This is a genomic window from uncultured Veillonella sp. (assembly GCF_963524655.1).
Lineage (GTDB): Bacteria > Bacillota > Negativicutes > Veillonellales > Veillonellaceae > Veillonella.
The window spans coordinates 1-57,671 of record NZ_CAURHA010000004.1; the positions used below are offsets into that span (position 1 = coordinate 1).

Annotated in this window: 59 protein-coding genes and 2 riboswitches (1 of these 61 running past the window's edge); of the genes, 11 read left to right on the forward strand and 48 right to left on the reverse strand. The window is 39.0% G+C overall.

Annotated elements, in window-relative coordinates; genetic code table 11:
- A partial coding sequence (locus RYM16_RS01500; protein WP_314981906.1) for a transporter substrate-binding domain-containing protein occupies nt 1–246 on the reverse strand: 246 nt, incomplete at its 3' end.
- Nucleotides 247–528: 282 nt separating this feature from the next.
- Nucleotides 529–2,463, reverse strand: coding sequence for an OPT family oligopeptide transporter (locus RYM16_RS01505; protein ID WP_314981908.1), 1,935 nt, complete (start codon nt 2,461–2,463; stop codon nt 529–531).
- 247 nt (nt 2,464–2,710) lie between these two features.
- On the opposite strand from RYM16_RS01505, the gene pepT reads away from it, so the two are divergent.
- Nucleotides 2,711–3,934, forward strand: a complete 1,224-nt coding sequence (gene pepT, locus RYM16_RS01510) for a peptidase T (RefSeq protein WP_314981910.1) — start codon at nt 2,711–2,713, stop codon at nt 3,932–3,934.
- Nucleotides 3,935–4,120: 186 nt separating this feature from the next.
- On the opposite strand, the gene RYM16_RS01515 is transcribed toward pepT, so the two are convergent.
- From RYM16_RS01515 to yedE, 13 genes are all read right to left on the reverse strand, one after another.
- Nucleotides 4,121–5,371, reverse strand: a complete 1,251-nt coding sequence (locus RYM16_RS01515) for an MFS transporter (protein WP_314981912.1) — start codon at nt 5,369–5,371, stop codon at nt 4,121–4,123.
- Nucleotides 5,372–5,645: 274 nt separating this feature from the next.
- Entirely contained in the window at nt 5,646–6,239 is a 594-nt protein-coding gene (locus RYM16_RS01520) for a DNA glycosylase (RefSeq protein ID WP_314981914.1), read from the reverse strand.
- Nucleotides 6,240–6,384: 145 nt separating this feature from the next.
- Complete coding sequence (locus tag RYM16_RS01525; RefSeq protein WP_314981916.1) at nt 6,385–7,323, reverse strand: hypothetical protein; 939 nt, start codon at nt 7,321–7,323, stop codon at nt 6,385–6,387.
- Nucleotides 7,324–7,377: 54 nt separating this feature from the next.
- Nucleotides 7,378–8,109 (reverse strand): sortase, encoded by a 732-nt coding sequence (locus RYM16_RS01530; RefSeq protein ID WP_314981918.1) that lies wholly within the window; start codon nt 8,107–8,109, stop codon nt 7,378–7,380.
- Nucleotides 8,110–8,356: 247 nt separating this feature from the next.
- Nucleotides 8,357–8,959, reverse strand: a complete 603-nt coding sequence (locus RYM16_RS01535; RefSeq protein ID WP_314981919.1) for a hypothetical protein — start codon at nt 8,957–8,959, stop codon at nt 8,357–8,359.
- 8 nt (nt 8,960–8,967) lie between these two features.
- Entirely contained in the window at nt 8,968–9,924 is a 957-nt protein-coding gene (gene floA / locus RYM16_RS01540; protein ID WP_105090174.1) for a flotillin-like protein FloA, read from the reverse strand.
- A gap of 36 nt (nt 9,925–9,960) precedes the next feature.
- The gene (locus RYM16_RS01545) at nt 9,961–10,425 is read right to left on the reverse strand and encodes an NfeD family protein (RefSeq protein ID WP_314981921.1); all 465 of its coding nucleotides are present in this window, start codon (nt 10,423–10,425) and stop codon (nt 9,961–9,963) included.
- A 200-nt stretch (nt 10,426–10,625) separates the two neighbouring features.
- The gene (uraA, locus tag RYM16_RS01550) at nt 10,626–11,909 is read right to left on the reverse strand and encodes a uracil permease (RefSeq protein WP_105081451.1); all 1,284 of its coding nucleotides are present in this window, start codon (nt 11,907–11,909) and stop codon (nt 10,626–10,628) included.
- Nucleotides 11,910–12,019: 110 nt separating this feature from the next.
- On the reverse strand, nt 12,020–13,363 hold the full coding sequence (locus tag RYM16_RS01555) for a putative peptidoglycan glycosyltransferase FtsW (protein WP_314981924.1): 1,344 nt from the start codon (nt 13,361–13,363) through the stop codon (nt 12,020–12,022).
- 1 nt (nt 13,364) lies between these two features.
- Nucleotides 13,365–14,024, reverse strand: coding sequence for a tRNA (guanosine(46)-N7)-methyltransferase TrmB (trmB, locus tag RYM16_RS01560; RefSeq protein WP_314981925.1), 660 nt, complete (start codon nt 14,022–14,024; stop codon nt 13,365–13,367).
- A 162-nt stretch (nt 14,025–14,186) separates the two neighbouring features.
- On the reverse strand, nt 14,187–14,873 hold the full coding sequence (locus RYM16_RS01565) for a carboxymuconolactone decarboxylase family protein (RefSeq protein ID WP_314981927.1): 687 nt from the start codon (nt 14,871–14,873) through the stop codon (nt 14,187–14,189).
- 463 nt (nt 14,874–15,336) lie between these two features.
- Nucleotides 15,337–15,585 (reverse strand): DUF3343 domain-containing protein, encoded by a 249-nt coding sequence (locus tag RYM16_RS01570; protein ID WP_195186673.1) that lies wholly within the window; start codon nt 15,583–15,585, stop codon nt 15,337–15,339.
- Nucleotides 15,586–15,602: 17 nt separating this feature from the next.
- The gene (gene yedE, locus RYM16_RS01575; protein ID WP_314981929.1) at nt 15,603–16,664 is read right to left on the reverse strand and encodes a YedE family putative selenium transporter; all 1,062 of its coding nucleotides are present in this window, start codon (nt 16,662–16,664) and stop codon (nt 15,603–15,605) included.
- Nucleotides 16,665–16,784: 120 nt separating this feature from the next.
- Between yedE and RYM16_RS01580 the strand changes: the two genes are divergently transcribed.
- Nucleotides 16,785–17,942: an aminotransferase class V-fold PLP-dependent enzyme gene (locus RYM16_RS01580; RefSeq protein ID WP_314981931.1), complete on the forward strand. Its 1,158-nt coding sequence runs from the start codon at nt 16,785–16,787 to the stop codon at nt 17,940–17,942.
- 154 nt (nt 17,943–18,096) lie between these two features.
- Here RYM16_RS01580 and RYM16_RS01585 read toward each other — a convergent pair whose 3' ends face one another.
- From RYM16_RS01585 to RYM16_RS01625, 9 genes are all read right to left on the reverse strand, one after another.
- Complete coding sequence (locus tag RYM16_RS01585) at nt 18,097–18,927, reverse strand: radical SAM protein (RefSeq protein ID WP_009351997.1); 831 nt, start codon at nt 18,925–18,927, stop codon at nt 18,097–18,099.
- A 2-nt stretch (nt 18,928–18,929) separates the two neighbouring features.
- Nucleotides 18,930–19,736, reverse strand: a complete 807-nt coding sequence (locus RYM16_RS01590; RefSeq protein ID WP_009351942.1) for a 4Fe-4S binding protein — start codon at nt 19,734–19,736, stop codon at nt 18,930–18,932.
- Nucleotides 19,729–20,592 (reverse strand): substrate-binding domain-containing protein, encoded by an 864-nt coding sequence (locus tag RYM16_RS01595; RefSeq protein ID WP_314981933.1) that lies wholly within the window; start codon nt 20,590–20,592, stop codon nt 19,729–19,731. Before RYM16_RS01595 ends, RYM16_RS01590 begins: the two co-directional genes overlap by 8 nt.
- A gap of 418 nt (nt 20,593–21,010) precedes the next feature.
- On the reverse strand, nt 21,011–21,241 hold the full coding sequence (gene rpsR / locus RYM16_RS01600) for a 30S ribosomal protein S18 (RefSeq protein ID WP_004693795.1): 231 nt from the start codon (nt 21,239–21,241) through the stop codon (nt 21,011–21,013).
- 39 nt (nt 21,242–21,280) lie between these two features.
- Entirely contained in the window at nt 21,281–21,679 is a 399-nt protein-coding gene (locus RYM16_RS01605) for a single-stranded DNA-binding protein (protein WP_009352155.1), read from the reverse strand.
- A 19-nt stretch (nt 21,680–21,698) separates the two neighbouring features.
- Nucleotides 21,699–21,983 carry a 30S ribosomal protein S6 gene (gene rpsF / locus RYM16_RS01610; RefSeq protein WP_004693799.1) on the reverse strand — a complete coding sequence of 95 codons (285 nt, stop codon included), beginning with the start codon at nt 21,981–21,983 and terminating at the stop codon, nt 21,699–21,701.
- A gap of 141 nt (nt 21,984–22,124) precedes the next feature.
- The gene (locus RYM16_RS01615) at nt 22,125–23,306 is read right to left on the reverse strand and encodes a multidrug effflux MFS transporter (protein ID WP_105081444.1); all 1,182 of its coding nucleotides are present in this window, start codon (nt 23,304–23,306) and stop codon (nt 22,125–22,127) included.
- A 305-nt stretch (nt 23,307–23,611) separates the two neighbouring features.
- On the reverse strand, nt 23,612–24,787 hold the full coding sequence (locus RYM16_RS01620) for an MBL fold metallo-hydrolase (protein ID WP_314981934.1): 1,176 nt from the start codon (nt 24,785–24,787) through the stop codon (nt 23,612–23,614).
- Nucleotides 24,788–24,789: 2 nt separating this feature from the next.
- Nucleotides 24,790–25,866, reverse strand: a complete 1,077-nt coding sequence (locus RYM16_RS01625) for a hypothetical protein (protein WP_314981936.1) — start codon at nt 25,864–25,866, stop codon at nt 24,790–24,792.
- A 344-nt stretch (nt 25,867–26,210) separates the two neighbouring features.
- Between RYM16_RS01625 and RYM16_RS01630 the strand changes: the two genes are divergently transcribed.
- The 3 genes from RYM16_RS01630 to ychF all read left to right on the forward strand — a co-directional run bounded on the left by RYM16_RS01630 (nt 26,211) and on the right by ychF (nt 29,992).
- Nucleotides 26,211–27,440 (forward strand): LL-diaminopimelate aminotransferase, encoded by a 1,230-nt coding sequence (locus RYM16_RS01630; RefSeq protein WP_105081443.1) that lies wholly within the window; start codon nt 26,211–26,213, stop codon nt 27,438–27,440.
- A 283-nt stretch (nt 27,441–27,723) separates the two neighbouring features.
- Nucleotides 27,724–28,695: a diaminopimelate dehydrogenase gene (locus RYM16_RS01635; protein ID WP_105097743.1), complete on the forward strand. Its 972-nt coding sequence runs from the start codon at nt 27,724–27,726 to the stop codon at nt 28,693–28,695.
- Nucleotides 28,696–28,885: 190 nt separating this feature from the next.
- Entirely contained in the window at nt 28,886–29,992 is a 1,107-nt protein-coding gene (gene ychF, locus RYM16_RS01640) for a redox-regulated ATPase YchF (protein ID WP_105097742.1), read from the forward strand.
- Nucleotides 29,993–30,070: 78 nt separating this feature from the next.
- Here ychF and RYM16_RS01645 read toward each other — a convergent pair whose 3' ends face one another.
- From RYM16_RS01645 to RYM16_RS01675, 7 genes are all read right to left on the reverse strand, one after another.
- The gene (locus tag RYM16_RS01645) at nt 30,071–30,307 is read right to left on the reverse strand and encodes a CsbD family protein (RefSeq protein WP_009351877.1); all 237 of its coding nucleotides are present in this window, start codon (nt 30,305–30,307) and stop codon (nt 30,071–30,073) included.
- 65 nt (nt 30,308–30,372) lie between these two features.
- Entirely contained in the window at nt 30,373–30,612 is a 240-nt protein-coding gene (locus tag RYM16_RS01650; RefSeq protein WP_009351847.1) for a GlsB/YeaQ/YmgE family stress response membrane protein, read from the reverse strand.
- 151 nt (nt 30,613–30,763) lie between these two features.
- Nucleotides 30,764–31,474, reverse strand: a complete 711-nt coding sequence (locus RYM16_RS01655) for an NAD(P)H-dependent oxidoreductase (protein ID WP_314981938.1) — start codon at nt 31,472–31,474, stop codon at nt 30,764–30,766.
- Nucleotides 31,475–31,586: 112 nt separating this feature from the next.
- Complete coding sequence (locus RYM16_RS01660) at nt 31,587–31,844, reverse strand: DUF3343 domain-containing protein (RefSeq protein ID WP_009352053.1); 258 nt, start codon at nt 31,842–31,844, stop codon at nt 31,587–31,589.
- Between the two features lie 111 nt (nt 31,845–31,955).
- On the reverse strand, nt 31,956–32,555 hold the full coding sequence (gene yedF, locus RYM16_RS01665) for a sulfurtransferase-like selenium metabolism protein YedF (RefSeq protein WP_314981980.1): 600 nt from the start codon (nt 32,553–32,555) through the stop codon (nt 31,956–31,958).
- A gap of 102 nt (nt 32,556–32,657) precedes the next feature.
- Nucleotides 32,658–33,689 (reverse strand): selenide, water dikinase SelD, encoded by a 1,032-nt coding sequence (gene selD, locus RYM16_RS01670; protein WP_314981940.1) that lies wholly within the window; start codon nt 33,687–33,689, stop codon nt 32,658–32,660.
- A gap of 9 nt (nt 33,690–33,698) precedes the next feature.
- Nucleotides 33,699–33,902 carry a DUF951 domain-containing protein gene (locus RYM16_RS01675; protein ID WP_004693828.1) on the reverse strand — a complete coding sequence of 68 codons (204 nt, stop codon included), beginning with the start codon at nt 33,900–33,902 and terminating at the stop codon, nt 33,699–33,701.
- 803 nt (nt 33,903–34,705) lie between these two features.
- On the opposite strand from RYM16_RS01675, the gene rbr reads away from it, so the two are divergent.
- Together rbr and RYM16_RS01685 are read left to right on the forward strand one after the other, a co-directional pair.
- Complete coding sequence (rbr, locus tag RYM16_RS01680; RefSeq protein WP_054748060.1) at nt 34,706–35,251, forward strand: rubrerythrin; 546 nt, start codon at nt 34,706–34,708, stop codon at nt 35,249–35,251.
- A 375-nt stretch (nt 35,252–35,626) separates the two neighbouring features.
- Nucleotides 35,627–36,745 carry an IS256-like element ISVesp1 family transposase gene (locus RYM16_RS01685; protein ID WP_314981942.1) on the forward strand — a complete coding sequence of 373 codons (1,119 nt, stop codon included), beginning with the start codon at nt 35,627–35,629 and terminating at the stop codon, nt 36,743–36,745.
- 49 nt (nt 36,746–36,794) lie between these two features.
- Here RYM16_RS01685 and thiM read toward each other — a convergent pair whose 3' ends face one another.
- The 3 genes from thiM to thiW are packed head-to-tail and all read right to left on the reverse strand — an operon-like array spanning nt 36,795 to nt 39,638.
- A complete protein-coding gene (gene thiM, locus RYM16_RS01690; protein ID WP_314981945.1) occupies nt 36,795–38,312 on the reverse strand; it encodes a hydroxyethylthiazole kinase in 1,518 nt (505 codons plus the stop codon).
- 4 nt (nt 38,313–38,316) lie between these two features.
- Nucleotides 38,317–39,159: a bifunctional hydroxymethylpyrimidine kinase/phosphomethylpyrimidine kinase gene (thiD, locus tag RYM16_RS01695; protein ID WP_314981947.1), complete on the reverse strand. Its 843-nt coding sequence runs from the start codon at nt 39,157–39,159 to the stop codon at nt 38,317–38,319.
- Nucleotides 39,159–39,638 (reverse strand): energy coupling factor transporter S component ThiW, encoded by a 480-nt coding sequence (gene thiW, locus RYM16_RS01700; RefSeq protein WP_105081595.1) that lies wholly within the window; start codon nt 39,636–39,638, stop codon nt 39,159–39,161. The genes thiD and thiW overlap by 1 nt, the downstream gene beginning before the upstream one ends.
- Nucleotides 39,639–39,700: 62 nt before the next feature.
- Nucleotides 39,701–39,795, reverse strand: a riboswitch (TPP riboswitch).
- A gap of 82 nt (nt 39,796–39,877) precedes the next feature.
- Nucleotides 39,878–39,983, forward strand: a riboswitch (TPP riboswitch).
- 52 nt (nt 39,984–40,035) lie between these two features.
- On the opposite strand from thiW, the gene cytX reads away from it, so the two are divergent.
- A complete protein-coding gene (cytX, locus tag RYM16_RS01705) occupies nt 40,036–41,232 on the forward strand; it encodes a putative hydroxymethylpyrimidine transporter CytX (protein WP_314981949.1) in 1,197 nt (398 codons plus the stop codon).
- Between the two features lie 212 nt (nt 41,233–41,444).
- Here cytX and RYM16_RS01710 read toward each other — a convergent pair whose 3' ends face one another.
- The 3 genes from RYM16_RS01710 to modA all read right to left on the reverse strand — a co-directional run bounded on the left by RYM16_RS01710 (nt 41,445) and on the right by modA (nt 43,637).
- A complete protein-coding gene (locus RYM16_RS01710) occupies nt 41,445–42,074 on the reverse strand; it encodes an ATP-binding cassette domain-containing protein (RefSeq protein ID WP_009352125.1) in 630 nt (209 codons plus the stop codon).
- Nucleotides 42,075–42,082: 8 nt separating this feature from the next.
- The gene (modB, locus tag RYM16_RS01715) at nt 42,083–42,751 is read right to left on the reverse strand and encodes a molybdate ABC transporter permease subunit (protein ID WP_009352185.1); all 669 of its coding nucleotides are present in this window, start codon (nt 42,749–42,751) and stop codon (nt 42,083–42,085) included.
- Between the two features lie 97 nt (nt 42,752–42,848).
- Nucleotides 42,849–43,637 carry a molybdate ABC transporter substrate-binding protein gene (modA, locus tag RYM16_RS01720; protein WP_314981951.1) on the reverse strand — a complete coding sequence of 263 codons (789 nt, stop codon included), beginning with the start codon at nt 43,635–43,637 and terminating at the stop codon, nt 42,849–42,851.
- 378 nt (nt 43,638–44,015) lie between these two features.
- Here modA and RYM16_RS01725 point away from each other — a divergent pair, with 378 nt between their 5' ends.
- On the forward strand, nt 44,016–45,005 hold the full coding sequence (locus tag RYM16_RS01725; protein ID WP_314981953.1) for an AEC family transporter: 990 nt from the start codon (nt 44,016–44,018) through the stop codon (nt 45,003–45,005).
- A 75-nt stretch (nt 45,006–45,080) separates the two neighbouring features.
- Here RYM16_RS01725 and RYM16_RS01730 read toward each other — a convergent pair whose 3' ends face one another.
- The 9 genes from RYM16_RS01730 to glmS form a co-directional block, all read right to left on the reverse strand.
- Entirely contained in the window at nt 45,081–45,371 is a 291-nt protein-coding gene (locus RYM16_RS01730; RefSeq protein ID WP_314981955.1) for a metalloregulator ArsR/SmtB family transcription factor, read from the reverse strand.
- Between the two features lie 193 nt (nt 45,372–45,564).
- Nucleotides 45,565–46,011, reverse strand: a complete 447-nt coding sequence (locus RYM16_RS01735) for a universal stress protein (RefSeq protein WP_105081589.1) — start codon at nt 46,009–46,011, stop codon at nt 45,565–45,567.
- A gap of 170 nt (nt 46,012–46,181) precedes the next feature.
- Nucleotides 46,182–47,453 carry a hypothetical protein gene (locus RYM16_RS01740; RefSeq protein WP_314981957.1) on the reverse strand — a complete coding sequence of 424 codons (1,272 nt, stop codon included), beginning with the start codon at nt 47,451–47,453 and terminating at the stop codon, nt 46,182–46,184.
- An 8-nt stretch (nt 47,454–47,461) separates the two neighbouring features.
- A complete protein-coding gene (locus RYM16_RS01745; RefSeq protein ID WP_054748040.1) occupies nt 47,462–48,220 on the reverse strand; it encodes an amino acid ABC transporter ATP-binding protein in 759 nt (252 codons plus the stop codon).
- A gap of 47 nt (nt 48,221–48,267) precedes the next feature.
- Entirely contained in the window at nt 48,268–48,924 is a 657-nt protein-coding gene (locus tag RYM16_RS01750; protein ID WP_009352132.1) for an amino acid ABC transporter permease, read from the reverse strand.
- 123 nt (nt 48,925–49,047) lie between these two features.
- Complete coding sequence (locus RYM16_RS01755) at nt 49,048–49,860, reverse strand: amino acid ABC transporter substrate-binding protein (RefSeq protein WP_314981959.1); 813 nt, start codon at nt 49,858–49,860, stop codon at nt 49,048–49,050.
- 113 nt (nt 49,861–49,973) lie between these two features.
- Nucleotides 49,974–50,459: a hypothetical protein gene (locus RYM16_RS01760; RefSeq protein WP_314981961.1), complete on the reverse strand. Its 486-nt coding sequence runs from the start codon at nt 50,457–50,459 to the stop codon at nt 49,974–49,976.
- Between the two features lie 36 nt (nt 50,460–50,495).
- Nucleotides 50,496–51,482 (reverse strand): tryptophan--tRNA ligase, encoded by a 987-nt coding sequence (gene trpS / locus RYM16_RS01765; RefSeq protein WP_298708223.1) that lies wholly within the window; start codon nt 51,480–51,482, stop codon nt 50,496–50,498.
- A gap of 58 nt (nt 51,483–51,540) precedes the next feature.
- The gene (gene glmS, locus RYM16_RS01770; RefSeq protein WP_314981963.1) at nt 51,541–53,373 is read right to left on the reverse strand and encodes a glutamine--fructose-6-phosphate transaminase (isomerizing); all 1,833 of its coding nucleotides are present in this window, start codon (nt 53,371–53,373) and stop codon (nt 51,541–51,543) included.
- 524 nt (nt 53,374–53,897) lie between these two features.
- On the opposite strand from glmS, the gene RYM16_RS01775 reads away from it, so the two are divergent.
- The gene (locus RYM16_RS01775) at nt 53,898–55,304 is read left to right on the forward strand and encodes a hypothetical protein (protein WP_314981964.1); all 1,407 of its coding nucleotides are present in this window, start codon (nt 53,898–53,900) and stop codon (nt 55,302–55,304) included.
- A gap of 113 nt (nt 55,305–55,417) precedes the next feature.
- Complete coding sequence (locus RYM16_RS01780; RefSeq protein WP_314981966.1) at nt 55,418–55,549, forward strand: hypothetical protein; 132 nt, start codon at nt 55,418–55,420, stop codon at nt 55,547–55,549.
- Nucleotides 55,550–55,969: 420 nt separating this feature from the next.
- Here RYM16_RS01780 and RYM16_RS01785 read toward each other — a convergent pair whose 3' ends face one another.
- Entirely contained in the window at nt 55,970–56,653 is a 684-nt protein-coding gene (locus tag RYM16_RS01785; protein ID WP_314981968.1) for an MAE_28990/MAE_18760 family HEPN-like nuclease, read from the reverse strand.
- Nucleotides 56,640–57,671, reverse strand: the 3' portion of a protein-coding gene (locus RYM16_RS01790) for a DUF262 domain-containing protein (RefSeq protein ID WP_314981970.1). The gene runs 255 nt beyond the window's last position; 1,032 of the gene's 1,287 nt are visible here — the last part of the coding sequence; its start codon lies beyond the right edge, outside the window; its stop codon occupies nt 56,640–56,642. The genes RYM16_RS01785 and RYM16_RS01790 overlap by 14 nt, the downstream gene beginning before the upstream one ends.

Below are 57,671 nucleotides of genomic sequence, written 5' to 3' on the forward strand. Positions count from 1 at the left end.
ATCAAAGTTCAAGTTTTGAATATCCGCTTCAATACCCTCTTCTTTTGCAATAGCATTGATAATATCGATATCAAAACCTGCTAACTTGCCACTATCTTTATCTTTAAAGCCAAATGGTGCATAGGTCGCATCAGTACCGACACGCCATGTCTTTTGACTCGTAACTGTATTGCCACAACCAGCGATAAACAAGCTACTAGCAATGGTGAAAGCTCCTAACAGAGCTGCGATTTTCTTAAATTTCATAATTGCCCCTACTTAACCCTGTTTACTTAGAAACAGAAGTTCTCTTTAATCAACTATTATATCTATACTTACATTATATGAACATAATAAAAATAATACCTCTAGAGGTATTATATTATTATGATAACATTCGATATAGTTAAGGTCAATTATTCCAATCATATAAATAGGTTTTAATTCACATAGTTTTTAGTTATATCAAAGAAGTTTTATACCTATATAAAAAAACCGCCTTCACCAAGCCCTGATAAAACTTGGTAAAGGCGGTAATTATTACGCTTTTTATGCTTTTTTAGCTTTTACGTACATAGCTACTTTGTACAAGAATACACAAAGTAATAAGTACATTACGATACTGAGGTATGTTGCTTCTGGAGTTTCAACCCAAGCTTCTGCAAATACATCAATACCTACAATGCGGAGCACCGCACTGAACAAGGAACCAATAGCGCCACCAGCTACGAGACCGGAAGCAATTGTACTACCTTGAGCGAAGCGAAGATCTGCCAACGCTTTATCTTTTGTACTATTTTGTACGAAGTATGCAATCAAACCACCGATAAGTAATGGTGTGTTGATTTCCATTGGTAAGTAAGTACCCAAAGCAAATGCCAAAGGTGGAACTTTTATCATCCACAAGATAATAGCGAATAATGCACCTGCCATGTATAAAGGCCATTGAGCACTACCACCCGTCATCAAAGGTTCAATGATAGCAGCCATAGCGTTTGCTTGTGGTGCATTTAATGCATGGTCTCCTACAAAGCCGTATGCGTCGTTCAAGAGAATCATAACGCCTACAGAAAGGACTGCACAAAGAATAGTACCAACGATTTGCCATTGTTCCATTTTCTTAGGTGTAGCACCTGTCATATGAGCTACTTTAAGCTCAGACATGAAGTTACCAGCCATACCGATAGTTGTACCGATGAAGGATGCCATCATTAGGACTGCAATCATGCCTACTTTACCAGTCATACCTGCAGCTGTTAAGCATACAGCGGAGATGATAATCATGAAGATTGTCATGCCAGATACTGGTTCTGTACCTGTATAAGCAATGGAGCTGATACCTACTACAGATAATAAGAAGGACATAATTAGAACGATTAAGAATGCTACGATTGTTTGGGAGAAGCTTTCAGCATACATAAAGTGGAAATATGCTGCAAATAGCACTGTACATAACAAAATACCAGCGCCAATCCAAGATGTAGGAATATCGCGTTGTGTACGAAGTAAATGAACATCAGTTGTTTTAGAGCTAAAGATATCAAGCACCGCATTTTTAACAACGCTTGCTACAACTTTAGACATATTGAGTAGACCGATAATACCTGCCATAGCGAGCATACCGATACCAATATGACGAACATAATCAAGGAATACCTTACGAATCGGAGCCTCTGCTAAAGGAACAGCTTGACCGCCAATTTGCATGATATGTTCAGGCGCTAAATAGTACACGATTGGAATACATACAAACCAAGAGAAGAAGGAACCTGCTGCGATAATCGCTGCATAGCGAAGACCTGTAAAGTAACCAAGACCAAGTAATGCTGCGTCAGTATCTACGGCTGCAGTCAATTTAGTTTGATCAGCAAGAGCCGCGCCCCATTTAAAGGTAGTAGTACGAATAACCTCTTCCCACCAACCTAAGCTATTAAGAATAAAGTCATACACGAGAGCAATGAGACCAGAACCAAGCATGAGTTTTGCTTTGCTACCTTCATTACTCATCAATACTTCTGCGGCTGCACGACCACTTGGGAACGGATACACATAGTGCATTTCCTCAACGAAGTAGCGACGGAACATAACGCATAATAAAACACCTAAAACGCCACCAAGGATGATAGGAATCGCCATTTGCACAAAGGATACATCCGTAACATTCCAAATGTATAGAGCTGGCAAGAAGAACATAGCGCCCGCTAATGTGTTCGTACTAGAACTAGCGATAGCCTGAATGTGAACCGTTTCAGCAAAAGCATTTTGCCGTTTCAAGATAACTGCTGTACCCATTGCAAGTACAGATACTGGTGCAAAGGCATCTACTGTTTGACCAATCTTCAAACATAGATAACCTACGGCCAGTGTAAAAATTGCCGCATAGAATAGGCCCCAGAATACTACATATGAGTTAATCTCTACGTAATCCTTCTTAGGATCCAAGACCGGTTCTACGGGCGGAATTGAACGAGTTTCGTCCGACATAGTAAAACCTCCTAACATAAAAAAGTACAAACGTATAACTATTCACCTTTATACTAACATGGTACTATGCATGGTTCAATGGTTTTCTCTGCATTATGCGAATAAAATATCGCTTCATCTATAAATAATTATTTTGCAATTTTATCGCCCCTGTTCTACAATGAAAGTAAATTAAGAATCTCTATATGTAACAGTATTGAATACTGCCATGTATAACAGGTATGTTTACTTACGAGGAGGCTTTATTATGGAATCAATGGTTGAACGTTTTGTCCGCTACACAAGTATAAACACACGATCTAATGAGGAAAGCACTACTATTCCTAGTACGCAATCACAAGTAGATTTTGCAACGAACGTACTCGTTCCCGATTTAAAAGCAATCGGCTTGGACGAAGTTATTTACAATCGTGAAAACGGCTTTGTCATCGGTACACTCAATGCTAATACAGACGAAAAAGCCCCTGCTATCGGCTTCATTGCTCATATGGACACAGCTGATTACAACGCAGAAAACATCAAACCTCGCATCGTAGAAAACTACGATGGCGGCGACATTTGCCTTAACGAAGAACATCAAATCTACACACGTCGTGCAGACTTCCCTAATCTAAAAAATTACATTGGTAAATCCTTAGTCGTAACAGATGGCCTTACTTTACTCGGTGGTGATGATAAAGCTGGCATCTGCGAAATTATGGAAGCCCTCGCCTACCTCGTAGCTCATCCAGAAATCAAACACGGCAAAATCATGTGTGCCTTCGGTCCAGACGAAGAAATCGGTACTGGTGCAGATCACTTTGATGTTAAACAATTCCCTGTAGACTATGCTTACACTATCGATGGTGAAAGCCTCGGTCAGCTTGAATACGAAACATTTAATGCTGCTGGCGGCACCGTTACATTAAAAGGTGTATCGGTTCACACAGGCACTGCCAAAGGCATCATGATTAACTGTGCTAAACTAGCAATGCAATTCGATGCTTTACTACCAGGTGCTGCTGTTCCTGAACACACTTGTGGACGCCAAGGTTTCTTCATGCTTATGAGTATGGAAACCCAAGTAGACACCGGTAAAATGAATTACATCATTCGCGATCACGATAAAGAATTATTTGAAGCGAAAAAAGCATTCTTCTTACAAGCAGGTCAAACATTAAACGACATTTATGGCCGCGAAGTATGTGAAGTATCTGTAAAAGACCAATATTACAACATGTACGATGTCATCAAAGACAATATGGAATGCGTTAACGTAGCTAAAGCAGCTATGGAAAAAGCAGGCATCACGCCTCTTTGCGACCCTATCCGCGGAGGTACAGATGGTTCTAAAATTTCCTTCATGGGCATCCCTACCCCTAATATCTTTACAGGCGTAGAAAACCTACATGGTCGACATGAATTCGCATGTATTGATGACATGAAAAAAGCTGTTGAAGTTATCGTAAACATCGTTAATATTGAGAAATAATAGGTTACGATGTAACTTCTCATGCACCTATACTACTAGATGGTATTTAAAAGGATATTTAAATACTAAACTAGTAGTATAGAATACAATGGAATACTAAGATACCTTAACAATAAAAAGTACTATACGAGATATCTCGTATAGTACTTTTTATATGTTATGTGATTATAAGTAATATAGCTAATGTTATGCTAATTTTCCATTACGTTTACGATTTCTAATTTGTTCTTCTTCAGCGCGAGCTTTCAAAGAAAGATCTTTTTCAGTACCTACATAACGGCCATAGAGGAAATAATAAGCAACGAATGCAAGAAGTGCTACTACAACAGTAACATGGAACATACTTGTATAACCTACTTCCTCTTTAATAGCACCTAAAATGTATGGGCCAAAACCTAAGCCCATATCTAAGGCAATGAAGTATGTAGATGTGGCAACACCAATGCGGTGAACAGGAACGATTTTAACAGTTACTGCTTGACCGTTTGACATAAATGTACCGTAACCAAGACCAACAAATACAGCAGATAAGAGTATAAGCCATGTAGAGTGAGCGATAGACAACAAGAAAATACCAAGTGCTAAAGATATGAAGCAAGGGTAAAGAACGAAGTTTTCCCCTTTCATATCAAATACAATACCAAGTAATGGTCTTGTTATGGTAATAACTACAGCATATACAACGAAGAAGAATGTACCTGCTAAGATAAGGTTTAAATCTTTTGTATAAGCGGCCATAAAACCGATAACACCAGAGTATGCAAAACCTACTAGTATAGAAACAAGACTAATAGAATTCATACGTGGTTCGATATAATCGGAAATTTTAATGCCTTTATGTTCTTCAGAATCAATATCGAGCTTAGGTTCATTAAATTTCATGATAACGGAACCAATACCACAAAGAATGATAAGAGCAACACAGAAGGCGATGATAAAGTCATAGCCAAGGCTATGAAGCATCAAAATACCTAAAAACGGACCTACTGCAGCGGCAAGAGATGTAGACAAACCATAGTAGTTAATCCCTTCACCACGACGTGACATTGGAATAATAGCGGCTACGATTGTACTTGTAGCTGTAGATGTAATACCGTAAGCAAAACCATTTAAGAAACGAACACTGTCGAGCATCAATAAATTAGGTGTGTAGAAGTACATAGCTGTGGAAATTAAGTAAATCAACAAACCTAAGTACAACATCTTACGACAGCCTAAGATACTAATAAACCGCCCTGCTAACAAACGAGCAACAACAGTACCAATAATATAAATACCAACGGCCAAGCCAGCTTGACTTGCTGTGGCATGAAGATTATCCTTTGCTACTACCGCAATAATAACGATTAATAAATAGTAAATCAAAAATACTAAGAAATTAATCAAAGTATCGAGGACAAAGGATTTTGTCCATAAGGCATCTTTAGCCTTATTCATAATATCAACTCCATTTTCTAAAATGATTGTCAACCAATCTGTAACAACGGTTAATTATAGACCTCTCATTTCAAAAAACAAGAATTAAAATGTTATATACCTTATAAATATTTTTTATAACAATCAATGTAATGTAATATCATTTCTAATATTAACCATTTTTAAAACTCATATAAATTTACGATAACAAAACACCTTTAACAGTTAGTAGCGAGTTCAAAAGACTCAACTTCAACCATTAAAGGTGTTATTCTAAGATGTATTTAATTTTAATCTATTTAGTTTTTAAACCACAAGCCTTAAAGAAATTTTTATAGGCTTCAGCCTTTTTGGCAAGGCTTAATGGATATGCACGAGAGGTAGATGGCAATCGTGTTAACGTCAATTCACGACCGTTAAACACAAAGGGAATTGTCTCCCCTGTTTTAGGTAGTTTAACCTTTTCTGGCAAAAGACTTAACAAAATTTCTGTGGCCTTACCACCGGTGGTACCAATATGTTTACAGTATGGAATTCGGTCCAATACCTCTGCAAGCGGTACAGGTTCAACAACCTTAAGAAATGCATCCGATGCATTGCCCTTTTCGCGTATAGCTTTCAAAACAGTAGGACAAGAAGCAATCCCCGCTTCAGATAAGAACGCTTTGATCTTATCCGCATCAAAGGCTTTTTCCTCACCTTTTCTAAAGTGTTCCTTATCGTCAAAGAATACTAAGCCATACACACGCCACATATCATTTTGAAAGTTAGGATAATGAAATTCCATAGAACGCTTTTCGGAAGTTGGTGGGAATGTCCCCATCATCATGACCGTCGTATTCTTTGGTAAGAATGGCGGAAATGGTCTCGTTTCAATTGTTTCTGCCACAGAGCATCAACTCCTTTCACAATCTAGTATGTACTCAACTTTCACCATAACAAATGAACTATGTCACAGTTGATAACAAATGAATCAGATCACTGCTGGCGAATTTAATCCATCCTATAAACGACTAACACTCAAATACTAACCATTATTGACCAATTGGCTGAGATACCAATGTATTAATATGGTCAAAGCCTATTGGTGTTGGAGATACGAGGTACAAGCATACTACTGCAGCCACGGCAAAGCCAATCGCTAAGTAGGAGAAGCTGCCATTGCGAGGGAATTCATATAAGCCAAAGAGGCGAATACCTACAGCAGCACCGATAGCGGTAATCAAAGAAGGAATAGAGAAAATATTGTAGAAGCCAAATACTACCATGAGACCTGCATAACCACCTACTACAGTAATCATAGGCAACATGCGATCCATAGGATTTGGAATGGAACGGGTAAGAGCAGCTGGATAGTAAGATGCCTCTACACCAAACATACCTAAGAACAGATTAAAGTCAGCCCAAATAGTTTCCCAAGGACCTCTAAAGGCATCTCGATGATTGCCTGCGTACCAAGCAAAGCCTGTAATGATTAAAATCGCCAAGCCCGCACAGATGAAGTAGTAGTCACCAGGAATTTTAGGACCTGCATAAGCGCCTACCGCTGTGACTACAGCACTCAAGATAGATGTGACCACGACACGGTGTAAACGAGGTCGTTTATTTTCAGGAATGCGTTTATATACCGTAGCTAGCAATTCTAATACGAAGCAGGCCATAAAAATGGCAATACCTGCTGCAGGTACAAAGAATGCAGCAACTAAGCTCAAAATAAAGGGAATGCACAAGCGCCATTTCGGGAATAACACAAGGTCTTTATAATCCAAGCGAACATCTTGTGTTTCCATAGTAAAGTTGTTGTACACTACAAAGAGCAACATAAAGGCGATTACATCAACGGCAGTAGCACCCCAAATTAGTAATGTAGGCACTATAACCATCGACAAAGCGACACCAGAGACGCGAGATAAACCAGCAGCCGCTAAGCCCAGTAATAAAAACGGTATTAAAGCAGAAATAATTTCAAACATAATAATCCTCCCATCATTGTATAAATTTAAGTATATAGTATCTACTACACTACATCAAGGAGAGATATATTTTTTCATAGCTAATCGCTTTCGTACCGCGGTGGCAGAACAGCCCATGACCTGTGCAATCTTAGCCACTCCATAGCCTTGCGCGCGGAGATTTTTAATCTTATTTTCGTCTAAATCTAGAGTATTGGTTCGTATTTCTATACCTCGGTCGCGCAAATACATTGCCACTGTAGAGCCACGAACGCCATAGGCCAAACCGATATCATCGGTGCTCATGTGGTGCTGCATATATAAATATGCCATCTCCTCTACTCGTTGAGACTTACGAGCCTTAGTTGTCATAGAGATACCCATATGTCGCAACACATGGTGCACCTTCCAACGAGATACGCCATACATTCGAGCAATAGCATCTGTACTATTCCCACTTTTATAGGCCCTACAAATGCGCACTACATCTAGAGATACATTTTTACTCGATCGCTGACAAGCCAAACCATATTCTCTCATTCGGCTTGCCATGGTCGTGGTGGACACATCATACCGCTTTGCCAAGGAATGCAGGGACCACTTCCCCGTCTCATACAAGGCCTGTACGTGAACCATATTAATTTCCTTTTTAAGAGGCCGCCGCTCAATATCGTACGCTTTCATACGGCGCATAATAGTATCTACACTGCACTGAAAATAGTCTGCCACATCGCGAACACTCCACTGCTTCTCTACATATAATTGCTCTAATAACTGTTTTGGTATAACGCGCACATTACGATACATAACATCACCTTTCCTTATGGACGAACTCCCTTCCCTATTATTGTGAAAGTTCCATCAAGAAAAGACAATACAAAAAAGGTTCCTAATAGTCACATAGGTGACCAATAGGAACCTCTTTCAATATGTAATTATATGCACCGCATACGATAGGTGTAATTCTAGTTGCTATCACAATATCTGTGCACAAACCATCAATATATCTATGTACTAACTAATTACCAGTCCATTTATTATACTGATATTTTAACTAGCGATATCTTCGCTCAAGGGCTTTAGGCTTACCTAAAATAATAGACCACTTCATCCCCTCTTTTAGAGCATGATTAGATTTACGACTGCGAGTCGAGGTTACAGCTGGAGCAGTTATAACGCCCACCTTTTCAACAAGGACACGACCCTCTTTAGATGCTTTATCTCGTTTAAACTCGGCTAATCGCTCATTTAGAGGAGCCTCTGTAACAGTCTCACGATCTAAGCGAGTCGTATTCTTCGTATAGCTTGATGAGCTACTAGGGCGTTTCTTAGGTAAAACCTCAAGATCTTGTTGAGTTGCTGTAGCAGGTGTAGACACATCATCTTTCGGACGATTTTCAAATGATGTGTTATCTACTTTAATAATTGAGTCCTGCGATGAAGGTTCTTCAACCTTCCGTTCTATGGAGATGCCGTATTCGCGCTCCATATCCTCCCAAGTCATTCCGGAACTTGAACTTTCATAGCTTTCATACTCATCAGACTCTTCCGTATTCTTGCCTCTTATAATAGAAAAAGCAACATAGGCGATGATACCTAAAACAATGATAGGGTTATGCGAAAAGACGGATAGCACTGTAGACAAAATAGAGTCCATAGCTACTCCTATTCACTATCTGCTAAGTTTTCACGCATTTTAGTGTCTGCAATAATATTGTTCATATTGTAGTAATCCATAACGCCAAGATTACCGTTTCTGAAAGCTTCTGCCAATGCTTTAGGTACTTCAGCTTGTGCTTCCACAACCTTAGCTTGCATATCTTGTGTTTTTGCACGCATTTCTTGTTCTGTCGCAACAGCCATGGCACGGCGTTCTTCCGCACGAGCTTGAGCGATTTTCTTATCCGCTTCTGCTTGGTCAGTTTGCAATTGAGCACCAATGTTGCGCCCCACATCTACGTCAGCAATATCAATGGATAAGATTTCAAATGCAGTACCCGCATCAAGACCTTTACCCAATACAGTACGAGAGATGTGATCTGGATTTTCTAGTACATCTGTATGCTCTTCAGAAGAACCTACAGTTGTTACAATACCTTCACCAACACGGGCGATAATAGTAGCTTCACCAGCACCACCAACGAGGCGGTCAATATTAGCACGTACAGTTACACGAGCACGAACCTTGAGTTCGATACCATTTTTTGCTACTGCAGAGATAATTGGTGTTTCAATCACTTTAGGATTAACGGACATTTGAACCGCTTCCAATACATCGCGACCTGCAAGGTCGATAGCTGCAGAACGTTCAAATGTCAAAGGAATAGATGCGCGCTCAGCGGCAATCAATGCATCTACGACGCGGTCAACGTCACCACCTGCAAGGTAATGCGCTTCTAGCTGATTTACGTTTACATCAAGGCCTGCTTTATTGGCTTTGATCAAAGGCATTACGATTTGGGATGGATTTACACGGCGCAAGCGCATACCTACGAGTGTGAAGATACCTACATTAACGCCTGCTGCAAGAGCAGATACCCAAAGGCCTAATGGCACAATATACAAGAACACCATAATCCCAATCAGTAGAATGGGAATCAAAATTAAAATACCTACATCCATAATAACCTCCATTATATACGACGATGTGGTGAAAGCTTAATCGCGCTTTCTAACAATATTGCGGCCGCCTACAACACGCAGTACCACAATCGGTGAACCGGCATCGATGAAGTCCCCTTCGGTTACAACATCTACCAAATTACCATCAATTTTAGCAATACCTGCAGGGCGCAGTGTAGTATGAGCTACCCCCTCTTTACCAGCCAAGTCCTCTAATACATCATTAGATACATAGCCAGCCTTGGTCGTAGACCGTTGCCCTAAGGTAAATAATTTGCCTATCCAAGTCTTTTCAAAGTGATTAAAGAACACGATGATAAGGACAATTAGTAAGGCCGTCAATCCTAGTACTGCATACAGCGCTACCGTTCCTTCTCCAAGAGCTACAAAAACGCCCCAAAGAAATGCACAATAACCGATGAGCCCTAAAATACCGCCCTGTACAACGAGTTCTACCGCCATCAGGGCGATCCCTATAGCCATCCAAATTAAAAACTCCATAGGCCCTCCTCTCTATAATTAATTTTATACAACTTATATACTCATTATACAATATTAAAAATAATTTATAAAGATAATTAATAAAAACGACTACTTTCACAGATATACATCTGCTCTAGTAGTCGTTTATTATAAGGAGTAAAAACAAATTAGGCTTATAAACGCAACGATTTATATGGTAGCCTCACTAGCAACTTGAATTATACTTCAGTATTTTTCAATTGGTCATTACCAACGCCTGTTTTTTGAAGAATTAACAACGTAATGCTCATCGCCATACCTACTACAGTGGCAAGGCCCATACCTTTTAATACTACAGGACCTACCGCAAGTTCTGCACCGCTAAGACCTACAACGAGGATAACAGATGTAAGAATCATGTTAACAGGGTTTGTGTAGTCTACTTTACGTTCTACTAACATGCGCAAACCAGATGCTGCGATGATACCGAACAAGAGAATGGATACGCCACCCATAACTGGTACGGGAATAGCATGGATCAGAGCTGCAACCTTACCTACGAAGGAAACAATCATCGCTAGAACTGCAGCACCACCGATTACCCATACGCTGAAGCAACGAGTGATAGCAAGTACACCTATATTTTCACCGTATGTCGTATTTGGTGTAGCACCAAAGAACCCTGAAAGGATATTAGCGAGGCCATCACCGAGCAAGGAACGTTGTAAGCCTGGCTCTTTCATCAAGTCTTTAGCAACGATGTTACTAGTTACAACCAAGTGACCAACGTGCTCTGCAAATACTACGAAGAGAGCTGGCATAATCATGATGATTGCATTGATATCGAATACAGGCATACCGTAGAATTGCGGCAAAGAGAACCATGGCGCGGCTTCTACACTAGAGAAATCAACAACGCCCATGAAGGCAGACAAGATATATCCGGAAACAACGCCAATCAAAACAGGGATTACAGCTAAGAAGCCACGGAACACAACAGTACCAAGCAAGGTAACAACCAAGGAAAACATTGAGATAAAAATAGCTTGACTGTGGCTCATGCCTAAATCTTGAGTACCAATAAGGCCAGACATACTCATCGCTACTGGCGCTAATTCCAAACCGATAATAGCTACGATAGCCCCCATCGCTGCTGGAGGGAATAACTTATCGATCCAACGAGTACCAATATAACGAACAAGAATAGATAAAATCACAAAGGAAAGACCAAATATAACGAAGGCACCCTTTGCAGCTTCATAGCCAAGACCTGCAGATAATACGCCTGCTACAGGAGCAATGAAAGCAAAGCTAGATCCGAGATATGCAGGGATTTTACCTTTACAAACAAATAAATACAGTAATGTACCGATACCATTCATAAATAAAGCTGTTGCCGGATCTACTTTTAACAAATATGGTACCAATACAGTTGAACCAAACATAGCAAATAAATGTTGGAAACTAAGTGGCAACATTCGACCCCAGGACGGGCGTTCTTGGATATCAATATAATCCTTCATTTTTTCTCCTCACACACAATACAAGTACGTTACATTGATACAGCACCTCTTAAGAGATGCTATATCAATCCACACTAAATATATTCACCTTATACTACATAAGTTAAATATCAACGTTCAGACCTAGGTCGTCTGCGAGTAGGCTTTTTAGTCTCTCTCGGTCTAAATGGACCAGGCATTTCCGTTTTTTGAGGACTCTTTGGAGCAGCCGGTTTGAATCGGCTTTGCGTTTCCTCACGTAAGGATGGTAAATCCTCAACTGTACCGACCTGCTTTACACCTTCCACATTACGACGACCAATGCTCGCTAATAAACCAATGGCCATAAAGTTCATCAATAAAGAAGAACCACCATAACTAACAAATGGTAATGGCACACCCGTTACAGGCATAATGCCACACACCATGGCGATGTTAAATAAGGCTTGACCACTAATGAGCAAGGTAATGCCCATAGCTAGCCATTTACCAAATTCATCACGGGCCTTATTGGCAATTCGGAATCCATAGTAGGTGAAAGCTGCTACCAAAATAACAACAAATACAGCCCCAAGGAACCCCATTTCTTGAGCCCACACAGCAAAAGCGAAGTCTGTATGTGCTTCTGGCAAGTAAAAGTACTTGGATGTACCTTGCATAAAGCCTTCCCCTAGAAAGCCACCAGAACCAACGGCTAACAGGCCTTGTACAGTTTGGTAACCCATATCTTGCGCATGAGGCCATGGGTCAAACCAAGACTGAATACGTTCCCACCGGTACGGCGACGAACGAGCCGCAATAAAGCCTAGTAAACCTGCTACTGCAAAGGCACCACCAAAGAATTTTCCATCAAATCCGGCTAAATAAATCAGAATAAAGGAAAATCCAAAGATTAGTATCGTTGTCCCCAAGTCAGGTTGAAAGAATGTTAACCCTGCAAATACTGCTGGCCAACTCAACATAGGAAACATATAACTGATGCGCTCACCAAAATAGCCTTTCATATTAATCAGCGGATTCGTATGTCGAGGTTTACCCCATTTTCTTAAGCTACTCAACTTAGCAGAAGTCCATATAAGAGCCGCCAATTTAGCAAACTCAGAAGGCTGTACAGATATAGGTCCGATCAAGATCCATCGACGAGCACCATTGATAACGGCACCCATGATGAGTACTAATACTAACCCAACAAGCGTAGCAACCATAATGCGTTGCAACATGTGATCCTTCTGTAATTGTCGATAGTCATAGCGGTATAAAATAATGCCTGCTGCCAATGAGATTAACAAAAAGACAATATGTTTCCAGAAATAGCCTAAAAGCCCTGTATTTTCATAAATAGAGCTGATATAGGTGGCGCTAAAGATATTAACGCTGCCAATAATAGTAATAAGCACTATAGGCAAGAGCATACCTTGTAAATCATTTCTAAAGAGTGAGCCCCACCGACTATCCCCCTTATTCGGTGTTTCCATATTAAGCCTCCTTTTGTACTTTTGGCTTAACTGCTTCTAAGCGGAAAATAGGTTGCCCTTTTTTACTAAATTTCTCTTCGTATTCAGTTTTAACATTTGGAAGATCCGTACTATGTAAATCGTACGTTACATTTTTAAGCTCCCAGCCGCACGCTTTGAATTCTTCAAGAGAGAACATAAATAAACCTTCATTATCTGTCTTAAAGTGCACTTCGCCACCATCTTTTAAGAGGCGGGCATAACGGTCTAGGAATGTGTGATATGTAAGGCGGCGTTTAGCATGTTTTGCCTTAGGCCATGGATCACAGAAGTTAATGTAGAAGCGGTCTACTTCGCCAGGCTCTACAACCTCTTCAATACCTGCAATATCAAAGAGACATACCTTAGCATTATCGCGTTCCCCTTCAAAGATTTTTTGTGCTGCGTAGTAAATAACACCAAGTTGTACTTCGAAACCTACAAAGTTAGCATCTGGATATGCTTCAGACATACCCGCAATAAAGCGGCCTTTCCCAGTACCAAGCTCCATATATAATGGACGCTCTGGATGAGCAAATAACTCACGCCATTTGCCTTTATGTTCTTCATGTCCAGACAAAATGATATGAGAGTCATATTCGTGGATAGCTTCATCAATCCACGGTTTTCTACGAAGGCGCATACTTTCTCCTTACATCTATTTCAATAATGTATTATTTATATCTATTATTACAGGTCATATACCTATCTTATTAATTATAGAAAAGGGGACCTTAAACGTCAATTACATTTCCCTCCTCTCCCCTATAAAAAAGACCTACTTCCAAAGAAGTAGGTCTATATTTTATTCAAAAATCATAGATTCTAGATTTTCAATTTGATATTTACTTAGGCCAAGCTCAGATAAACTCTTTTCAGATGCACTGAATAGATTATTTTTACCAACTCGAGTACCTAATGCTGCTGCCGCTACCAATTCACGATCTAATTTACCTAGACGAGAACGATTACGATTTTGAGGTTTAGGCTTTTTCATACGGAACGTATTATATTGAATCCCTTCCTTAGCTTCCTCAGTCTTCTGCTTTGTTAAAGCAGCCCCATTAGTGCCATTCCCCAATAAAGCACTAAGACCTGTTTGCTTAGGAACCATTTTTTCGTAATCAGCGCCAAACTCAGGACGCTCTTCACGTAATTGATCAAATGTAGCCAAAGCTGCATTCATTTGCTTCAAACCAGCAGCAGAGTAAAGTTGACGAATCGCAATACTCACCTCTTGCGGCGTCAACGTACCTCGCTCGATAGCAGAAGCAATTGTACTCTTTAATGCACCTTGATCTCCAGACGCTGTATAGCGACCAATTTCAACCAAGTCTTTTTGACGTGCATTGAGTTCTTTAGGCGTATATATGTTTATCTCAGATATAGACGGTGCCTGTTTAGAAGGCTGCTCTCCCGCCCCATTAGCCTCGAACATATAGCCACCGGCTACGATGGCCAAGGCTAATGTTAAGGTTAATACTCTTTTCACCGTCTTATAATCTCCCTTAATCATTAATACTAATTGTATAATACTGTATTAAACGAATACATTAACAACAATTTTATTCTACTGTAATACATACTGTAGATATTATTATATAATACTTCATCTATTTTTTATAGTCCTATTCGAAAAAAATCTATATTTTTTTAACAAGTTTTATATATTTATAAAATTTATAGAATCATTACTGCTCCTTAATAACGGACGAGCGTACATGATTACTGGGCTCATCAAAGATATCAATTAATTAATAATTTAGCAAACTAAAACTTATCGGCATCAATTTTTAACAATCAATTACCAAAATATAGATACACATTTTTTATGTATAAACCAAAAAAGTAGATATCCCAAAAGGAATATCTACTTTTATGTACCATAAATTACACATCATTGGCTAAATAACAAAATCTTACATTAAATACAATGCAAAATCTGTATTTCAAAGTTATTTATTTGGACTTTCATATATAGTTTTATAGCCACCCTCTGTAACAGCTACGATTTGTTCAATCTCCTCTGTTGGATCCTCTGTGAAAGTAAAGCTTTCACCAGCATCAAAGGATGCACTCGTTCCACAAGAGGAACTCAAATCGCGCGGCACTGGACGGAGTTCTATATTGGTTACCCCTTCAGGAGCTTCACGCTTGAAGCGAATCGCGCCAAAGTGAGAGTAAAATGTTGCAATATATTTCATAATCACTCATTTCTAATCTACGCATTTGCTCGTTTTGTATTAAGGATAGCAATGATAAGAGCCACTACAAAGCCAACACCGACTGCGATTTGACCATTTAGTGTAGGGCCTGCACCGGAAGCAGCTAAACCGAAATTATGAGCGAACGCCGCACCAGCCGCAAGGCCAAGTACTGTTACAGCAGAGTCAGAGTTACCTTCACCAGTCATGATCAATTGACGTAATGGACAACCACCAAGCAACACGCTACAGAAACCTGCAAGCGCCATACCTAGGAAGTTCCACAAACCATCTGTATGTGCAATCGGTTGGTTTTCAAAGCCAAGATGGAAATTACCAAAACTAATATTTACAACAAATACACCTACAAGCACTGCAAGGTATCCAAAAATAAGAACAGATTTTTTAAACAAGAATAAATCGCGGAAGCCACCAACCGTACAAAGTCGGCTAACTTGAGATAAGCCACCTACTACAAGGCCAGCCGCCAAAGAAATGAGCCATGGAGCATGCATAGCGCCAGGACCTTTTTGACTAAAGAAGATAAATGCTGGTGCTGTTACAACAAGTACGAGCAAGCCTACTTGAATAGCCGGCATCATAGCAGATTCTAATTTGCTCAACGCATAGGTACGTTGTAAAGAATAGCCTCGTTTTAAGAAAATAGTACCAAATCCAATGCCACCTGCAAAGCCGGCAATACCGAATAAGGCATTTAAATCACCACCGCCAAGACGCAAAATCATACGAATTGGACAGCCAAGGAACATCAACGCACCAATCATAACAAAGAAGCCAAGAATAAATCGAATAATTGGGGATGAACCACCTTTACTTTGGTGCTCGCCACGAATCATAGACAATACATAAGCCCCTAATATAAGACCGATAATTTCTGGGCGAATGTACTGTACCGGTGCGGCACGATGTAGACCTAAACCACCGACAGTATCGCGAACAAAGCACGCAATACAAAAGCCCATATTACCTGGATTTCCAGCTAATACGAGGAAGCCTGCGATAGCACCAATAATGAGGCCTGCGATAATTAAATTCCGTTTTTCATGAGACCCACTCATAGTAAACTCCTTTCAAACTACAAACACAAAAACTCTATGAGTACATGCTCCTATCCTATACCACATGCTACTCATGATATAATAACCATAAATACATCTTATTATTCATGGAGATTACCAATGAACTATATCTATTTAGATAATGCGAGCACCACGTTTCCTAAAGCGCCAAATGTGGCTAGTGCCATGGCGGACTATATAACGAACCGGGGTATAAACATCAACCGTGGTTCCTATGCCCTCGCTTATGATGTAGAGGATACTATCTATACAACGAGACAACGACTACATACCTTATTCAACGGCCATGATCCATCCCATGTCATCTTTACACAAAATGTGACGATGAGCTTAAACATGGTTATCAAGGGCCTATTGAAAGCAGGTGATCATGTGCTCGTTAGCTCAATGGAGCACAATGCCGTCATGAGACCGCTTACCCAACTGCTAGATAAAGGCATTGCCTTTGATACTATTCCATGCGACTCCACAGGATCCATCCAAATGGACTCTATCGAGCCATTAATTCGTCCTAATACAGTAGCCCTAATTATCAATCACGCATCCAATGTATGTGGAACCATCCAACCGCTCAAATCAATTGGCCCGATCTGCAAGGCTCATAATCTACAATTTATTGTAGACGCAGCCCAAACGGCAGGTGTTATTCCTATTGATGTGAAAGCATGTCATATTGATGCCCTTTGCTTTACAGGTCATAAAGGATTATTGGGACCTCAAGGTATTGGTGGCATTATATTGACCAAAGAAATGGCTCAAAACTTAACCCCTCTTATCGCTGGTGGTACAGGCAGCTTCTCACATTTAGAAACACTGCCTACCCATATGCCCGACGCCTTTGAATCAGGTACGTTGAATCTACCTGGCATCATTGGATTCAATGAAGGCCTCGCCTATATTGAGTCACAAGGAATGGAAAATATTCATAACCATGAGCTAGTGTTAACACAATCCTTCCTCGAAGGATTGCAATCAATAGATGGTATTAACATCGTTGGTAAGCAGAATATCCAAGATAGAACTGCCGTCGTATCCATCACAATTGATGGTATGGACCCTGCGAGTATTGCTTACGAACTAGAATCCACCTATCACATCATGACGCGTGTTGGTCTCCACTGTGCCCCGCGAGCACACCAAACGCTAGGAACCTATCCAGAAGGAACCATACGCTTCTCCTTTGGCTATGCCAACACACTTAAAGATGTAGAATCTGCATTATCGGCTCTAAATACAATCGTAAAGAGCTCTAAATAATAGATATCACTGTTAAGGCTATATACCTTGAGTATATAGCCTTTTTCTTATGACATAAACATTTTATTTCTTACTTATTATGAAAGTTATTTCTAGCCTAAAAGCTAATAATCATATAAGGCTTAGACTACAGCAGTTAGAATATCGAGTCCACTTATGCTTCACACAAACGACCGATAGCATCGGCTCTACAACGTTTGCAGTGTGTCATTTGCGGCACATAGTGACCAATAAATTGACGCATATTATCGATTTCTTCTGAAGTTGGGCCTCGGTGATTTTCAAAGGCCGTATCGTGAACTGGAATCATAGCAATACAGTTCATCAAATCGACACCCCAAGCTTCTGCTTGTTTAGCGATTGCTGGCACATGATCCATATTTACATCAGGCACTACTACAGTATTAATCTTAACAATGATATTCTTTTCCTTTAGTTTTCGGATACTTTCAGCCTGACGCTCTAGTAGAATACGGGCCCCATCGATTCCTTTGTAAATATTACCCTCATAGCGAACCATGGAATATACATTTTTTGCAATCTCTGGATCAATAGCATTAGCCGTAATCGTTACATGCGTAATTCCTAAGTCAGCAATGTCATTAACATAATCAGGCACTGCCAAACCATTACTAGATAAACAAAGCATGACATGAGGAAAATCCTTTTTCACGAGGCGGAAGGTTTCAAGTGTCTTGTCTGCATCACACATAGGGTCCCCAGGGCCTGCAATCCCTACTACAGAGATATCCTGACGAGCATCAAACACCTTGCGCACAAAGGCAGCAGCCTCTTGTGGCGTATAGACATGCTGCGTCACACCTGGTCTATTTTCATTGGCACAGTCGTACTTACGATTACAATAATTACATTGAATATTACAATTCGGCGCTACTGGTAAATGTAAACGACCCCAATTAGCAGAAGCGGCCTTGTTGTAACAAGGATGATTTTGTAGGAAACTTTGTCCTTGAATTTCTTTCATAATTAACCTTTCCGACCAAATCTAATAGCATCTTTATGGCAAACATGTAAGCAATCACCACAGTTGGTACAATTCATTTCATTTGGTCGTGTTCCCATTTCACACACGCGTAAGCACGCATCACAGTTATCGCAATCATTTGTTTTAAAAATTCTAAAAATAGAAATTTTGCGAAGCAACTCCATTACGCCCCCAAAAGGACATACAAAGCGACACCAAGCATTGGCGATAATAAGGGAGCCAGCAATAATAGATACGACCGTTATAGTACGAGCCGCCCAATACCATTCGGAGAACTGCATAGATAAAATAACAGCATTAAAATATTCATCGCTCGTCCGAATTGGGATCATAATGCGGGGATTACCAAATTTAAAATAAACTACGAGCCCTAAAATTATAGTTGCTACCATGCCGAGTTGAAGGAAACGCATATAGTTTTTACGATTTCTTAGTGGCCCCATAGATATTTTTCCCAGCATTTGGTTAACCCACCCACTTGGACAGAACCAGCTACAGAAAGCACGTCCAAAGAATACGACCATAATCGGCAAGATAATCCACCACGCATAAAAGTACGTCGTGATGCGGCCCCAGCAGGTAATTATGGAACAGCTTTCACAGTTTACGAATGGCACAATATAAGGGCATCGGAATATGCCATAGTATACCCATTTCCCCATAATAAAGAGGAAGATAAATTGCACGATTCGACGCCAAAGCGTTAAATTCTTAGGGGCTTGTTTCCCAGATACACCAGAACTAACTTGAGTTCCACAGGTTGTAGATGACGGACAGTGATTACACATCTTTTACACCAAACCTTTCTATCAAATCGAGACCTCTCGCACTATAAACGGATGTGAACCCGTGATTTTCTAAGATTTGTTGTCCTTCTTGGGACCGTGTAAATTCAATATAATCGGCAGCCAACGCACGATCTTGTACATATTTCATTGTATTAATAGTGAAAGTAAGCGGTGCAGGTGGCACAAATTGTCCAGGTATGGAGAAGTACTCTATACGATCCTTGAACCGATCATGTGTGGTAAGGCGTTTTTCAATGATGGATACATCGGCTTTACCTTCTACGAGGTCACACATCATGGAAATTACACAAGCATTTTCAGCCATTAAGTTTTTCATGATACCATCAGTTAATCCAGATAATTTCATGATTCCTTTTACAGACGCACTACCTGGTGGAGATGCGCCTAGGGGCAACATAACGCGTACACCAGGCTCGGCCATATCCTTCAAGTCTCGAATCCCTGCGGGATTCCCCTTAGGTGTAACGATAACGTAATCCGTAAAACATAATGGTTCAAAAGCAATACTTACGCCTTTTTTTCGCATATTTTTCGCTAGATCTAAACCGCGAGCCCCAAAGACTTCTGTGCGACTTTTCTCAGCCAACAAGGATTTACCAATAGCCCCTGCAAAGGCACCAGTATACTGAATATTGTGCCCCGTGTGCATTGTATAAACTTGGTTTAAATCAAGGAACGCTTCCGACAAGCCGCCACAAGTCCACACTTGTAATGAGTCAGATTGTGTTGGCTTATAGGCACCTCGTATAAACGACGGCACCGCTGATGCGGCTGCTAAAGCTAAAGCACCACCAATAAACTGGCGACGGGATATATCCTTTTTCAAAAATCCCATGTACTTACCACCTTTCACTGAACTTTACAGTACTAATCATATACTCACATTATAGTATAAAAATCATAAGTTTTAACGATGATATGCATAAGTTTAATTAATTTATTTATATAGATTAGTCATGTAAATACTATTTTTAAAGGTATTATTATAAAATTTTAAGATATTCTCTCCATATCTATTTTATTGAATATTTATTGTATACGATGAATATGCTATTTTTTTAGGTTTAATGAAGCCAAAATCCCGCTATACGCTCAGTGCATAGTAAACAAGGATAATCAGCGCTATAGACTATATTTGAACTCTTTACAGCACGCATTGCCCTTTAAGATTTAAATTCATTATAAGACAATATTGCCTAAAAGAACGCAAAAAGGCGGTACAACCAAATGGTTGTACCGCCTTGATTCATCAATTATTCAGCAGTGAATGGCAATAAAGCAATTGCACGTGCACGTTTGATAGATGTAGTCAATTTGCGTTGATGTTTTGCGCAAGTACCGGAAATACGACGAGGTAAGATTTTGCCGCGTTCAGTCGTGAAACGACGAAGTTTAGCAACATCTTTATAGTCGATTTGATCGATATGGTCTGCACAGAAAACGCATACTTTTCTTCTTGGCTTTCTGCCTCTATCTCTTCTCATTGCGAATCCTCCTTTTCGAATTAGTAGGAGTCCCTGACACTAGAACGGGATGTTTTCGTCATCGCCGCCTGTACTGAAACTATCAAAATTGGACCCACCTTCGAAAGAATTAGTATTCATATCAAGGGATTGGCCCACAAAGTTCGCTACTACTTCAGTAACGTACCGTTTTTGACCGTCCTGAGTCTCGTAAGAACGAGTTTGCAAACGACCTTCTACAAAGCAACGACTGCCTTTACGAAGATTGCCTGCCGCTTCACCAAGTTTACCCCATGCAACGCAGTTGATGAAAGCAGTTTGTTCTTTCGTTTCATTTGTTGCAGAGTCAACATAGGTGTTTGTTGCAGCTACTGTAAAAGTGGCTACCGCACGACCTGTTTTAGTGTAACGTACTTCAGGATCACGAGCTAAATTACCTAGAATTTGTACAGAGTTCATGTTTTCCTCCAGGCTTTAATTATGCTTCGTGTTTTACAATTAGATGTCTTAGGACTTCATCGTTGATTTTCAATACACGATCGATTTCTTTGATTTCAGCAGGTGCTGCTTCAAAGTTGATCAATACATAGAAACCGTCAGTGAATTTCTTCACAGCGTAAGCAAGACGACGCTTGCCCCAACGATCTACCTTTTCTACTGTGCCGCCTACACGAGCAATTAAAGCTTCTACTTTTTCAATAACAGCGTTAGTTGCTTCCTCTTCAGCTGGTTTCACAATAAACATGACTTCGTATTTGTTCATACAAAATCACCTCCTCTTTCGGACTAATGCCCCTATCGACACATAGGGGTAGGAAGTGCTTACCATCAATAAGCCTTACTATTATAACCTAAATAAACGATGAAAGCAAGAACCCATTTTGAGTTCTTGCTTTCACAATTATTAATGATCGTATCGTTTATCTCTAGGAAATGCTAGAATAGCACAAATAATAACAAAGATGGTAATAACAGACATCATAGGGTATGCCGAATTATTCGGTAAGAATGTTAACACCAAAGATGAAATAATACCACTACCATATTGCATTGCCCCTAGTAAAGCGGCACCAGAGCCAGCCATCTTGCCAGCCCGTTCTAATGCCAATGCATTGGTAACCGCTGCAATAACACCATTCATAGAGAAGAATAAGAAACTGCCGATTACAATAAGCCATAAAGAGTGTTCGCCCATAAACATTAAAATCATAACAATCGTTACACATATGGCTGCAAACATAGTAGCATAGCGCAACAACTTATCGAGGCGCATGGCACTTACAATGCGCCGATTGACTGCACTCATGAGCATTACACCAATGATATTAAGGGAAAATAAATAGCCATAATACTCTGTAGGCACTCCAAATACATCGATGTACACATAGGGTGAACCAGTTAAAAAAGCATAGATTGCAATATAGAAGGAGCTTACACAAAGCGTGTATTTCATAAATTCTTTATTGCGCAACAAGATCCAGTAATTGATATAAGTATGACTCATATCCTTGCGGCTACGCTTTTCCTTGGGATGTGTTTCAGGCAACAATAGGACGGCTAATAGCATGAATACACCTATAATAACCAATAGCCAAAATATAGCATGCCACGTATACCACACAAGCAAATGACCGGCAAACAAAGGACCGGCAATAGGTGCTATAGCCATAACAATAGCCAGGGTAGACAGCATCTTTGCCGCCTCAGTCCGTCCATACAGATCGCGAATGATGGCTCGCGATAACATAGGCCCCACACAAGCTCCAAAAGCTTGGAATACGCGCCATGCCAACAGTTCAATCATCGATGAACTCAGCGCACAGCCTACAGAGCCTATTATAAACAAAACTAGCCCTATTATGAGAGGTTTCTTTCGACCAATCTTATCACTGACAGCGCCCCAAAAGAGCTGAGCCAAAGAGAAGCCGATTAAGAACCCCGTAATCGTAAGCTCCGCATCACCATTTAAATCGCGCCCCATAGCAGGCATGGCGGGCAAATAAATGTCCGTCGATAACGACGTAAACGCCATCAAAGCACTTAATATAGAAATAAAAAGCCAACTTTTATTGCTAACCGTATGCATACAGTCACCGCTTCCATATTCAACTATATGAACTATCATATAAACCGCACTATACTAAATATATATTCATTATATCAAAATATACATATAGATATATATTTTTTTTATAATTCAACAAAAAAGCGTAGTAAAATACTACGCCCAAAGTACAGTAAAGACAAAAGCCTAACGCAATAGAGCATTCAAAATACTCGCACGCTAGGCTATCCTCTTAAAACTATTTATAAGATGAGCCTAACGCCACCACACGTTGATGGCTCTCCTTTTTCTTTATTATATAACATAAACAGAATTTCTTAAAAAATTTATATGATAAATGGCTCATTATCATTAACGATATACACATTTCTATGAGGTACTAATGCCTCTAATCTCTCAGGATTATCAGTATGAACCGGAATGATAGCGTCGGGATTAACTAGTTCTATAAACTTAATCAAATCATCTTTAGACACATGACCACTGGCATGACATATATAGGTTGGGTAGGTTTCTAACAAACCTTTCAATGCTAGGTTTTCTTCAATATATCCTGTCCACATGGAATATATGATACGTACATCATCTTTAGGAAATTCTTTAATTTGAGAAATAAAATTTTCTGTTCCTCTTACTAAGGATACAAACCCATGATCCATATAATATTTAGGATACGGTCCTTTACTAAGAACTAGTGGGCTATCATGTCTACGATACAAAGAGCTTTCATAATATACATTATTAATCACAGTGTTTAATATTCTTTTCTGATAAGCATCACAAATTAAAACTTTATCAGTTGGCATATTCTGCCAAATTCCCATAATACGGTCAATATTCGTAGATGAACACATAACAAAAATATATTTCCCATCTTGGATATATGAAGAAATATCGTCTAATACTGCGGCTTCAGATATGTATTTATCTGCGTCTCTAGACAAAGAAGTCCCCTCTGTAATTAATACATCAACCTCACCTATATATGTGTTAACTAATTGGTCTAATATATGATGGCGCAACCCATGCATCCGGAAATCACCTGTATATAAGACATGTTTACCTTCCGCTTCAATGACAAACATATAACTATCCGCAGCACTATGGTCTATAACCAAAGGTCTGATACGTATATCACCAATTGTAAAAGCCTCTCCTCCACGAAATGTATTTGCACCTAATAATCTTAAGTATAAGTTTTTATCTTGATATTCAGCAGATATCATAGCCACTTCTTTACTTAACTCTCCCATATATAATGGTATTTCTGGTAATGCAGCAGTCAGTTGTCCTAAATGATCCATATGATAATGTGAAATCACAATACCATCACAATCTGGTAACCCTTTTGTGACACCGTCTATATCTAAATTTATAGGTATGTAATTTTCATCTAGACTCAATTCGTTACCAAAATCCAGTATAATGCGGGTAGATGCTGTACTAATTTCTATGGCACTACCACCAATTTGATGAGTGCCACGATGGATAATTATATTCATACTTAACCTTTGCTAGGAATAGTTAGTAATGTCTCTGCTCGATATAATCGATCTAATTTTCTAGACCAACCTTTTATATTAGTTGGATAAGAAGATTTACTATCTGTATCAGTACGTAATACAACAAATCGAATTTGTTTTAAATGAGGCTCTTGCTTTAAGATTGCTTCACATAAGGTTCGTAAAGAATCACGTTTATCAGTTGTAAGTAACTCTTGGCACTCTTTATGTTGTTGGCTTTCAACTGTTTTAGACGGATAATATACTTTCTTTGTTTTATCTGCTTTATCTTTATTCGGCAAATCTATCCGTAGCATTAAATTTGAGTTTTCTCCACCATCGTTTTTAGCCCGAGACTTCTCATCAAATAAAATTACTAATTCAGCGTTCTTGGTATGCTTATAATCCTTTAACGCTCTCAATTCAGTTATACCGTTATGATCTTGAGCAGATTCTATCTGATTCAAATCAAATAATTTGTAATATGTATAAGCCTCTAAAACACAGCGTAATAAAGTTTCCTCACTACCAGACGGACGATATTTTAATTCAATTATTGAATAACATTTATCTTTGGAGTTATAGCCTAAAAGATCTATTTTGCCATACGAATCACTTCGATCTGCTTTCAGCGGTGTTTGATAATCAAAAATATAACCTAAATCCTTAACGTCACGTTGATAGAATAATAGTTTTGCTAAGATTTCTTCTTTTCGATTACTGATCTGCAACTTATTTATATCAACACTTTCAGAATGATTATGACCTGTATCAAAATGGTTAGGTCTTAAAGATTCTAATTCGAGCCATGTTTTAATGTAACCTTTTGATACAAGTGTATCTGCAATAACTTCGCTATATCGAGTATTATTAACTTTTGATTTACCTGTTACATGCCCTTTGTAGTTTATAATAGATGCTTTATAAAAGTTTGCCGCAAATTTTTGCACCTCTGTTAGCTTTACATTCTTATCTTCAGAGCCCTGTTTAACACTAAATATTGTTTTAAAATCTTTTAATTTATCGCTCCTATTAATTTCTTTACAAATATTATTATAAAATTGCTCACAATCAGACATCTCTATTCTCCCTTATCAACAATAGCCCCAACACTAAGAATAACCAGCTTATATGCGATATCCACGAGATTTATACTATAACTTTATTATATCAGCATGAATTATATGAGTAAATGATGAAACACCCACTTCGAATCAATGATAACTAAAGTTAATTTAAATTTATTATACTTTTACTATACTATTCACTACGAGTAATAAATTACCCATTATGAATTCCTCTATCTAAAATTAACTAATTAATAATCTAAAAAATAACTTTCAACATTCTATAGAAAGTTATTGCATAAATCTTTTTTATCCTTTACTATAGTAAAAAGAGTTACATTTAGAAAGGAATCATCATGGCTAATATCAATGAAAATTACTTAAATCTACAAGGTTCTTATTTATTTGCTAATATTGCAAAAAAGGTAAATGAGTACCAAGCCGCACATCCAGATGCAGATATTATTCGTCTTGGTATTGGCGATGTTACGTTACCGCTTGTTCCTGCAATTATCGATGCCATGAGCAAAGCGGTTCAGGAGATGGGCAAAGCAGAAACATTCCGCGGTTACGGCCCAGAACAAGGCTATGACTTCTTGCGCCAAGCAATCGTTGATGGCGATTACAAACCATTAGGTGTAGATATTTCAATCGACGAAGTATTCGTGTCTGACGGTGCAAAATCTGACGTTGGCAACATCCAAGAATTATTCAGCGAAGATAATGTCATCGCTATTACAGATCCAGTGTATCCAGTATATTTAGACTCCAATGTTATGGGTGGTCGTACTGGCGAAGCTGTAGACGGTATCTTCCAAAAGGTTGTATACCTCCCTACTTCTGCAGAAAATAATTTTTCTCCAGAATTTCCCTCTGAAAGAGTAGATATTGTATATCTTTGCTCCCCTAACAATCCAACAGGAACGGTATTGAGCCGTGCTCGTCTAGCAGAGTGGGTAAAATGGTGTAAAGATAACGACGCTATCTTAATGTTTGACTCCGCTTACGAAGCTTTCATCAGCACAGAAGACACTGTAAAATCTATCTACGAAGTCGAAGGCGCTCGCGAAGTAGCCATTGAGTTCCGTTCCTTCTCCAAAACGGCAGGTTTCACAGGCACACGTTGTGCTTATGCAGTAGTGCCTAAAGAAGTGACAGGCAAAACTAAATCCGGTGAACGCCAAGCCCTCAATCCTATGTGGAACCGCCGCCAATGCACTAAATTCAACGGTGTGCCTTACATCATCCAACGCGGTGCTGAAGCAGTGTACACTAAGGAAGGCCGAGAACAAACACAAGCAAACATTGCGTACTACAAAGAAAATGCCCGCATCATCAAAGAAGGTCTAGAATCTATCGGCCTTACTGTATATGGTGGCGTAGATGCTCCATACATTTGGCTCAAAACACCAGGCAACATGACTAGCTGGGAATTATTCGATATCTTACTTGAAAAGGTTCAAATCGTATCTACACCAGGCTCTGGCTTTGGCCCTCATGGTGAAGGATACCTACGTTTAACAGCTTTTGGTAGCCGTGAAAATACTATTCGCGCTGTTGAAAGAATCAAAACGTTACAATTCTAATACCTATAAAATAAAAAGACCGATTACAATCCCATAATAGGAAGGTAATCGGTCTTTTCTATACCTTAATATATATTATTATTTAGTTTGATCTTTATAACAAAACGCAATGTATCGATATAGTTAAACTTAAACTGATTTTCAAATGTATGGTCATATTGATAGATATATTACTTTTACAATCTAGATTGATGAATTCTATAGAAAAATATTAAATACATTTATTTTGTGCTATAATAGTTATGTTAATTATTAAATTTATCGATTAATATAGGAGGCTAATATGAATATTCGTATTGGTATCGTTGGCTACGGCAATTTGGCTCGTGGCGTAGAAGCATCCGTTCAATTACAACCTGATATGGAGCTCGTAGGCGTATTCTCTCGCCGTCAAGGTATTGAAACTGTGTCTGGTGTACCTACTTACTCTATGGAAGATATTCCTAATTTCAAAGGTAAAATCGATGTAATGGTTCTTTGTGGCGGTTCCGCAACAGACCTTATCGAACAAACACCAATGGTAACTAAATACTTTAACTGTATCGATTCCTTCGATACACATGCACGTATCCCTGAGCATTTTGCTAATGTAGACAAAGTAGCTAAAGAAGCTAAAACTGCTACATTGATTTCATGTGGTTGGGATCCAGGCATGTTCTCCTTGCAACGCGTTTACGCTGAAGCAATCTTGCCAAAAGGCAAATCCTACACATTCTGGGGCCGCGGCGTATCCCAAGGTCACTCCGACGCAATCCGTCGTCTTGAAGGCGTAGTTGATGCTCGTCAATACACTGTTCCTAAAGAACAATACTTAGACGAAATCCGCAACGGTCAAACTCCTGACGTTGATGGCTATAAAGGTCACCTTCGTGAGTGCTACGTAGTAGCGGCTCCTGATGCGGACAAAGCTAAAATTGAAAACGAAATCAAAACTATGGAAAACTACTTCGTAGGTTACGAAACTGTAGTTCACTTCATTTCTCAAGAAGAACTTGATCGCGACCACAAAGGCATTCCACATGGTGGCTTCGTTCTTCGATCTGGTGAAAGTACAGATGGCACTCGTCACGTTATCGAGTACTCTTTGAAACTTGATTCCAACCCTGAATTCACAGGTTCTGCCCTCGTTGCTTACGCACGTGGCCTCTACCGCCTTGCTAAACACGGCGGAACAGGTTGCTACACAGTATTCGACATTCCACCAGCTTGGATTTCTACACAATCTGCTGCGGACTTGAGAGCACATTCTCTATAAGAAATATAACAAAAACCCACACCTCAGTGTGGGTTTTTGTTTAGTGACACTACTAGTCACCTATGTGACTAATAGTGTCACTTTTTTAGTACAAATTTATAGCATCTATATGATATAATATTTATTTGATAGAGTTTCTACGGAAGCTTTCACAAAGAACGAAATCAATTAGTTAATAAAAGGTGGTACCATGAGCACAAATTTAGAAGTAGGCATCGTAGGCCTTCCAAATGTTGGTAAAAGTACATTATTCAACGCCATTACAAAAGCAGGCGCTGAAGCTGCCAACTATCCATTCTGTACAATCGAGCCAAACGTAGGTGTCGTTGACGTTCCAGATAACCGTTTAGCTGTATTAGCTGAAATGTTCGGTTCTAAACGCATCCTTCCTGCTGCTATGCGCTTCGTAGATATTGCAGGCCTCGTAGAAGGTGCGTCCAAAGGTGAAGGTTTAGGTAACAAATTCCTTAGCCACATCCGTCAAGTAGACGCCATTGCTCAAGTTATTCGTTGCTTCGAGGATCCTAACATCACTCATGTTGCAGGTTCTATCGATCCAATCCGCGACATCGAGATCATCAATACTGAACTTTGTCTTGCTGACCTTGAGTCCGTAGAAAAACGCAAACAACGTATTGAAAAAATCGCTAAATCTGGCGATAAAGATGCTCGTGCTGAATTGCCATTGTTAGACCGCATCATCGAAGGTCTTGGCGAAGCTAAACCAGTTCGTGCACAAGGTCTTAACGAAGACGAATTAGAAATGATCAAAGAATTAACTTTGCTCACAGCTAAACCATCCCTCTTCGTTGCTAACGTGTCCGAAGACGAAGTAGCTGATTACTCCGCTAACGAACATGTAAAACGCGTAGAAGAATACGCAAAAGCTGAAGGTGCTGGCATCGTAGTTGTTTCCGCCCGTATCGAATCTGAAATCGCAGAATTATCCGACGAAGAATCCGCTGCATTCCTTGAAGATCTTGGTCTTGAAGAATCCGGCTTAACTAAGCTTATTAAAGCAAGTTATGCACTATTAGGTCTTATCAACTACTTCACGGCTGGTGAAATGGAAGCTCGTGCATGGACAATCGTAAACGGCACAAAAGCGCCTCAAGCAGCAGGTAAAATCCACTCCGATATTGAAAAAGGCTTTATCCGTGCTGAAATCGTATCCTTCGATGACTTACAAGCTTGTGGCAGCCAAAATGCGGCTAAAGAAAAAGGCCTTGTACGCCTAGAAGGCAAAGAATACGTTATGAAAGACGGCGACGTAACACACTTCCGCTTCAACGTATAATACAAATTAATAACAAAAAACCAGTAAATCGAACGATTTACTGGTTTTTTTAATGCTACAAAAAGCTTTTATTTAATTTTATTTGTCATCATTGCCCAATGCATTTTTAAGGCCACTAATCGCACCTTCTACAGCATCTTTAGCATCATCTGCAGCTTTCTTAACATCATCTGCAATATCATTAGCAGCGTCTTTTACTTTTGCTACTGTATTTTCAACAACGCCTTCTGCTTCCATTTGTTTGTCATCAGTTAATTTGCCAACATTTTCTTTTACTGCACCTTTAACTTGATCTAATTTATCATCTAATGCCATAATTGTGACTCCTTTCATGTAAAATCACGTTTAACCATATAAAATCTACTTTTATAAGTAAAGGGCTATCCTTTTTTTCCGAAGAAAAATGAGACTACAGCAACAACAATTACTGCACCCAATACAGATGGAATTAAGGACATTCCTGCTAAGCTAGGACCCCAAGTACCAAATAGGGACTGACCTACGGACGAGCCAATTAAACCAGCAACAACGTTAGCGATAACGCCCATTGCACCGCCTTTGTTAGTGATGGCACCAGCTAGGAACCCGATAAAACCACCAACAATAATTGACCATAACATACAATCACTCCTTCCTATTCAATCAAAATATTCATAAATCCTATCAAATAATACAGTTTTTATGAATATTTTAGAATCATTGTATTTTATAATATAGCATTCAATTCTAAAGATTAAATGAAGAATTTCGATTTAGTTCTACATATATGATCTACTCAACTACTGTTACAATTTCGTCTAAAGTACGGCGCGTTTTATTACGATGTGGTTCTTCGTCTCGGTAACCAAAGGCAGCCATTACAGCAATGCCAAAGTGTTTAGTATCGAATAGGCCAAGTTCATCACCTAAGAGTTCTGTCATGTCATCTTGATTGAAGCCTTCTAACGGACAAGAATCTAAGCCTTCATAAGCAGCCATTGTCATCATATTCGCCATAACGATATACGCTTGTTTAGAGGCCCAATCAAAAGCAGCACGTTCAGACTCAAATGTTTTATAATCACTTGTAGTAAATTGAGCATATTTTTCTTTATAAATAGCATCTACTTCAGCAGGTAATTGTTTAACCTCTTCTTGAATGTAACGTACATAGGGAGAATCAAATTCTAAATCTACCTTTTTACGTGTTAAGAATACCACAAAATGACTTGCTTCAAGGCCCGCATGAATCCCCCAGCCATGAGCTTTCATTTTTTCCCGAATTTCTGGATTTTGGATAACTAACAATTCAAAAGGCTCAAAACCAAGGGATGTGGGTGCCAAACGAGCTGCTCTTAAAATAGCATTCCAATCTTCTTCAGAAATCTTCTTCGTGCTATCAAACTTTTTACATGCATAACGATAGGTCATAGCATATTCTAAATCGTTACGATCCAATTTAGGGGCTGTTAATTTTACATTTTCTATTTCATACTTGCTCATATATACCTCCATAATGATAAAAAATATCATATATTTATAGTACCATAGTTAGCCGTTAAATTACAGAAGAATGAAAATTTTAATAAAAAACAAGAAAAAGCCTAGACGATGTCTAGGCTTTATATGGTACAGCTAGCTCACCTTTTTCATACCAAAAGAGGCCAGATGTACTAATCTTATGTTCTTTTAAAATAGTCTGAACCTGCTCTACAATACTTGGATCTATTTGCACAGATAAACCACACATATCGTAAAGCTCTGGAGGTGTAGCCATCAATTGATGAGGCACCGCTAATTCTGTTAGTATCTTGTCTGCTTTATCGCCAAAATAATAGGACGTAAAGACGACTAGCAATTTTTTATTTTCCAAGGCCTCACCTCCTATCATAGCATCTACCATTACATTGTTATAACATTGACTATCCATTTAAAGCTAAGGTATCTCGTCTAAATCTGTCTGTTAAAATATCAGTGATAAGAATTATAACTTAACTAAATTCTCCCCAAGAATAGAGTCCGTAATAGCGTACATATTTGTAATACTACCTACGCCAAGCTCTTCTTTTACCCCAAAATAATCGAGACAAATGCCACATGCTGCAATTTCAACACCAAGATCAGCTAGTTTTTTTATATTTTCTAAATGAACAGAATCATTTACAACCATCTTAACACTGCTGTTGATGAAATAGATTTTAGATGGTTTTACATCGGCTTCTACCATGCACACCCAGAAGGTTTTCATCAAATTTCTACCGAGCTCTTCACTACCTTCACCGAGATAATCTTTTGTCATCAAGATAACTCGATTACCATAGTTCATCGGTTCGCAACTCGCTTCTGTAACAGGATTTGCATTTGGCGTCATAGTGAGGTAGAAATCCTTACCATCTTGGCGGATTGCCACCCCATAACCGCGAGACTTGCCAAACTTTTCTACATTATCGCGACTCACTTCATTATCTACAATAGTAGTAATAACAGCATCTGGATTCGCATCGCTAATCTTCTTAGTTTCAATCACAGGTTTTGGACACAAGCTACCACGTACATCTACAGTTAATTCATTTGTATTGCTCATCATACACCTCTATATTATATACATTATATATTTTGTGAAAGTATTAGCTAATATACTTTAATCAAATATCTATGCTAATAGTAAATCCCTGTTTTTATAATTTTATTCTGTAACGCGTACTGCTAATCCACTAAAGCTTTCAACAGTACCAATTATAGCCGCACAGTCTATACCAGCCTTATGTAACGCCTCTACGAGTTGTTCACCTTCATTAGCAGGAACAGAGAACAGTAAACCACCCGAGGTTTGGGGATCAAAGAGAATATCCGTCCATACAGGGTCCAAAGCCTGATCTACTTGAACGTCTGTTATAGCTTTGCGATTCCCATAGGATGCAGCTGGTACTAATCCCATCTGAGCCGCTTCGATGACATCATCAAAGAGAGGAATGTCGTAAGCCTTAATGTGTATTGTCACATCCGAGGCACTAGCCATTTCTACAGAGTGCCCCATAAGACTAAAACCAGTCACATCAGTACAAGCATGCACAGTAAAGTTGTGAGCAACCTCTGCACCTACTCTATTTAAAGTACTCATGCTAGTGACAGCTTGCTCTGTACCTACAGGGAATAAATCTGCTTTCAGCGCATTATTCATGATACCTGTTCCAATACGTTTTGTTAGTACCAATACATCCCCTACTTGGGCCCCTTTGTTTTTCCAAATACAATTAGGATTTACTTGCCCTGTCACAGACATACCAAAGATGGGTTCTTTATTTTCTATGCTATGGCCACCTACGATAGCTGCACCAGATTCGGCGACAATTGAACCCGCGCCGTTTAACACGTCTGTTAATATTCCTTGCTCAACAAGAGGTACTGGAAAGCCTACGATGTTCATGGCAGTCAATGGAGTTCCACCCATAGCATACACATCGCTTAATGCATTAGCAGCGGCAATCTTACCAAATAAAACGGGATCATTCACCATAGGGGTGAAGAAATCTAAAGTCTGTACCAATGCCAATGTATCAGAAATTTTATATACACCTGCATCATCAGAACCAGTCATATCCGCTAAGACTTGGTCATTTGTAACAGGTGTCACTGCTTTCAAAACACGATTTAATATATGCGGACCGATCTTACACGCACAGCCCCCATTTGTCACATAGTCGGTAAGTCGTACCATAAGACCTCCTTACTCATTCTCTGGCAATCGAGAAACGATTTTCTTGACAGCCTTTTCAAATTTAGGGCGCGGCATCAGCAGTTGATGACCACAGCCGTTACATACGATGAGAAAATCCGTGCCAATACGTTTCACTTCCCACTCGTCACTACCGCAAGGATGTGATTTTTTCATCTTCACCACATCGCCTACATAATATCTAACAAATGCCATAGCGCCTCCTTTTACGTTAGTATGTATATACTTATTATACATAAATCAATTGATTCTATAAATATATCTTAATTCTATAGTTCAACCATCTTATATATAACAACATACTATTTATTCTATTTATTTTACTGAATCTATTTATTCTATCTTATTCTATTTACCGTTCTTATTTAGTTTATTCTGTTCTGTTTTACAATTTCTAACTTTGATTTATATGTCGCTTACCTGTTGATCAGTAATTATATTTAACATTTTATAGTTATAAGCCAAAAATAATTTTGGCTAACAAGCTCTATATTATGAGGAATTATTAGTACATCTAAAGAAAATAATATCAACAACTAATCAATAATGATTTTTCATTTAGTTATCATTCTCAATATCAAAATGACTATTTTTTGTAAATCCCATACTTTTCATTCTTTAAGAAACCGCATTCTTACTACTTTGATAATATTTATCATTTAGAAAATTTTCGAAATAAATTTTACAAAAACACTTGCATTTCTCATTTAGTATGTTACAATATAGTCAACAATGATTATTCGTTAAGTATACGGATAGCACATTGTATATAAAACTGTTAAGACGGCAAGTGCCGAAAAACACAAATAAGTAAGTACTATTTTAAGAGTTAGACAAGTGTCTATTTGATCTAAGAATAAGTTTTCTTACCAAGGCGAAGTCGCCCACGAAAATTGTAGAATAAGTATTCTATTATTTGAATTCACAACCAAGTGGTTATGAATATATAAGTTAAGTAACAAATTTGAAAATTATCGTAAGTACAAAGGAGTATTAAAATGGCTGAATTAAAAGGTACAAACACTGAAAAAAATCTTCAAGCAGCATTCGCTGGCGAATCCCAAGCATTCCAAAAATATACTTTCTACGCAGCAGCAGCTCGTAAAGCTGGCATGAACGAAATCGCTGATTATTTCGAAGAAACAGCTCACAACGAATCCGCTCATGCTAAATTGTGGTTCAAAGCTCTTCATGGTGGCGACGTATCTTCCGATATCGAAGCTAACCTTCGTGATGCAGCAGCTGGTGAAAACTACGAACATACTACAATGTACAAAGATTTCGCTGACGAAGCTGAAAAAGAAGGCTTTGCAAAAATCGCTTACCAAATGCGCGAAGTTGGTAAAATCGAAGCTCGTCATGAAGCTCGTTACCTTGCATTAGCAGCTCAAGTATCTGGTAACAAAGTATTCCACAACGACCAACCAGTAGCTTGGATCTGCGCTAACTGTGGCTATGTACACGTTGGTGAAGAAGCTCCTAAAGTTTGCCCAGTATGTGCTCACCCACAAGCTTTCTTCCACCGTTTCGTTGAATCCATCTAATCTGTAAGTACTACACTAACTAAACTAACAACCTGTAAGTACAGATTTTAATGAAACTATACATGTAAGTACACTTAATCTTACAGTAAGTACTGACAACTTCCTAAAAAAAAGACGATGACTCAAGTCATCGTCTTTTTTGTGTTCTATTTACTATTAAAGAGTATATTCTATTAGGGTTATAGGACAAAAAGTGTTGCTATTAATGCCGATGGAACTAGTTAAATACTAGCTCCATCGGCATTTTATCTTTTTGAGTAACTTTTACATATAGGACAAAAAGTGTTGCTAAAAAGTCTGAAACTCCTTGATTTTACTGACTCAAATGAGGTTTTATCTTTCTAAAGAGATATATTTTTTAGAAGGAGTATAATTATGAAACTAGTCAGATGCCCTAATTGTGGTTTCGTCTGTAAGAGAAATGGTAAAACAAATGCGGGTTCTCAACGTTGGTATTGTAATCAATGTTCTTACTCATTCACAAATAAAGTGAATAAAACTAACAATAATTTACAGATATTTTTGGATTGGTTATTTGGTAAACACACACAGTTAGATATGGCTGGCGATGGACGTTCATTTCGTAGAAAAACATCACAGTTTTGGGAGCTTTGGCCATTACCACCAAAAGTTGAATCATCAAGTAGTGTGGTATTTGTTGATGGTATTTATTTAGCTAGAAATGCTTGTATTTTAATCTGTTGTAATGAGACGCATGTCTTAGGCTGGTATGTTTGTAGATATGAGCATTCTAAGGCTTGGGAGGCTTTATTACGACGTATTTCATCACCTATAGTAGTTATATCCGATGGTGGTACCGGCTTTCAAAAGGCATTAAAAAAAGTTTGGCCGAAAGCCAAACTACAAAGATGCTTATTTCATGCATTTCAACAAGTAAAACGCTATACAACAATACGTCCTAAAACGATTGCTGGTTGTGAGTTATATGGAATTGCAAGGGATTTATTAACAATACACACGCAAGATCATGCTATAAAGTGGGTACAAAACGTTATGTCATGGAAAGTACGACATAGAGTATTCCTATCAGAAATAACAGTTGATGAAAATGGTACGATACGACCTAAACATGAACGACTTATAAAAGCAGAAAATTCCTTAGTTAAATTGATTAACAAAAGATGTTTATTTACTTACTTAGATGCATCGTTAACATGTGCCTGCCCAGCTACTAATAATCGTATAGAAGGTGGTGTAAATGCTCAGTTACGCACTATGTTACGTAATCATAGAGGAATGTCTATTGAAAGACGAATAAAAGCGGTGTTCTGGTGGTGCTATATGCACTCACCAAACCCGCTTTCTAATGCAGAAATACTTAAGGTTATGCCGATCAACAAGAGTATTTCTGATATATATCATACCATACATGAACAATCTAGGTTAGAAGCTTCTATTCCGACTTGGGGTGATGCTATTGTTTGGAGTGATTTGCATAATTATGATCGCCTATTTACCAATCTTTGGGACTAAAATAGCAACACTTTTTGTCCTATAACCCTTCTATTATCTAATATACTAACTACTTAATACCATCAACTAAACATTTAAATTGTTGCACCGCTTCATAAGGACTATCTGCATGAGCAATAGCAGAAATTACAGCTACACCAGAGGCCCCTGCTTGTAGTATAGGTTTCGCATTATCTAAAGTGATGCCACCAATTCCTACACATGGTAATGTTAGCCCTTCTGCTTGTAGTTCAGTAATTCGATTTGGTCCGCACGGTACTTGGGCGTCAGGTTTACTGCTTGTAGCGTACATAGGTCCTACACCTACACAATCAGCGTAGATTACATCGGTCTTATGTAGTTCCTCCACAGAGTGAATTGAAATACCAACCACCTTATGGCCCACAAGATTACGCACCTCTTCTAGCCGCATATCTTCTTGACCTACATGTACACCATCAGCATTAACAGCCATCGCTAAGTCTACATCATCGTTGATAACATAGAGTACATTGTACTTAGCACAGATTTGTTTTAACTGTTGGGCTAACTCTAGTTTCTGTTGCCCCACTAAGGTACCTGCGCCCTTTTCTCTAAATTGGAAACAAGTCACACCGCCTCGACAAGCGTCCTCTACGATAGAGAGTAAACGATTCTCATTCAGTTCCACATCTTGCGTACCACTGATGAAATATACTTGCAATTGATCTGGCACAACTACAGGGCGTATACGATTTTCAGACATAAGCACTGCATCATCGAGTGTATACAAACTATCCATAAAGGCTACACTAAAGCTACCAGGTTTTACGCCACTTACCTGCACTGCATTTTCACCGGCCAAACCATAGTAAGCCAATGCATAGGCGAGAAACTCACCGATAGATAGTCTGTTTTTACATGGATAATAAGCACTGAAGAAAGCCGCCAATACAGCCCCTAATAGACAGCCCGTGCCCGTTACAGCCGTCATAATAGGGTGTCCGTGTGGAACGGCAAATACCCGAGTTCCATCAGAAACATAATCCTCTTCGCCAGTAGCTACAACAGGACAGTTGATTAGGCGCGCTAGACGATATGCGATAACAGCACTATCCTCGATTTGTCCTCCATCTACACCTTTACCGGTAGTGGATGTATCTGCCTGATTATTAGGAATTAAAGCATCGTAGATAGCTTTAATTTCACTTTGATTACCTCGCACTAATGAGATATCACCAGTCTTAATCAAGTCTAACACCACAGATAAACGATAAGCCCCCGCATGACATCCCACTGGATCTAAAACGATAGGAACCTCATGTTTCTTCGCCAGTGCTATGGCATCTTTGTAGTAACTAACCTTGTCTGGTGTAAGAGTACCAATATTGATGAGTAGCGCCGATGCATGGACGATGAGGTCTTTCAAATCTTCACTACACTCACTCATCACAGGCGATGCGCCAATGGCGAGTAAACCATTGGCCGTAAAGGTCCTCACCACATCATTGGTAATACAAATAACGAGAGGGTTTCTCTGGCGCAAGATTTCTAATATATTGAGTTCAGGCCAAATTTGACCATTCATATATGGATTTTCATGGGTCATATCACTATCTCCTCTCGTCATTTTTCAAGAGATCATCCATCGTTTCAGGTCCATTAGATAACAGGTCGTAAGCCATATGATTAACGGGACCACAGCCATTTCCCAGCCCAGGATTATGTTTAATAGCAAGTGCAATATAGTCCTTGGCAATACCAATGGCATCCATTACATCACGGCCTTTTGCAAGCTCCGCCGTAATCACTGCGGAGAAGGTACAGCCCGTTCCATGAGTATGTACCGTATCATATTTAGGGCTTGTCCAACTACGGATGCTACCATCTTTAGTGAAAGCATAATCCGTTGCATCTTCGCCGATGTGACCGCCTTTAATGATAACTACTTGAGGTCCTAAGTCCTGTAAGATACGATTCGCAGCCGTTGTTATGTCACTTTCACAATCAATAGACATGTCCGCTAAGACCTCAGCCTCACTACGGTTTGGTGTAATCACTGTAGCCGTCGGAATGAGTTTGGATTTTAAGAAATTTACTGCCTCATCTGATACGAGTCGGTCACCGCTAGTGGCAATCATAACGGGATCCATTACATAAGGAATTGGTTTACTCACATAAGGATAGATAAGATCCATCATCTCCGGCAAGGCAATCATGCCCGTCTTAACGGCTTGAGGTTCAATGTCAGAATACACATCGTGTAATTGTCGGTCAATACTCTCTAGCGACAGATGTTCTACATGATGTACGCCCGTCGTATTTTGGGCTACCACAGAGGTAACAACAGCCATGCCGTATACGTGACGACTTTGGAAGGATTTTAAATCGGCCATAATACCAGCACCACCGCTAGGATCAGTACCAGCAATTGTCAATGCAGTATGTAGTTTCATTATGCCTCCTTATGTAATAGATGACGACGAGATAAGATTTGTAATACTATGAAACCAATAAAGGCACCTGCTACAGAGCTCATGGCGAAGGATGTAATCAAAGTCAACAATGCCAAAGGTTTACCTAACAAGAAATTGGCTATAGGATAACTCACGAGAGCACCGATAAGGCCAGTACCAATGATTTCGCCTAGAGCCGCCGCCCATAGAGCGTTATATTTCTTATATAAATAAGCCGATAACCAAGCGCCAATCATGCTGCCAGGAAAGGCTAAAGGAGAACCTAGTGCCAATACATTGCGTAAACAAGATGTACTAAAGGCAGCACCTACGGAAAATCTTGCCCCCACCACAACGGCTAAAATAACATTAATCATATGTTGAAACGGAAAAATACGAGCCGGCCCAACAGGAATTGATGTAGTAGATAACACTACGCCTAAGGCCACACATATGCTAGCAATAATCAGTTTTTTCATAATACCTCCAAACATATAAAACAAGACCACTCCAAATGGAATGGTCTCGTAATAGTTTAGTATTATGTTGCACTCCACTTCCCTACGCCGGTATTATCTGGATCAGGTCTAGGGTTTTGAATGGTCAATCTCAGCAAAAGCACCCCTAGTGGCAATATATTTTTATACTCTAGTTATAACATCATTATACAATCTATGCAACAAAAAGAATTGACGGTTTCCTATTATCCGCATATAATGAAGCCATAACGGGGTGCTCACAAGAGTGGGCTGAGAGTAAGCTATCGCTTTAACCCATAACCTGATTTGGATAATGCCAACGTAGGGAACATAGAGGATTAAAAGCCGAGTTCCTATGAACTCGGCTTTTTCTATGACTTCCTGGCAAGGAGGACGTATGAAAAATACATATATTACACAACCACAGTTCGCCATGATATGGTTTGGTGCCGCTCTATCTATAGCGGAAATTATGACAGGAACTTATCTGGCCCCCTTAGGGCTCACTCAAGGTCTATATGCTATCATACTGGGGCATATCATCGGCGGTATATTGCTCTTTGGAGCAGGACTCATTGGTGGACGTTTACGGCAAGGCAGTATGAATACAACCGCCTTCAGCTTTGGACCACTAGGAGCTAAAGGCTTTGCCTTTTTAAATATGCTTCAACTTATCGGTTGGACTAGCATCATGATCTACGATGCCATGCTAGCCTTACAAGAGCTAGCACCTCTATCCCCTATAATTTGGACGATAGCTATCGGATCACTTGTCATCTTATGGCTTTTCATCGGCCTCCACAATACGGGCTATATTCAAGCCATCGTATCTGTTCTATTGCTAGGGCTCACCCTCTACATGGGCGCGCACATGATATCGCAGTGGCCTAGTGAAGGTATCCTTCTAACTAGCGGAAACATGAGTTTCATCGCTGCTCTTGAGTTATCTATTGCCATGCCACTATCTTGGCTACCTCTCATCAGTGATTATACCCGTGAAAGTAAAAAACCTTTCTCCGCATCACTTACAAGTGCTACAGTCTACACTGTAACAAGTATCGTTATGTACACCTTAGGTCTTAGTGCCGCAATCTTTGGCGGTGGCGACTCCATCATTACTATCATGATGAATGCAGGCCTCGGTCTTGCAGGCCTCATCGTTATCATCTTCTCTACCGTTACTACAACCTTTATGGACGCTTACTCTGCAGGCGTATCTAGTACGACTATCTATAACGGTGCATCTAGTAAAGGTATCGCCGTCATCGTTACTATTGTGGGCACTATTGCAGCTATTCTATATCCAATGGATGATATTACAGACTTCCTATACCTCATCGGCTCTGTATTTGCACCGATGATTGCCATCTTATTGGCGGACTACTTTATCAATCGCCAACAAGTCCAAACATTATCCGCTTATCTCGTACGAGGTCTTATTTGGGCCGTATCCGTTAGTTTATACCACTATATGTTACATAGTGAAAGCACAATAGGTGCTACATTACCAGCCTTTACAATGGCATTTGTTGTTACAGCTATCATTGGATTTATAAGTAAAACAGCACACACATCTGCTGAAATCAAGCAATAACCAAAATGAAAGTAAATACACTGCTCTCATTAGTATTAACTAACTAAGAAAAAACACCTTCACAATCCGCCAGTAGGTGAACTGCACCCCAAAAATTGGACACATTTTTTGGGGTGCAGTTCATAGGATTATGAAGGTGTTTTTATGTATCTCTATTTAATTTTAAAGTATTTTATCACTGTATCAAAACCATATGATTTGAATGTTTATCATTATTCAGTAATCGTAATAAGCCCGTTTTCACAGGTCCAGTGTCTATCGCCTACGCTTTCTGCTTCGCTTTCATCATGAGTAACCCATACGCAGGGTACATCCCATTCACGGATGATAGATACGAGATCCTCACGAACTTGTTTTCTCAAATTCCAGTCTAGTGCAGATAAAGGCTCATCGAGGAGCAAAACAGTCGGTTTAGAGTAAAGAGCACGACCAAGTGCAACCCGTTGTTGCTCACCACCAGATAATCTCCCCGCCTTAGTATGGCGGTATTTTTCTAAACCTAACCGTTGTAACAACGTATTACACATGTCAGGTGTACCTCGTTTGCTATAGGTAATATTACGCTCTACCGATAGATGGGGAAACACAATATTGCCTTGTGGCATATAGCCTACTTGTCGCTCTTGAGCGGGCACCCAAAGCTTTTTATCTCGATCAACCCACGTTGTTTCATCACATTGAATACTGCCAGTTGTGGGTTTCACGAGGCCCGCGATGCATTTGATAAACGTACTTTTACCACTACCGGACTGTCCAGTCAGCACAGTAATGCCAGACGGCAGAGCACCATCGGCTTTCACAGTCACAGAAGGTCTAGCTACAGTAAAGGAAAATGTAATCATAGAACCTCCTAATTATTATCTGTATGGCGGAACAAGGAACCTTTTGTAATAAGGTGAATCCCGCTCAGTAACGCCAATGTAAGAACACAAATATAAATAACTAGCTCAAAGGCATCCATATACTGCCCTGCCTCTACATAGGAGTAAATAGCTAATGGCATAGTACGTGTTACCTTTGGAATATTACCAGCAATCAAGATGGTAGCACCAAATTCGCCCATGGCACGGCAGAACGCTAAAATACTACCTGTTAAAATACCTTTCCATGCGAGCGGTACAGATATGGTAAAGAAAATGCGTAGCTCTGAAGCACCTAATGTTCGAGCTACATCCTCCATATTATGATCTACGGACTGCAATGCAGAACGTACCGTTTGATAAAACAGTGGAAATGCAATAACAGAGGAGGCTATGACGGCACCAGAAGCGGCAAAGACGACGCTCATGCCATGAGCTTCAAGCCAAGCCCCAAAGGCATAGCCCGGTGTAAATACCATAAGCAGCGCAAAACCAACGACTACAGGAGGTAGTACTAGAGGCAATGTAATAAGAGCATCAAGAATAGCAATGCCGCCCCATTTACAGCGATTCATCCAGTAGCAAGCGGCTAAGCCACTTAGGATAACAATAACGAGAGCAATGCTCGCCACCCACAACGATAGCCAGAATGGACTCATGCCACTCCCCCTTTCTATATACAACAAATTTAGGCTATGTACAATATCTATATTGTACCATAAGAAAACGCTAGCCATGAGAGCTAGCGTTTTACCCTTATTTAGAAGTGGAGAAACCGTATTTCTCTAATACTTTTTGGCCCTCTGGACTCATTACGTACTGGTAAAAGTCTTTTGCCAATGCATTGTCATATTTTTTAATGATACCAATTGGATAGATAACTGGATCATGAGAGTCTGCAGGTGTTACTGCGGAAATTTGAACGGCATCACCTGCTGCAATAGCATCCGTTTTGTAAATGAAGCCAGCATCACCAGCGCCTTGGCTAATAGATGCGGTTACAGCTTTTACATCTTTTGCATATACTACATTAGGCTCTACTTGTTCCCAAACGCCTAATTTTGTTAATACTTGCTTACCATAGTTACCAGCTGGCACTGTTTCAGGATTACCCAATACAATGCGTTTCACAGTAGCAATTTGACTTAACTCAACTTTAGGTTGACCTTTTGGAACTACAAGAACTAACTCATTAGTTACGAAAGGTTTAACATCAGTTACAAGGTCTTTTTCTTGTAATATTTTCATATTTTTTTCGTCAGCAGAGATGAATAAGCTAGCTGGTGCACCTTGTTCAATTTGTTGACGTAATGTGCCAGAACCAGCAAAGTTAATAGCAATTTGATCTTCTGCTAAATTATGACTTTTTTTGTAAGCATCAGCCAGTTCTGTAAGAGCCCCTTTAAGACTGGCAGCAGCTTGTACCGTAATCTTTTCAGATGTACTTGGTTTACCTGTTTCTGCCGGTTTGCTTGCATCGTTACCACAGCCTACTAGAAAAGCAAGCATAAAAACGCTCATTAATACTAATAGAATTCGTTTCATAATTCCTCCTGTGCATCCCTTTGGACGCCACACTGTGAAAGCTATGGTCAAACCTTGAGACACATCGACTAACAAGAAACTAAATATACAACATATTCACATTATACTATAAATACATAGTTTAGGTCGTATGCAAAAGCTCACATTCTGCATAGATATTTCTGATGATTATGATTAGTAATCATAATAGATAAATTTTTAAACCTCAAATAATACATACTATGGTATGATAATACTATAGAGGATAAGAAAGTTCTGAGCAGATTTTGAAACTTATCCACTAATTATTCATATAATACTAACTGTATATTTACTCTATACAGTTATATAATAAGTTAAAACTATGTCCTATTTTAATAAGAAACTCTAGGTGAGATAATGAATTTATTCGTATTAATAGGCCATATCTTTATGAATTCCATGATACCTATTTTAATACTTATAGGGGTTGGATTTATATTAGATAGAAAATTTAAACTCGATCTGTATACGCTGAGTAAGCTGAACTTCTACATATTATTACCTACTTTTATATTTAGAGCTATGTATGAAGCAAAGCTTAACTCAGGCACATTAGAAATTGTATTTGTTGCATTCTGTGTACTCATACTAAACTCCATACTATCGGATGTAGTTGGGCGAATGCAGGGTTATGACGTAGCCAAGATTGGGACCTTAAAAAACTGCGTTATGTTTAACAATGTTGGGAATATGGGTGTCGCCCTTGCTATATTTGTATTTACAAATGTACCCTATGTTATTGATGGCGCCACCCCCTATGCAAACTTAGGTCTTGTAAGCGTCGTATCCATCATGATTATTCAAACCATCAGCAGTAATACGTATGGGTTTTACCAAGCCGGTGCGGGTAGACTAAGCCCACGAGATGCGCTAAAAGTAGTGTTCCACATGCCAATGGTATATGCCATTCCAATGGCTCTACTCTGCCAGTTGCTGCCTTTTGATTTACACGGTCTCTTCTTCTTTGCACCACTTAATATTTTCGCCAACGCTTTCGTCGGTGTTGCTATGATTGCCTTAGGTGTACAAATTAACAGAACGCCATTAAACTTCTTTAAACTTGATGTTATGCTTGCTTCAACCTTGCGTCTTGTTGTAAGCCCACTCATAGCCGCTGCTATAACTATATTATTCATCAAGTTCTATGGTCCTATGCACCCAATAGCAGCGCAAACTATTATCATAACCTACAGTGTCCCAACAGCTATCAATATGTCTCTCATTGCAATTGAAATGAAGAATAATCCTGAATATGCTACGCAAATCGTTATGGGCACTACAATTCTATCAGCAGTAACTATGCCGCTATTCATTACAATCGCCTATTATCTTTTCCCATTATATTGATACTAGTATACCTATACAAAGAGGAGCCCTTTAAAAGGGCTCCTTTTTTTACATTTTAAATAATTATCTTTTTATTTACTGATGAGCTACGTGTTCCATACCCATTCTTACTAGACCTTCTACATGATCATCGTTTAGAGAGTAGTATGCAGTTTTTCCTTCCTTGCGATAGGTTACAAGGCGTGCTTGACGCAATACACGCAATTGGTGGGAAATAGCTGATTGTCCCATCCCCATAGTTTCTGCGATGTGATTTACACACATTTCGTTTTCTAGTAATAGTTCTACTATTTTAAGGCGTGTAGGGTCTCCCAAGATTTTAAACAGCTCTGCTAGCTTTAGCAATGATTCTTGTTTGTCGCTCATATAGTCCCCCTTAATTTCATTCATATCCATGCTTATAATCTATATTTCTTATGTATAACTAATCGATGTTTCTTAAATTAGATTGCTCATATGTAGAGCATACATATAAACATTATATCATTTTTATTATATTAAAAAAGAGACTTTGTAAAAACAAAGTCTCTTTTTGTAACATATCAAAACAGGATATGCATTATTTAATGATTAGTACAGGGCAAGTGGAGTGGCTAGTTACATAGCTACTTACGCTACCCATGAATAAGCCTTTCAAAGGACCAAGGCCACGGCTACCCATTACGATAAGATCAGCATCGTATTTTTTAGCTACTGCAAGTAATGCAGGTCCTGGGGAGCCCACTTCGAATACGCTTTTAACTTTAACGCCTGTAGGAATTTCTTGCACTACATCGTTAAGAATTTCTTTACCAGTTTCTTCCATATCTTCAGCGATTTGCTCAGATACGTAGCCACCAGAGATTGGTGTTTGGTCGAAATTGGAAATAGCAGATACGATATTCGCAACGTGAACAACGATCAATTCAGCTTGGTTGCGGTCTGCTACTGCAAGAGCATGCTCTAATGCACGTTTAGCATTTTCAGAACCATCAGTAGGTACGACAATAGTTTTGTAGGTAACCATAATAACCCCTCCTATTACTAATCCCTCAAAGGGGATATGATCAAAGATCGTTTAGCCTATACTAATATATTCTAGACTATCAAGGAAAACTCCTCTTTTTCCAAAAGGATTTATTACATTATAGCACAAATTATACAGAATTATACAAACAAAAGAATATTATGTGTATATTAGAGAACTTGTGAAGATTGATTAGTATTGAGAGTCGTAGTCAGCTTAAATCCATCTAGTATATCGATAAGCTCATGTGTAGCTAAACTAACACCTGACGGACCAATCATACGCGCTACTGCTACATTGCCTTCATTACCAAGGATGATGGTAGCACCAAAGGATACTGGAGCCGCCGCCGATGTATCAGAGGTATTCGGATTTTTCATATGTCCCGCAAGATAGAACATTACATTTCCATCGATGATATGCGTTTCATAACGAGTAATGCTCGCCTTATTCACCTCAACGAGTTGTTTCAGGTAATAATCACCAAGCATTTGCTTACCCATCATCGTCGGCATCCCTGTGCTAACTGCTTGTACAGGGATTGTAAAAGACTCTACATCGAGGCGAATATTATGCTTAGTGAAAGCAATCTTACCTTTCTCGTTAAGACGAGTGAAGCCTTTTGGATACGTAAACTTGATGCCTTCTGCCACACTAATATCATTCGTTCCAGTTAAGAACTGTTTAACCCCTTTAATGGCATTAGAATTCTTTTTGTTGATTAGTTCAAAGGATGGAATCGTATGTTCCATCAAGCCAGCCTCCATGAAGTCCGCTTGAATTGGCGCATAGGTACTAACCAAATTATAGCGATGCGTAGGATCTTTATCCATAATGAATTCTGCTTCAAACACAGATTGTACCGGTTCTGTAGAGGTCATTTCTGCATAAGATTTCGGCGTTGTTTTATCCCAACGAGCAGATGTAGCACCTTTCTTACTAAAGAAACCACCTACAATATCATTATGTTCAAAGGCGTTGCTATGTTGACGCCAAATGCTCAAATACTCCTCGCTAGACATGCCCTTAATCGGCACACCATACCAAGTCGTATTCCATTCCTTTTGAGACACCCCATCTTGTGGTGTATTATTACGCTTTGTGAAAGACACCGTATAAGCATCATCTTGAGTTGGACCGGCTAAGTTGAAGGAATAACCTTGAATATGCTCGCTTTCACTACGCACATCCATATCTAGCATGACACCGTCGGCTACGCGCCAAGGAATTGTAAAAGTGTAACCATTTTTATAGTCCTTAACTACCGTGTTCATTTGAGTAGCATAGGATTTATATTGGTCTGGCAAAATAGAGGCGGAATCCTTTTGAGACTCTACAATCGCCAAAGGTGTTTCAGGCATACCTTTTAAGCCCTCTGCCATGATAGAGGTCGTCCCCAAAGCCATAACAGCTAGTGTTGCTGCAATCAAACGTAACTTCATAGGTCCTCCTATAACATATTATCCAAGAACGCTTTGGTTCTAGCGTTCTGTGGATTGTTGAAAATCTGTTCTGGTGTTCCCTCTTCTTGAATAACACCATCTGCCATGAAGATGACGCGGTCAGATACTTCACGAGCAAAGTTCATTTCATGGGTTACGATGATCATCGTCATATGATCATCAGCCAATTGTTTAATCGTTTTAAGAACCTCACCAGTAAGCTCAGGGTCAAGAGCCGATGTAGGTTCATCGAAAAGCATAATTTCAGGGTTCATTGCTAAGGCGCGAGCAATAGCTACACGTTGTTGCTGACCACCAGATAAACGGGATGGATACATATCGCGTTTTTCCCAGAGTCCCACCTTCTTAAGTAATTGCTCTGCAATCGGTAGAATGTCTTCATCCTTCATGCCTTTTACCATACGCGGTGCAATCATAATGTTATCGAGCACTGTCATATGAGGGAATAAATTGAAAGATTGGAACACCATGCCCATGCGTAATAGCAAGTCATGTTGTGTTTCTTGGCTTGCATAGTTTACAGTGCCATTAGCATCAGTACTAGCAAGAACAGTGCCATCTACAGTAATAGAACCACCGTCGATAGTCTCTAACTGACCTAAACAGCGCAAGAATGTAGATTTACCAGAACCAGAAGGTCCGATGATAGAAACAATTTCCCCTCTATTCATTTTGAGCGATACATCGCGCAATACTGTTTGATTGTTAAAGCGTTTTTCAATACGCTCCATATTTACAAATGTCATAAGTACCTCTTACATCATTACATACGACAAACTACCATAGAAATAGATTAATCTTCATATACAGCAAATCTTCGTTCTAAGTAGTTGAAGATATTCGTCAAAATAAAGGTAAAGATCAAATAGAATATTGCTGCCACAAGGAATGCAGAAATATCAAAGTCACGTTGTACGATAGACTTCGTAATACGCAAGATATCATTCATCGCTAATACATACACAAGAGATGTATCTTTCAACAAGTTAATCGTTTCATTGGCAAGAGGTGGCAATACACGCTTAAACATTTGCGGCAAAATAATTTTTCGCATAGTTTGAGAGTACGTAAAACCAAGTACCTTTGCTCCTTCGTATTGACCACGAGAGATGGATTGAATACCACCGCGGAAAATTTCACATAAGTAAGCTGCGTAGTTTAATACAAAGGTAAGAACGGCTGCCGTCGCATCGTCCATTTGAATGGCCCCATCTGTAATGATTGGTAAAGCATAATAGACGAATAAAATTTGTAACATCAGCGGTGTACCACGCATTAAGTACACGAAAGCGTCTACTAGCTTATCTACTAAAGGCAATTTAGATAGGCGCAACATAGCCATCAGGATGCCGCCTGGGATAGATAAAATCCATACAATACAGAATAGTGATACGGTTACCTTTAATCCATCGGCGATGGTTGGAATAATCTGTAATAAATAATCTAACATGGAATGCTCCTTCAAAACACGACTAGAGAAGAGGCATCTGGCCTCTTCTCTAGTGTACATTTCGTTCTTTAATTATCAGTTGTACCTACTGACCATAGTACTATTAGTATACCACGAATCGTACTATTTAGCATCGCTCTTATCAAGGTCTGCGCCGGAGCCTAACCATTTTTCAGCAATTTTATCAGCAGTACCGTCTTTTTTCATTTCAGCTAAGATACCATTGATTTTGTCACGCAAAGCAGTATCTTCTTTGCGGAAACCAACTGCGAAATCATCTACACCGTAATCAGTACCTTCTACGATTTTGTATTTACCAGGTTCTTTTGTCATGAGGTAACGAGCAATAACGCCATCAGCAATAACCGCATCTACACGTCCAATACCAAGATCCATGAAAGCACTTACGAAATCAGCATAGGATTTTATTTCTTTAACAGTCTTACCGCTTTCATCCTTTTGTAATGCAGCTTCACCAGTACTAGCTTGTTGTACGCCAACCACTTTACCAGCAAGATCAGCCTTACCTTTGATGGACTCATCTTCATTACGAACGATGATGTATTGTTTGTCTTTCATATATACATTGGAGAACAAAATATTTTTCTCACGTTCAGGAGATACGGTTAAACCATTCCACAATGCGTCGATTTTTTTAGATTTTAGTTCCGCTTCTTTACTGGACCAGTCGATAGCTTTGAATTCTACGTCCATGCCAGCACGTTTAGCCGCTTCTTTTGCCATGTCGATGTCAAAGCCTACGATTTCGCCTTTATCATCTTTAAAGCCCATTGGAGGGAAGCTATCATCTAAACCAATGACAACTTTCTTAGGTAATTCTGTATTCGCTTTTTTAGCGTCGCCACCACAACCCGTTACAAATACCATCATAGACACAGCTGCAAGGCCAACGGCCATCATCTTTTTCCAATTCATAACTATCCTCCACGGCGTTATCGCCTAATCTCTACAAACTTTTATGATTCGTACAATTCATTTTCTGTACCTGATGATTGTATTATACTTTAGTTCGTTAAAGTTGTAAATAGTTAATTTGATGAATTTTCATTTTTTTTATGGATGGCCTCTATCATGGCCATTTTGTCCTTATATGGTACTTGAGTTAAATCAAGGGGGATTACATAAATACCACCATGACCGTTCATAGCCTGCAATTCACGCCACCCTTCGGTAAAACCGATGATATGATCGTAATCGACAAAGACAAAATACTCATCCCCATTAAAGAGACTGTGAAAGTATTCTTTCACAGAAAAAGGCCTTCGCTTTACCACGAGGCCCTTTTCACAGATAAAAGCTTGACTTTCACCTAATCTATGAAGGGTCCACAATATGACGAGCAACAACAGATAATACCATACGCGTTCTACCCAGTCTGAAGGCATATATTTTACGATTAACGCACATACCACAAGACCGATGATGCGACCGGTCCATTGGATTCCGCGATGTATTTCTAAGCTCTGTTGTACGGCACCTGATGAAAAGCGTTCCATCGCCTCTTGTTTCGTCATGGTTTTCCTCACAAATTGAAAGTCTACTATATGTTTTTATTTACGGCACAAGCCCATAGCTTGTTCTACCTTGCGGTACATTACACTAGCTTTAGCTTGAGCCTTAGCAGCCCCTTCATCGAGAATGATATCGAGTTCAGGACTTGTAATCAATTCATTATAGCGTTGTTGAATTGGTTCAAGCGTTGCTACTAAAAGGTCAGCAATATCGGATTTGAACACGCCATAACCTTTGCCTGCGTACATTTCTTCAATAGCTTCGTAGCTGTCTTTTGTGATAGCACGGTAAATACCCATCAAGTTAGAAATGCCAGGTTTATTTTCTTTATCGTAACGCACTGCATTATCAGAGTCAGTTTGAGCACGTTTCAATTTTTTCACAATTAAATCTGGTGCATCCAAAAGACGAATCGTAGCATTTTGGTTGTCATCAGATTTACTCATTTTCTTAGTTGGCTCTTGCAAGCTCATAACGCGAGCACCACCTTCGCCTACCTTGATATCAGGTACTACGAAAGTTTCGCCAAATCTACGGTTAAAACGCTCTGCCAAATTACGAGTCAATTCAAGATGTTGTTTTTGGTCCTCACCTACTGGAACATAGTTAGTACCATATAACAAAATATCTGCCGCCATCAATGGTGGATACGTAAGCAACGCTGTAGGAATAGAGTCACCTTGCTTTTGAGACTTATCTTTGTACTGTGTCATACGCTCTAATTCGCCAACATAGCTGATAGATTGCATAACCCAACCAAGTTTAACATGCTCAGGTACTTCGGATTGCACGAACAATGTTACCTTTTTAGGATCGAGGCCAACAGCGAGGTATAAGGCAGCCAAATTACGAGTATTTTGGAATAACTCTTTTGGATCTTGCGGTACAGTAATCGCATGTTGGTTAACGATACAATAGTAACACTCATCAGTATCTTGATAGTCTAAAAAATTACGTAAAGCCCCCAAATAGTTACCAAGTGTTAACTCCCCACTTGGTTGGATGCCGGAAAATATAACTGCCATAATAGTCTCCCTATATTGAAATAAACCAACAGTGCCGAAGCACTGTTGGTTATATATATTATTCTACGGTTACAGATTTAGCCAAGTTACGTGGTTTATCTACATCTGCGCCACGAGTAATCGCTGCGTAGTACGCCAATAATTGCAATGGTACAACCGCTAAGATTGGAGCGATGAATTTATTTGCACGAGGCACATAGATTGTATGGTCTACGTGTTTAGTTAATTCTTCGTCACCTTTCATGCCGATACCGATGACAACAGCTTCACGAGCTTTTACTTCACGGATGTTGCTGATCATCTTATCGTACACATCTTCTTGTGTAGCCAATGCGATAACAGGTACGCCTTCTTCGATAAGAGCCAATGTACCATGTTTCAACTCGCCACCAGCATATGCTTCAGCATGGATGTAAGAAATTTCTTTCAATTTCAAGGCACCTTCCATCGCTACTGCGTAGTCGATAGCACGACCCAAGAAGAACGCATCAGATTTGAAGCCATAATGTTTTGCAAAGGCTTTCATATCTTCGTCTACTTCAAAGATTTCATGAATCAATGTAGGCAAGCTTTTAACACCGCAAAGTATTTCTTCGCCTACAGCTGGATCCATTTTACCATTTAATTGGCCAAGGTATACAGCGAACAACAAGCCTGCTACTAATTGAGTAGTGTACGCTTTTGTAGACGCTACAGAGATTTCAGGACCAGCCCATGTGTAAACAGTGTTATCTGCTTCACGGGAAATACTGGAACCTACTACGTTTGTGATAGCTAAGGATTTAGCGCCCAGGCGTTTAGCCTCTTTCAAGGCTGCCAATGTATCGGATGTTTCACCGGATTGGCTGATAACGATACATAATGTTTTGTCATCAGTCAATGGATTGCTGTAACGGTACTCAGATGCGATTTCCACATTTACAGGAATGCGCGCTAAGCTTTCAATATATTGTTTAGTTACAAGACCTGCATGGTATGCAGTACCACATGCAACGATGAGGATTTTGTTGAAAGCTGCTACATCGTCAGCAGTCCAGTTCAATTCCTCGAAGTGTACAGTTTTGCCATCTTCGGAGATGTGTGTACCAAATGTATCGCGAACTGCTTTAGGTTGGTCATGAATTTCTTTCAACATGAAGTGTTCATAACCGCCTTTTTCAGCAGCCTCTGCATTCCAGCTTACGTGGAATACTTCTTTATCGACAGCATTACCTTCACGGTCAAATACGGATACATTATCACGAGTTACGATCGCTAATTCGCCATCGCTTAGGATGTATGTATCACGTGTGTAGTTAATGATCGCTGGAATATCGGAGGCAACAAAGTTTTCGCCTTTGCCAAGACCGATAACCAATGGGTTTTCTTTTTTAGTACAAATGATTTTGTCTGGCTCATCAGCACAGATGATTTCAAGAGCATACGCACCGTCAACACGAGCAAGCATGCGGCGTACAGTACCTACGAAATCGCCATCGTACATATCTGCCAATAAGTGAGCTACTACTTCAGTATCAGTTTCAGATTTGAAATGGTACCCTTTTTCGATGAGCTCTTCTTTTAAAGGCATGTAATTTTCGATGATACCGTTGTGAACAACAGCAAATTTACCATCTTCAGAGGAATGAGGATGGGAATTCATATCGGATGGACGACCATGAGTAGCCCAACGAGTATGACCAATACCTACAGTCCCTTCATTAGGATCTGCTTTTACAATCGCCTCAAGATTAGCTAGACGGCCAACCTTTTTTTGAATTTTGATTGCATTTTCAGCACCAATAACAGCGATGCCTGCAGAGTCATAACCACGGTATTCTAATTTCGCCATACCGTCCAATAAGAAATCAGATGCTTGATTAAAGCCAATGTATCCTACGATACCGCACATAAGTATATCCTCCTATAACTGGGGGCATTCTAGCCCCAGCCAACAACTAAGGCTAACAAATTAATGTTCTAGATTAATGTTTCAATTATGTATTAATTATTACTTTAATACAATTCATTCAGATATACTTTGTCCCCATCGTTACCGATGGGATTTTTAATATCTGTTACGACATGAATGTGCCGGAAGAGCATCCGCTGATTATTCGATCACTCTTCACCTCGTCTACCCTAACGACTGCCTTCGCGGGTACTTGCGCTATTCGCCTTTACGAATTCGGACTTCCTTTCTATGATATACGGCAGAATTAGTACAAATATGAATTATGTACTGAGCTATATTATACTAAAAAAATCGATAAAATGTAAACCTTCGAACCTAATTCAAAGGCAAGAAAAAAGATTTTTTCTATACTTCACAGTATTTTCATTGTAAGAAATTATACTGCTATCAATCTATATTTTATACAATTAGATTTTGTTATATTTTCGAAATATATTTACAACATTTTGGAGATACTAATTATGAATAAAACAACCATAAAAAAGAAACATAGAACACATAAAAATAACATACAATACAGAAAATTACGTCGTTGGGTGCTCCCTGCCGTATTAGGTGCTGCCTTATCTACATTGGCCTTCATTCCAACCTTTGCAGCAGAAACACAAGCGAATACTAACGTAGCTGTTGTAACCACTTCAGAACAAGCTCCAACTGTACCATCTGCTCAAGGTATCACACCACCAAATGGTGCGCCACATGGTAAACCACCTACTGGCATGGCGCCACAAGCCGAAGTAGATCCTAGTACTTTCACAGGTACGTCTATAATAACAGAAAACAAATCTATCGCTCATGAGTTAATTACTAATACAACATCTGACCAGAATGCTTTCATAGGTAAAAATAAAGCAGTCGTAACTATCGAAAACAGCGTTTTCGATAAAACTGGTAATACTACAAGCGATGACAACAGTAATTTCCGAGGTCAAAATGCGGTAATTCTTGGTATTGATGGCAGCCAAATCAATATTAAGGGTAGCAATATTACATCTAACTCCAATGGTTCCAATGCAGTCTTTGCTACCGGTGAAGGCTCTGTTATCAACGTAGATAACACTAATATTCACACTAAAAGCGATTCCTCTCGTGGTCTAGATGCTACGTATAAAGGCACAGTGAATGGTAAAAATCTAACGATCACTACTGAAGGTGCTCACTCTGCTACCCTTGCTACTGACCGTGGCGAAGGTACGATTACTGCGGAAGCTGCTAAACTAACAACCTCTGGCGCAGGCAGCCCTGTTATCTATTCAACTGGTAATATTACAGCTAACAATGTGAATGGTGTAGCTAATAACAGTGAAATTGGCGTTGTAGAAGGCAAAAACTCTATTACCCTTACAAACTCAAACGTAACGGGCTACAAAGATAATGGATTCATGCTATATCAAAGCTTCTCCGGCGATGCTGAAAGCGGTATTGCACGCCTTAAAGCAGAAAATAACACGCTCACAACACACTCTACAGGTGCGTTCATCTATGTAAACAATACTACGGCTGAAGCAGACCTTACAGGCAACACAATCTTAATGCCAAATACTACGACACTGGTGAAAGCTACGGCAGACTCTCGTTGGGGTAATGCTGGCGAAAACGGCGGTCATCTCACACTCCGCGCATCTAACCAAGCATTAAGTGGTAACATCGTGGCTGACTCCATCAGTACTATTGCACTAGACATGACAAACGGTTCTAGCCTTGTAGGCGCTGTAAATACAAACAACTCAGCTAAAGAAGTTACACTGAAACTCAGCAAAGACTCTAGCTGGACACTTACTGGCGACAGCTATATAAAATCCTTAACCAACGAAGACACAACTGGTGAAAACATCCACTTGAATGGATATAAACTCGTTGTAAATTAAAATATGCCTTCATACGTAAGACGAAAAGCAAAACAGGGTTTGTATCTGATCGAAAGGTATATATTTGTGAATCTTGTAACTGGTGTGGATACAAGAAGGAATTCCAATGGTATATGAAACCAACCTCAGTTAATCCAGTAAAACGAGTTGAAATTACACCTGCATATGATGTTGTATTGGCAGAAAGCCACGATAGCCTGATTATTGATACATCCATTCAATTACGAATTAACCGTTCCATTTAAGTGGAAGGAACAATTGGTGTGTTAAAACAAGACCTCGGATTTAGATGATTTTTACACCGTGGCAGTGGAAATGTATATAAGATGTTATATCTCTCGTCAATGGGATTCAATCTAGCAAAATTACATAACAGAATACCAGCAAGACGAGTTGATATAACATTATTTACTGTATAAGAAACTGCTTAAACCAAAAATTTTTAAATAGGTCTAAAGGCTTCTTAAAGTGCGACTAAAAGCAAAAAACACCAAGAAAACATAAGATTTTACAACTGTAAGTTTTTTGGTGTTTCTTATATTTTAAAGGGACTGCAACTAGAATACGGTAAAACCGCATTCTAGTTGCAGTCCCTTCTATTTATTTAAATAATATCTAATCTATATCCACATTACAACATATTTTGACTTATATCTATTATTTAGTTAATTTAGTAAATATGTTGACTCAAGAAGAGAATCTCTAATAAGCTCTCGCACAGCTCCAATTATCAACTCCACAGATTTTTCTATTTTTTCATATGGAAATTGACTTATATCAGATGTTTGACTCCCATGAGCAATACTATTTCTGTAATTTAAAAGTCTCTGAATATCGCCACGATATTGCTGACAAATATCTAATGAAAACCCTAACTGAAATAAAATTTTATTCAAAACTTCAGGTTTCAAATTTGATTCTGTATCAATTACGTCTTCAGGAATCTCAGCAACTTCATCAAGAAAATTATGAAAACATTCCATAAAATCAAGTCGTCTCGAATATATCTTAAGTTTATTATCCTCAGGAAAGTCTTTAGTAAAATATCGTCCTTTTCTATTTATATTACTATATTCTTGAAACACATTATGCATAGCTACAGTCCTTAAATGATGATTTAGTTGTTTAATTTGAATATTATCATTATTAATAGTCAGAATATAATATAAAAAAGCAAATTTTACATACCCTTCAAAATGTGAATATAACAATAAAATCTGAGTCTTTCTAATAACAAGCTTACTACAATTATCAACACTATTATAAGTATTTTTTAATTTAACTAATTCATCAACACGCCAATTCCACTGCTCTTCTAGTTCGCCCGTAACTTCATCATAGTCTTTCATGTTCAATAAACTCCTTTAGTTTAGAGTCAATAAAATTTAAGCGTTCTTTAAGTGGGCCACTATAATTTTTGCCTCCACCAGTTGTCAATTTTATAAATTCATCATCTGTTTTAGCTAGTGTCAATGTTTTCTCTAGCTTTTTCAAAAGAGAATCTTTATCTAAAATCGTTTTTAACTTATCTATATTAAATGAAATACATAAAGCAATTGCCTCAAAATGATAAATAGCAAACTTTCTTGCTAGTTTTCTTATTTCATGCGGAACTCTCTTATCTGCTACAGGAGAGAAAGATTTTTCCCCCAATGTAGAAGCAAGAATTTTAAATGTTAGAGAAAACAACTCTTCCGCTTCATTATAATCAAAACTCTCATTCAAAGATACTTGTTCAAGATATTCTGTTAAGAAAGGATTAATATCATGACTATATTGATCTAAGTTATCTTTAAATGCAAAATATCTTAACACAAGTTCTTGGTCATATTTTGCCATTTTTTTCGTACTAGAAATATTTTCTATACACTTCTGAAAATCTGTATTATTACTTAATTTAATAATAAAATCATTAAATTGAGGAGATAATAAACGTATTGTACAATTTCGTATTTCCTGATGCGAAAGCATCTCTCCCCCTGTATTCAAACGCTTGAACATATGATAACGCAACCGAGGATCACTTTCTTTTCTTATAACTTCAACACGAATAAAACTGCGTTTCAGTCTAATTACAAGTGTTTTAGGTAAGGTTTCATAAGTAAGACCATTAAGTCCTGGGCAAATATCACAGCCAGTTAGTGTTAAAATATTATCTTCTTGCGTTTCAACAACATTATCTTTAACCTCACAAGTATCTTGATTAGTTATATCAGTTAATAAGTCTTCATCAGTACATTCATCAACTATATCTAAATCAGGTTCATCATCTAAATAACTAATCAAAGAGCCATTATAATTTTTTAATTCCCCCCTAAAATGTAAATAAGAAGAAATTCTTTGTAACCCATCAATTAATTCATATAC

Coding starts and splice junctions, on each gene's coding strand:
- thiW (WP_105081595.1), bottom strand. CDS start 39,638: ATGAAAAAACTGATTATTGCTAGCATATGTGTGGCCTTAGGCGTAGTG.
- RYM16_RS01730 (WP_314981955.1), bottom strand. CDS start 45,371: ATGAGCGACAAACAAGAATCATTGCTAAAGCTAGCAGAGCTGTTTAAA.
- rbr (WP_054748060.1), top strand. CDS start 34,706: ATGGCTGAATTAAAAGGTACAAACACTGAAAAAAATCTTCAAGCAGCA.
- thiD (WP_314981947.1), bottom strand. CDS start 39,159: ATGAAACTACATACTGCATTGACAATTGCTGGTACTGATCCTAGCGGT.
- RYM16_RS01740 (WP_314981957.1), bottom strand. CDS start 47,453: ATGAAGTTACGTTTGATTGCAGCAACACTAGCTGTTATGGCTTTGGGG.
- selD (WP_314981940.1), bottom strand. CDS start 33,689: ATGGTACGACTTACCGACTATGTGACAAATGGGGGCTGTGCGTGTAAG.
- thiM (WP_314981945.1), bottom strand. CDS start 38,312: ATGACCCATGAAAATCCATATATGAATGGTCAAATTTGGCCTGAACTC.
- RYM16_RS01595 (WP_314981933.1), bottom strand. CDS start 20,592: ATGGGATTTTTGAAAAAGGATATATCCCGTCGCCAGTTTATTGGTGGT.
- RYM16_RS01655 (WP_314981938.1), bottom strand. CDS start 31,474: ATGAGCAAGTATGAAATAGAAAATGTAAAATTAACAGCCCCTAAATTG.
- RYM16_RS01505 (WP_314981908.1), bottom strand. CDS start 2,463: ATGTCGGACGAAACTCGTTCAATTCCGCCCGTAGAACCGGTCTTGGAT.
- RYM16_RS01775 (WP_314981964.1), top strand. CDS start 53,898: ATGAATAAAACAACCATAAAAAAGAAACATAGAACACATAAAAATAAC.
- RYM16_RS01625 (WP_314981936.1), bottom strand. CDS start 25,866: ATGTCTGATTGTGAGCAATTTTATAATAATATTTGTAAAGAAATTAAT.
- RYM16_RS01735 (WP_105081589.1), bottom strand. CDS start 46,011: ATGGTTACCTACAAAACTATTGTCGTACCTACTGATGGTTCTGAAAAT.
- pepT (WP_314981910.1), top strand. CDS start 2,711: ATGGAATCAATGGTTGAACGTTTTGTCCGCTACACAAGTATAAACACA.
- modA (WP_314981951.1), bottom strand. CDS start 43,637: ATGAAACGAATTCTATTAGTATTAATGAGCGTTTTTATGCTTGCTTTT.
- cytX (WP_314981949.1), top strand. CDS start 40,036: ATGAAAAATACATATATTACACAACCACAGTTCGCCATGATATGGTTT.
- RYM16_RS01525 (WP_314981916.1), bottom strand. CDS start 7,323: ATGTTTGAAATTATTTCTGCTTTAATACCGTTTTTATTACTGGGCTTA.
- RYM16_RS01570 (WP_195186673.1), bottom strand. CDS start 15,585: ATGAAATATATTGCAACATTTTACTCTCACTTTGGCGCGATTCGCTTC.
- RYM16_RS01785 (WP_314981968.1), bottom strand. CDS start 56,653: ATGAAAGACTATGATGAAGTTACGGGCGAACTAGAAGAGCAGTGGAAT.
- RYM16_RS01535 (WP_314981919.1), bottom strand. CDS start 8,959: ATGGACTCTATTTTGTCTACAGTGCTATCCGTCTTTTCGCATAACCCT.
- RYM16_RS01545 (WP_314981921.1), bottom strand. CDS start 10,425: ATGGAGTTTTTAATTTGGATGGCTATAGGGATCGCCCTGATGGCGGTA.
- trmB (WP_314981925.1), bottom strand. CDS start 14,024: ATGCGCCTTCGTAGAAAACCGTGGATTGATGAAGCTATCCACGAATAT.
- RYM16_RS01630 (WP_105081443.1), top strand. CDS start 26,211: ATGGCTAATATCAATGAAAATTACTTAAATCTACAAGGTTCTTATTTA.
- modB (WP_009352185.1), bottom strand. CDS start 42,751: ATGAGTCCATTCTGGCTATCGTTGTGGGTGGCGAGCATTGCTCTCGTT.
- RYM16_RS01760 (WP_314981961.1), bottom strand. CDS start 50,459: ATGACGAAACAAGAGGCGATGGAACGCTTTTCATCAGGTGCCGTACAA.
- floA (WP_105090174.1), bottom strand. CDS start 9,924: ATGGATGTAGGTATTTTAATTTTGATTCCCATTCTACTGATTGGGATT.
- RYM16_RS01725 (WP_314981953.1), top strand. CDS start 44,016: ATGAATTTATTCGTATTAATAGGCCATATCTTTATGAATTCCATGATA.
- RYM16_RS01580 (WP_314981931.1), top strand. CDS start 16,785: ATGAACTATATCTATTTAGATAATGCGAGCACCACGTTTCCTAAAGCG.
- RYM16_RS01585 (WP_009351997.1), bottom strand. CDS start 18,927: ATGAAAGAAATTCAAGGACAAAGTTTCCTACAAAATCATCCTTGTTAC.
- uraA (WP_105081451.1), bottom strand. CDS start 11,909: ATGAAGGATTATATTGATATCCAAGAACGCCCGTCCTGGGGTCGAATG.
- RYM16_RS01710 (WP_009352125.1), bottom strand. CDS start 42,074: ATGATTACATTTTCCTTTACTGTAGCTAGACCTTCTGTGACTGTGAAA.
- RYM16_RS01645 (WP_009351877.1), bottom strand. CDS start 30,307: ATGGCATTAGATGATAAATTAGATCAAGTTAAAGGTGCAGTAAAAGAA.
- rpsR (WP_004693795.1), bottom strand. CDS start 21,241: ATGAGAAGAGATAGAGGCAGAAAGCCAAGAAGAAAAGTATGCGTTTTC.
- glmS (WP_314981963.1), bottom strand. CDS start 53,373: ATGTGCGGTATCGTAGGATACATTGGCTTTAATCAAGCATCTGATTTC.
- RYM16_RS01620 (WP_314981934.1), bottom strand. CDS start 24,787: ATGAATATAATTATCCATCGTGGCACTCATCAAATTGGTGGTAGTGCC.
- RYM16_RS01750 (WP_009352132.1), bottom strand. CDS start 48,924: ATGTTAGATTATTTATTACAGATTATTCCAACCATCGCCGATGGATTA.
- yedF (WP_314981980.1), bottom strand. CDS start 32,555: ATGAGCAATACAAATGAATTAACTGTAGATGTACGTGGTAGCTTGTGT.
- RYM16_RS01615 (WP_105081444.1), bottom strand. CDS start 23,306: ATGCATACGGTTAGCAATAAAAGTTGGCTTTTTATTTCTATATTAAGT.
- RYM16_RS01555 (WP_314981924.1), bottom strand. CDS start 13,363: ATGGAAACACCGAATAAGGGGGATAGTCGGTGGGGCTCACTCTTTAGA.
- RYM16_RS01530 (WP_314981918.1), bottom strand. CDS start 8,109: ATGTATCGTAATGTGCGCGTTATACCAAAACAGTTATTAGAGCAATTA.
- RYM16_RS01780 (WP_314981966.1), top strand. CDS start 55,418: ATGAAACCAACCTCAGTTAATCCAGTAAAACGAGTTGAAATTACACCT.
- RYM16_RS01635 (WP_105097743.1), top strand. CDS start 27,724: ATGAATATTCGTATTGGTATCGTTGGCTACGGCAATTTGGCTCGTGGC.
- RYM16_RS01745 (WP_054748040.1), bottom strand. CDS start 48,220: ATGACATTTGTAAATATGGAGCGTATTGAAAAACGCTTTAACAATCAA.
- RYM16_RS01590 (WP_009351942.1), bottom strand. CDS start 19,736: ATGTGTAATCACTGTCCGTCATCTACAACCTGTGGAACTCAAGTTAGT.
- rpsF (WP_004693799.1), bottom strand. CDS start 21,983: ATGAACAAATACGAAGTCATGTTTATTGTGAAACCAGCTGAAGAGGAA.
- ychF (WP_105097742.1), top strand. CDS start 28,886: ATGAGCACAAATTTAGAAGTAGGCATCGTAGGCCTTCCAAATGTTGGT.
- RYM16_RS01685 (WP_314981942.1), top strand. CDS start 35,627: ATGAAACTAGTCAGATGCCCTAATTGTGGTTTCGTCTGTAAGAGAAAT.
- trpS (WP_298708223.1), bottom strand. CDS start 51,482: ATGGCAGTTATATTTTCCGGCATCCAACCAAGTGGGGAGTTAACACTT.
- RYM16_RS01515 (WP_314981912.1), bottom strand. CDS start 5,371: ATGAATAAGGCTAAAGATGCCTTATGGACAAAATCCTTTGTCCTCGAT.
- RYM16_RS01675 (WP_004693828.1), bottom strand. CDS start 33,902: ATGGCATTTGTTAGATATTATGTAGGCGATGTGGTGAAGATGAAAAAA.
- yedE (WP_314981929.1), bottom strand. CDS start 16,664: ATGAGTGGGTCTCATGAAAAACGGAATTTAATTATCGCAGGCCTCATT.
- RYM16_RS01650 (WP_009351847.1), bottom strand. CDS start 30,612: ATGTTATGGTCAATTATTGTTGGTGGTTTTATCGGGTTCCTAGCTGGT.
- RYM16_RS01605 (WP_009352155.1), bottom strand. CDS start 21,679: ATGAACTCTGTACAAATTCTAGGTAATTTAGCTCGTGATCCTGAAGTA.
- RYM16_RS01755 (WP_314981959.1), bottom strand. CDS start 49,860: ATGAATTGGAAAAAGATGATGGCCGTTGGCCTTGCAGCTGTGTCTATG.